The sequence below is a fragment of the Mycobacterium kyogaense genome (assembly GCF_036946525.1).
In the GTDB taxonomy this organism is placed as follows: Bacteria; Actinomycetota; Actinomycetes; order Mycobacteriales; family Mycobacteriaceae; genus Mycobacterium; species Mycobacterium kyogaense_A.
Genome location: NZ_JAQIIY010000038.1, coordinates 1 through 45742, shown reverse-complemented (window position 1 = coordinate 45742; position 45742 = coordinate 1). Strand labels below are relative to the sequence as shown.

Sequence of the window (45742 nt, the reverse complement as noted above, 5' to 3'; positions counted from 1 at the left end):
CAGCGGTAGCAGGCTGCGTTCGACGTGGTCGACCGCCTCGTCGAACGCCCACGGGGAGTGCGGCGGCACGGTGGCCGAGACCTTGATCGAGACGTAGTCGACGTCGGGGCGCGCGAGTAGGCGTTCGGTGCCGTCGAGGCGCCGCTGCGCCTCGTCCCGGCCGAGAACCGCCTCCCCCAGCAGGTTGATGTTGAGACTCACCCCGCGGTCGCGAATGCGGGCGATGGACGGGCCGAGGCGCCGGTCGGTCGCGTCGACGAGCAGGTGGCCGACCATTTCCCGCAATGCCCTGCGGGCGATCGGGATCACGAGCCCGGGAACGACGAGCGAGAGTGCCGCGCCGAGCGCGATCAGCCGGCGCAGGTGCCACGGCAGGAAGCCCGGGGCGGTGCGGGCGAGATCGCGCAGGTTGGCGGCCGCGACGCGGTGGTCGTCGGGGCGGATCACCCGGTCGACGAAGCCGACGGTGAAGTCGAGCCCGGCGGGGGTCGCGGAGCACGTCGGCCAGCCGGCGGGCAGCCGCGCTGTCGTGCCGCCCCGCGGCTGTCGTCGAGCCAGCCACGGACCAGGGTCTCGACGTCAGTCAGCACGTCGGCGTCACGATCGATGAGCGTCATCTCTTCATGATCCCGCCGACGAACCCTAAAATAAAGCGATGTTTTGTGAAGAAAAAGCGTAAGCAGAAGTGACGATTCGTCGCCCGGAATCTGCTCGACACGCGCCGTCTGCGCCTGCTGCGGGAGCTCAGTGTGCGCGGCACCATCGCCGGCGTCGCCGAGGCGCTGCATCAGAGTCCGTCGTCGGTGTCGCAGGCCCTGGCCCGGCTGGAGCACGACGTCGGGGGTACCGCTACTGGAGAAAGTCGGCCGCCGGGTGCGGCTCACCCCGGCCGCCGAAGTGCTCGTCGAACACACCGCGGCGATCCTGGACCGGCTCGAACTGGCCGCCAGCGAGGGTCGCGGCGCGCAGCGACGAAGCCTCCGGCACGGTGCGTCTCGCCGTGTTCCAGTCCGCCGCCTCGGCGTTCATGCCGCAGATGCTCACCGAACTCGCGACCCGTCATCCCCGGCTGCGAGTGACGATGTCGCAGCGCGAGCCCGAGCAGGCGCTCTACGAGACGTGGATGCGGGAGTTCGACCTCGTGATCGCCGAGGAGTACCCCGGGCACGCGGCTCGCGTGTATCCCGACCTGGATCGCGAACCGCTGACCTCGGATCTCCTCCGGCTCGCCGTGCCCACGACCGGTGAGCAGTGGGAGCGGGGTGCGCACCGTGGCCGACGCGGCCCAGATGCCCTGGACGATGGAACCCGCCGGCACCGCATCCCGGCACTGGGCCGAACAGCTCTGCCGCCGAGCCGGATTCGAGCCCGATGTCCGGTTCGAGACCGACGACCTGGAAGCGCAGATCGCGCTGATCGAGAGCGGGAACGCGGTGGCGATCCTGCCGGACCTGATGCGGGTGCGTCGCCGCCCGGACGTCCGCGTCATCGACGTCGACGCCCGTCGCCGCACCGTGTTCACCGCGACCAGGACCACGCTGCGCCGCACTCCCGCGATCCGCGCCTGCCGCGAGGCGCTGGCCTCGGTCGCGCCGGCAGAACTCACACTTTCCTGACCGCGAGAAGACACATACTCGAGCTGTTTGCGGCGCGTCGCGCTCGAGTTCGCGTCTGTCCCCCACTTCGTGGCGGCCTACGCCGGCAAAACTCGCGCTAGGAACCCAGGCGGGCGACCGCGGCGGCGATGCGCTCGTCGGTCGCCGTCAACGCCACCCGCACATGCCGCATGCCGCGGGGGCCGTAGAACTCCCCGGGAGCGACGAGGATGCCGCGCTCGGCCAGCCACGCGACCGTCTCGCGACCCGGCTCGCCGCGCGTCGCCCACAGGTAGAGCCCCGCCTCGGAGTGGTCGACAGTGAAGCCGGCCGACTGCAGCGCCGGCAGCAGCAGTTCGCGCCGGCGCTCGTAGCGGGCACGCTGCTCGGCTTCGTGCGCGTCGTCGTCGAGGGCCGCCACCATCGCCGCCTGCACCGGCGTCGGCACCATCATCCCGGCGTGCTTGCGCACGGCGAGCAGCTCGGCGACCACCGCCGGATCACCGGCCACGAAACCGGCGCGATAGCCGGCCAGCGACGACGTCTTCGACAGCGAATGGATGGCCAGCAGTCCGGTGTGGTCCCCGTCGCAGACGTCGGGATGCAGCACCGACAGCGGCGCAGCATCCCAGCTCAGCCCGAGGTAGCACTCATCGGAGGCCACCAGCACCCCGCGTTCGCGCGCCCAGCCGACGACCTTGCGCAGATGTTCGACGCCGAGCACCTTGCCCGTCGGGTTGCTGGGCGAGTTGAGGAACACCAGCGCGGGAACCTGCGGTCCCAGCTGGGTCAGCGAGTCGGCTCGGACCACGCCAGCCCGGGCGAGCAGCGCGCCGACCTCGTAGGTGGGGTAGGCCAGCTCCGGGACCACGACGGTGTCGGAGGCGCCGATACCGAGCAGCGTCGGCAGCCACGCGATCAGTTCTTTGGTGCCGATCACCGGGAGCACCGCGGCGGGGTCGAGCCCGGTGACGCCGTACCGACGGGCGAGAGCCGCGACCGCCGATTCGCGCAGCGCGGCCGTCCCCGCGGTGGTCGGATACCCCGGCGCTGAGCTGGCCGCGGCGAGCGCCTCCCGGATCAGCGGCGCGACGGGATCGACGGGCGTGCCCACCGACAGGTCGACGATGCCGTCAGGATGGGCGCGTGCAGCCGCGGTGACGTCGGCCAGGGTGTCCCACGGGAACACCGGCAGCGACGCCGACCGGCGACGGGCGGCGACGTCAGGCACGGGACGGTGTCCCGCCGATGAGGTCAGTCCTCACCTTGCGGCGGCAGGTCCTTGACCGCCTGCGGATCGTTGTCGGTCTGGCCGACCTTGGATGCGCCGCCGGGCGAGCCCAGCTCGCTGAAGAAGTCGGCGTTGATCTGTGTGTAGCTGCTCCACTGGTCCGGCACATCGTCTTCGTAGTAGATGGCCTCGACCGGGCACACCGGCTCGCAGGCGCCGCAGTCGACGCACTCGTCGGGGTGGATGTACAGCATCCGGGCGCCCTCGTAGATGCAATCGACAGGGCATTCCTCGATGCATGCCTTGTCTTTGACGTCGACGCAGGGCTCGGCAATCGTGTACGTCACGAACTTCTCCTAAGTCCTCTCGAACTACCTGTCCGGTGGGCTGTTCCCGGTAGGCGCGCTGGTCGGCGCGACCGGCTCAGCAAGTATCCCTGCCGCTGGTTGGCCGCGCGTGTCAGTGTGCCCTAACTCCGCAGAACACCCGTGAGGGTTCCGCGTGGTTACTGATACTAAACGTTGCAGATACCACGCGCGTGGGACCTCGACGATTGTCGTCGCGCCGTGTCGGGAATGTATTCGGACCGCGGTCCGTTTCAGCGGGTGCCACCGTCGGACCGTCCGACGCATGTCCGGAAGGAATTCCCATGACCAGCTCCGTTGCCACAGCCCTGCCGACCGGTACCTGGGCCATCGACCCCGTCCACTCGTCGGTCAGCTTCTCCGTACGCCACCTCGTGGTGAGCAAGGTCCGCGGCGGGTTCGACACCTTCAGCGGGACGATCACCGTCGCCGAGGACGGCACCCCGTCCGTGGCGGCCGAGATCGCGGTCGACTCGGTCGACACCCGTAACGAGCAGCGTGACGCGCACTTGAAGGCCGCCGACTTCTTCGACGTGGAGAACCACCCCGTCGCCACCTTCGCCTCGACCTCCGTTCGCGAGGCCGGCGACCACTACGTACTCGACGGGAACTTCACGCTCAAGGGCGTGACCAAGCCGATCTCGCTGGATCTCGAATTCAACGGGGTCAACCCCGGCATGGGGCACGGCGAGGTCGCCGGGTTCGAGGCGTCAGTCGTGCTGAACCGCAAAGACTTCGGCATCGACATCGACATGCCGTTGGAGACCGGTGGCGCCGTGGTCGGCGACAAGGTGACGATCACGCTGGAGATCGAGGCGCTCAAGCAGGCCTGACGATCGCGGGCCGCATCGCCCTGCGGCGATGCGGCCCGTTCGGTCACCGGGCGATGGCTTCCTTCAGCCCGGCCGAGACCGCCTTGGTCGCGACCTTGCGCCCCTTGTGGCGCTTCCCCGAGGTGGTACGCCGACGGCGCAACAGCAGGACCGCGACGAGGACGGCTCCCGCGGCGACCGCGACAGCGACGGCCGACGTCTGCGGGGCGTTCTCGGCGACGGCCTGTTTCACCTCGCCGGCCTTGTCCTGCACGGAATCGGCCATTTCTGAAGCCTTTTCGCCGGCCGCCTGTGTCACGTTCTCGACCTTCTGCGTGACCTCGTCGACCTTCTGCTTCACTTCGGCCTCGACCCGATTCGCTGCGCCGTCAGCGCGCAGATCGTCGTTACCGGTCGCGTCGCCGACCGCTTCCTGCGCGCGGCCGGCCATCTCCTGAGCCTTGTCGGACAGCTCTCCCATGATCACTCCTTCGATTTTCCGTTGTCGCCCTTGAGACGGCGGTGACCAGGGAAACCGAACGACGAGGGACCCGTGACGTCCGACACAACGGCCGGGTCAGTGCTGGGTCACGTGAGTGACGCGCATGGACGGCAAATGACTGGAGTCGCCCGGCTGGTCCGGGAAGTCGAAGACACCGAGGATGAGCATCATCGGATAGTCCGGCGCCTGGGTGCAGATTCTGGTCACCTCGCCATCGATGGTGAACTCCACCGATCCAGGACGCCAGTGCGCGGCGTAGGTGTGGGGCCGGGTGATGTCGATGTTGCGGCGCTGCGCTGAGAAATCCTCCCGCAGTGCGGGATCACGGAATCGGTGGATGCCCTGTCCGACCTCCGCGGTGCCGCCGTCGATCGTGTTGCCGAACGCCTCCATCAGGCAGATCTCCCCGCATCTGTCGGGCCGGTCCTCCAGCCCGACCATCCACGCCGAGAACATCGATCGCGCAGTGAGATTCGCGGTGCACGTGACGGCGATGGCGCCGAAATGCGGCGTGAAGCCGAGCACCGTCGGCTGCTCCTCGCGCACCACCAGACCGTCCCGGAACGGTTGCGGCGCATCGGTCGACCCCACGGGTCCGGATCGATTGGCACTCGCAATCGCCGACACCCGTAGCGGCGTCTCGTGCAGATCAGGACACCACAGCGGGTGATCGGCCGGAATCGACAGTGTCAAGCCGTCATCGCCGACCGTGAAGGTGGCCGCCGCGGCGGCGCGCGAACTCCACGCGGGAAGATATGCCGCCGTCCACACGTCGGGATCCAGGGCAGCGAATCGTTCGTCGAACCCCATGGCGCGGACTCTAGCGACTATTCGTCGACCAGGCCCCACTTCGCTTCCGAGCCGGAGTGCCCGATGCGGACCACCTGTACGGTCGTCGCGACGCCGATCACCAACGTGAGCACCGCCACGCCGATCGCGATCCCCTTCTGCGGCGTGCCCGAACGTCCGGCACGCACGTGCAGCACCGCGATCGCGATCGCCATCACCAGCAGCGCGATCGAGAAGTAGATCATCGTCTCACCGCGCTCTTCGTGTGTCTCCAGGATCGCGCTGTGCGAGTCCTCCCGGTTGTACAGCCACTCTCCGGCCGACGTGGTCAGCGGGGTGAGCACCAGGTTCACGGCGGCCAACGCCACCACCAACCACACGAAACGTGTTCGCGCCCAAAGCAGTAACGCACACAGGATACCGAGACCGGCTGTGAGCGGGGCGAGGACGACGATGGCGTGGACGAGAAGAGCGTGCGCGGGCAGACCGGCGATCGTGGTCACGAGTGCTCCTTACGGGGTCAGGATCGCATGACTGATGTCACCGATCTGGTCGATCGTCAACGTCACCTGATCGCCGGGGCGCAACCACCGCCCGGTCTCCATACCGCTGCCGCCGGGCAGCGTGCCGGTGGCGAAAAGCTCACCGGGAAAGAGTTGTTCGCCGGCCGACGCGTGAGCCAGCATCTCGCCGAGCGTCCATCTCATACCGCGGCTCGACACCGTCGACACGGTGGCGCCGTTGATGGCGACCGAACCGGTGAGATCGTCGATCCGGGGCAGGATCTCGTCGGCGGTGACCGCCACCGCCGACATCGATGACGCGAAGTGCTTCGCCTTCTGCGGTCCCAGTCCGGTCGCCATCTCACTACGTTGTACGTCGCGGGCGCTGAAATCGTTCACGACGACGAACGATCCGATGGCCTCGAGCGCCTCTTTGGGGTCGGCATCGCGCAGCGGTGCGCGCAGCACGAACCCGATCTCGAGTTCGAAGTCCAGGGCCGACGAGTACGGCGGCACGGCCACCGGCACACCGCTGGGCACGAACGTCAGATGATTGGACATGTAGTAGATCGGCTGGCGATAGAACAGCGGCTTGGGCTTGAACAGCGGCAACGGCTTTCGGGTGAGCGCCTCGACCACCGCTGCGGCCCGCGACTGGCCGGGATGGAACCGCCGCACCAGCCCCCGGGCGGCGTCGATGGCGTGCTGCTCGTAGAGCATGAAATCGCGAAACGATGCGGGCGCGAACGGCAACACCGTGCCCGATGCGTCGTGGTGGCGTCGTGCGGCGGCGAGCTCGATATCCGCGTCGAACACCCGACCGCCCAGCGCATCGGTGGCGGGAGCGGCCTGCCATGAGCCGTCGGAGTCGAGCGCCTGCACCTCGATGCGATCCTCGACCAGCACGCGCCGCAGCTTCACAGTGAAGGTGATACCAGCTGCGGCTGTGAATTGCGGTAGGACGTGCGCAGTCGTCACGATCGAGTGCGCGCGCAGTGCCCACCTTTCGCGGCGTGTCGAGGGACAAACTCCCCCGCAAGCGGGAGGTGCCCCCAGCGCGCTCGCCGGACAGGGGCTAGGCGGCCAACGGGGTGTAGTCGGTCGAACGCTGACGCGCGGGACGCCCGATGCCTCCGGCGATGGCGACCAGTTCGGCGACGGTCTTCGCGCTGCCGTTCTCCGAGCCCGCCATCCGCGAGATCGTCTCCTCCATCAGCGTGCCACCGAGGTCGTTGGCGCCGCCGTTGAGCATGACCTGAGTGCGCTCGACACCGAGCTTGACCCAGCTGGTCTGGATGCTCGGGATGCGCCCGTGGAGCATGATCCGCGCCAACGCGTGGACGGCCCGGTTGTCGCGGTGCGTGGGCCCCGGTCGCGCCCCACCCGCCAAGTACAGGGGCGAGGACTGATGCACGAACGGCAGCGGGACGAACTCGGTGAAGCCACCGGTGCGGTCCTGGATGTCGCGCAGCACGTTGAGGTGGCCGACCCAGTGCCGCGGGGTGTCGACGTGGCCGTACATCATCGTCGACGACGACCGCAGCCCGACCTCGTGTGCGGTCGTGACGACCTCGATCCACATCGAGGTCGGGAGCTTGCCCTTGGTCAGCACCCACCGCACCTCGTCGTCGAGGATCTCGGCAGCGGTGCCGGGAATCGACCCGAGGCCGGCCTCGCGCAGGGCGGTCAGCCACTCCCGGATCGACGTACCGCTGCGGGTGACGCCGTTGGCGATCTCCATCGGGCTGAACGCGTGCACATGCATCGAGGGCACCCGCGCTTTGACCGCGCGCACCAGGTCGGCATAGCCGGTGACGGGCAGTTCGGGATCGATGCCGCCCTGCATGCACACCTCGGTCGCCCCGGCCACGTGCGCCTCCCATGCGCGGTCGGCCACCTCGGCCGTCGACAGCGAGAACGCATCGGCATCACCCTTGCGTTGCGCAAAGGCGCAGAACCGGCAGCCGGTGTAGCAGATGTTCGTGAAGTTGATGTTCCGGTTGACCACATAGGTCACGTCGTCGCCGACGACGTCGCGGCGCAGCGAATCCGCCAGTGCGGCAACGGCATCCAGAGCCGGCCCGTCGGCGGTGGCCAGCGCCAGGTACTCGTCGTCGGAGCACCCGGCCGGGTCGCGCTCGGCGGAACGCAAAGCAGCCAGCACATCGGTGTCGAGCCGCTCGGGGGCCCGGGCGGCGAGCTCGTGCACCTTCTCCCGGATCGACTCCCAATCGCCGAACGCCGACCCGAGGTCGCTGCGGGTTTCGGTCAGGCGGCCTTCGGAATCGATCGCGCTGTGCAGATCGATGCGGCCAAGGGATTCGGTGGCCTCGTCGGGTTCCTGCCACGGGCGCCCGGTCGGGTTCACCTCCAGCGCGTACCCGGTGTCGGGATCGGCCAGCGCGCTGACGTGACTCATCACGCGAGGGTCGATCCAGGCCGCCCCGGCCTGCACGTACTGGGGCTGCGCGGTCAACCGCTGCACCAGGTCATAGCCGGCTTCGGCGGTCACCTCGGCGAGCTCGTCCAGCGCGGGCCACGGCCGTTCCGGGTTCACGTGATCAGGCGTCACCGGCGAGACGCCGCCCCAGTCGTCGACGCCGGCGGCGACCAGCGACAAGCACTCCGACCTCGAGACGAGATTCGGCGGGGCCTGGATGCGCACCTTGGGCCCCATCACCAGCCGCGTCACCGCGATCGTGGCCAGGAAATCGTCCAGGCCGGCGTCGGGAACGGCGGCCATCGCGGTGTGGTCCTTGGCGCGGAAGTTCTGCACGATCACTTCCTGGACGTGCCCGAACTCCTTGTGCGAGCGACGGATCGCGTGGATCGTCTCGGCCCGCTCGGTCAGCGTCTCCCCGATCCCGACCAGCAACCCGGTGGTGAACGGGATCGACAGCCGGCCCGCGTCGTCGAGGGTGCGCAGCCGCACGGCGGGGTCCTTGTCGGGGCTGCCGTAGTGCGCAAGGCCCTTGGTCTCGAACAGCCGCCGCGACGTCGTCTCCAGCATCATGCCCATCGACGGGGCCACCGGCTTGAGCCGCGAGAGCTCCGACCAAGTCATCACCCCGGGATTCAGATGCGGTAGCAGCCCGGTCTCCTCCAACACCCGGATCGCCATCGCCCGCACGTAGTCCAGCGTCGAATCGTAACCACGTTCGTCGAGCCACTGCCGCGCCTCGTCCCAGCGTGCCTCGGGACGGTCTCCGAGGGTGAAAAGGGCTTCTTTGCAGCCCATCTCGGCACCCTGACGCGCCACCGCGAGGATCTCGTCGGGCTCCATGAACATGCCCTTGCCCTGCGCGCGCAACCGGCCCGGCACCGTGACGAACGTGCAGTAGTGGCACGTGTCGCGGCACAGATGCGTCACGGGGATGAACACCTTGCGCGAGTACGACACCGGCAACCGGCCGTGCGCACCGCGTCGGCCCGCCGCCTCCAGGCCCGCGTCGCGCACGCGCGCCGCGCTGGCCATCAGGTCGTCCAGCTCCGCGCCGCGCGCCGTCATCGCGATCGCGGCTTCCTCGACGTTCAGCGCCACCCCGTCACGCGCTCGCCGCACCACCCGCCGCAGCGCGGCCGACGAGGGCGGAGCGGACGACGGGAGGCTGGGGTCTGGCAGATCGGTGCCGCGGTGGGAGTTCAGAGCCACCTCCCCATAACCCCGGCGTCGACGCGGATCATCCGCGCGTCTCACATTCTGAAACCACAACGCCAGGCATAGGGGCCACAGTAGTCAACGGCGGTTGGCCCCGGGGCCCGCCCCGGCCCGTTCCGATTCGGCCCGCCGCCGGGTCAGCAGCCAGCCCGCGGGCAGCGCTCCCACGGCGATGAGCAGGATCGACGCATACTCCATCAACCCCACTCCGCCGAACACGATGTCGTCGCCCGGACCGCCGAAGGTGCACAGCAGCACCGTCGCGAGCCATGCCCACAGCGGTGCGGCCGCAAGTCGCGTCGACGACGTCCACTGCAGGGCGACCCACACCAGGGCCACGTTGATCGCTCCGCTGAGGACGGCACTGACCGGGACGGGGACGCCGCCCACGCGCAGCGGCAGGAAGAAAACGGCCATCAATGCCGAGAGCACGCCATCGACGGCGAGGACGGCGAGCACGACCCAGCGCAGCCGGTCCGATGCCGGCGTTGCCGAGGACGTCAGGTCGGGATGCTGTCGATGACGGAGACCAGCGAGCCGATGACCCACTGGAAGTTGTCGAGGCGGTCCTGCCAGTGCTGCAGGTTGGGATCGAGATCCGGATCCACGAGCTTCCCTTCCGCGCGTCGGGCAGACCAGGGCAGCGTACCCCGTCGCGCGAGGACTCACCCCAGACTCAGCCCGGCGAGCAGATCGGTCTCCCAGCCGCGCTCGTCGCGCTCCCCCCGCGTCGCCGGAGACCAGCACGTAGTGCTCGACCGACGGCACCGGCAGAGCGATGTCGTTGGACAGGGCGATCGCAGTGCCGTCGGGCGCGACCTGCACCTGGGTGGCGTGCGCCCGCAGGGCGGCCAGCTTGGCGGGCAGGTGCGCGCTGACGTCGAGCTCGGCGTCGATCGCGTCGTCGGTGAACCCGATGATCGGCAGCGCGTCGGCGTCGAGGGTGACCCAGTGCGCCGGGAGCCCCGACAGCCCGGCGATGCCGTTGCGAATCCCGTTCTGCGACATGACGGTCCAGTACACCTTGGGCACCCGCCACTGTGCCGCGGCGACGCCGGCGATGGCGATCCGGTGGGCGTGGATGTGGTCGGGGTGGCCGTAGCCGCCGTGCGGGTCGTAGGTGACGACGACATGCGGGCGCAGGTCGTCGATGACCGCCGCGAGCGCGGCGGTCTGCTCGTCGGTGTCGCCGTCGACGAAACGTTCCCGATGCCGGGCGGGCGTGCCCTCCATGCCGGAGTCCCGCCACCGGCCGGCGCCGCCGAGGTAGCGGGGACGGTCCACCCCGAGCGCGGCCAGCGCGGCGGTCAGCTCACCGATCCGGTAGCCGCCGAGCTGGTCGGCCGCGTCGACGGCCAGCTGCGCCCATTCCTGCCCGATCACCTCGCCCTCCTCGCCCAACGTGCAGGTCAGCACCTGAACCTGCGCGCCGCGAGCGCAGTAGTGGGCGATCGTGCCGCCGGTGGTGAGGGTCTCGTCGTCGGGGTGGGCGTGGACGAACAGCAGTCGCGGCGTCTCCATGTGCTCAGCTTGCCCGCTCGTCTGACGGTCATCGACTCCAGGTGTGGCCTAGATTCGCCTCGTGTCTCGCCGCATGATCGAGTTCGGCTGCGCGATCGTCGTGATCGGTCTGCTCGCCGGCGTCGCGGGAGCTGCGACGACGCTGCTGCTGCATGCCATCGAGCACCTCACCTACCGCTACAGCTTCGGCTCGCTGCTCGACGGTGTCGAGAACAGCGGCCACTGGCGCCGTGCGCTGGGTCCGATGCTCGGCGGCGCGCTGGCCGGAACGGGTTGGTGGCGACTGCGGCGCCGCGGCGCCGTGCCCGCCGTGTCCGCGGTGCTCGCCGGGGAGCGGCCGGTGCGGCGGTTGGCGCTGACGGGCGACGCCGCGCTACAGGTGCTGCTCGTGGGATCGGGGGCATCGCTGGGCCGTGAAGGTGCGCCCCGTCAGCTGGCCGTGGCGTGGGGGGATCTCGGCACCTCGCGGTGGGCACTGACCGCCGAGGACCGTCGCATCCTGCTGGCGTGCGCGGCCGGCGCGGGGTTGGGTGCGGTGTACAGCGTGCCGTTGGGCGGCGCGTTGTTCGCGAGCCGAATCCTCCTGCACACTTGGCATCCTCGCGCGGTCGGCACCGCGCTCATCACGTCGAGCCTCGCGGTCGCCGTCGCTGCCCCGGTCACGCACCTGGAGCATCCACTGACCTGGCCGGCCGCCGATCTCTCGCCGCGGCTGGCCCTTCTCGCCGTGGCGCTGGCTCCGCTCGCGCTGGCCGTCGGGTGGGCGTTCACCCGGGTCACTGCTGTCCGGCCCGCGAAGGTGTCGCCGGCGCTGATCCCGGCGATCGCCGCGGCCGGGCTGCTCACGGGGGTGTGCTCGATCTGGCTGCCGGAGCTGCCCGGCAACGGTCGCAGTGTGCTCGAGGTCAGCGTCGACAGCAGCCTCACGCTCGGCGCCGCCGCGGCCATCCTGATACTCAAACCGCTGCTGTCGGCGGCGTTTTTGCGCGCCGGGGCCGTCGGCGGTCTGCTGACCCCGGCGCTGGCGACGGGAGCGGCGGCCGGATCTCTGGTGGCGTTGGGCCTGAACTCAGTGGCCGGCACCGCGCTGCACGTACCCGCGGTGTCGCTGACCTGCGCGGCAGGGGTGCTGGCGATCACACAACGCTCGCCCCTGTTCGCCGCCCTGTTCGTATGGGAGCTGGCGCGCCCGCCGGTGTGGCTGCTGGCGGTGTTCGCGCTCGCGGCGTTCACCTCATACGGCCTGACATACGGGCTGACACGGCTGCGCCGAGCCCCCACAGCTACTGAGGCAGCTTGACCCACTGCCCGGCGTCGCCCACGATGCCGACCGGCACGGCGCCGGTCAGGCTGACCCCCTGCACGCTGGGCCCGGCGGCGACGATCGTGGTGTCCTGCAGGATCGGCAGCACCGTGGCCATGTCCCACAACCGCGGTTCGACGTCGTCGATCACCTCGCCGATGTCGGCGGTGCCTTGCAGGGCGGCGTCGATCCGGGGCTGGATCGACCGATCGCAGACGCCGGTGATGTTGCTGGGGGCCTGCACCAGCTGACCGCTCTCCGGCACGGGTGCGGGAGAGCTGGCAGCGGTGGTGGGCGTGGCCGTGACCGGCGGGGCGGACGGTCTCGGCGCGGTCGAAACAGGCGTGGTCGAAGCAGGCGTGGTCGAAGCAGGTGTGGTCGAAGCAGGTGTGGTCGTGCTCGGTGCGGTGGTCGGGATGGCCGTCGCCTCCAGCGCGGGACATCCGAAGCGCGACGCCAACGCGGTCGCGAGATCGCCTCCGGCCTGGTGCCAGCCGACGACGGCGTCGACCGTGTTGTCGGTCAGCGCCTCCCCGTACAGCGTCACCGGGTCGAGCGCCGACACCGACGCCGCGATCCCGACACTGCGCAGCTGGTCGGCCGCGGTGTTGGCGACCGCGACCGACGTCGGATCGTTGGCGGCCACGCCGAGCACGAAGGTCAGCGGCTCGCCGTCCTTGACCAGCTGGCCACGGTTGTTCTCCGGCGTCGCGGGCGGCGCCGGGCTCGATGTCGGTGTCGGTGTCGTTGTCGGCGCCGGGGTTTCGATCTGGTAGCCGGCGGCCCCGAGCAGTGCCATCGCGTCGTCGCGGGTCATCGCGGGCGGCGCCGTCGGCACGTAACCCGGGTCCGACGGCGAGCGGACCTGCGCCTGCGCCAGCGTCACGGTGTTGTCGTCACCGGCTCCGACCGCTGCCAGCAGATCGACGTCGAGCAGGCCGAGAACGGCCTTGCGTACCTGCGCGTCGGCGAGGGCGGGCCGCTGCGCCCGCAGCGTCAGCTGCATGACACGCGGGGTGACGATCCGGGCGGTTCGCACGTCGGGGATCGCCGAGAGCTGCGCGAACACCGCAGACCCGCCGTGCACCTGCGCCACCTGGGTGTCCCCGTTGCGGATCGAGTCGGCGAGAGCGGCGGGCGCGCCACCCCGGCGGAACAGGATGAGGTCAGGGACGGCGGGTTTGCCCCAGTAGCGGTCGTTGCGCGCCAGCAGGATCTCGTCGCGCTGCGGGTCGATGCTCTCGACGCGGAACTGTCCGCCCGTCACCGGCAACGCCTGCGCGAGCCCCGCGGAGAACCCGCCCGGCACGTCCTTGACGATGTGCGCGGGCAGGATGTTGTGGAACAGCTCCCGCCACGCCGGGTAGGGCTGGGAGAACGTCACCACCGCGGTCTTGCCGCCTTCGACGGACTGCACCCCGGTGATCAGGTCGTAGCCGGCCGGGTCCACGGTGCCCGGCTCGCTCACCATCTGCCGCCACAGGTACCAGAAGTCGTCGGCGCCGATGGGCGCGTTGTCAGTCCACTGCGCCTCGGGACGGACCTTGTAGGTGACGGTGAACGGGTCCTGGCTGGTCACCTCGGCCGACTCCAGCAGCGTGGGGTCCATCTCCCAGCGCGAGCCGGTCGGGGTGCGGGAATCGGGGATCGGCCGGAACGTGCTCGGCAGCACCAGCGAGCTGATCGCCGCGTTGACCGGGGACTGGTCGGTCACCATGTGGGCGTTGAAGCCGGGACCGATCGAATCGATCGCCATGATGATCTGCGTCGCCTTCGTCGGCGGCGGCGCCGTGGACTTGGTGGTGTCGGTGCTCTGCGGTGCGGGCGGCGGGCTCACCGTGCAGCCCGACACCGCCACCATCACCGCGGCCGCGCAGCAGAGAACTCGGCGGGCGAACGGCACGCTGTACAGGGTAGCGACGGGCTTGCCCTACACCCCGGCCTGTTGGTTGGACTGCTGCTTGGCCCGTGCTTTCGCCCGTGCGCGCAGCGATCCGGTCAGCTCCACCTTGCGCACCCGCACGATCTCGGGCGTCACCTCGACGCACTCGTCCTCGGCGCAGAACTCCATCGCCTTCTCCAGGTCGAGGTCCAGCGGCCGGGCCAGCGTCTCCATCACGTCGGCCGTTGACGAGCGCATGTTGGTGAGCTTCTTCTCGCGGGTGATGTTGATGTCGAGGTCCTCGGCGCGCGGGTTGATGCCGACGACCTGACCCTCATACGTCTCCTGCCCGGGCTCGACGAAGAACTGCCCGCGATCGGCGAGCTGGATCATCGCGAACGGGGTGATCTGACCGGACCGATCGGACACCAGCGAACCGGTGTGGCGGGCGCGGATCTCGCCGGCCCACGGACGGTAGCCGTCGAACACGGCGTTGGCGATGCCGGTGCCGCGGGTCAGGGTCAGGAAGTCGGTACGGAACCCGATCAGCCCGCGGCTGGGCACGATGAAGTCCATTCGCACCCACCCCGCGGCATGGTTGGCCATGTCTTCCATGCGGCCCTTGCGGGCGGCCATCAGCTGTGTGATCGCGCCGACGAACTCCTCGGGGCAGTCGATCGTCATCGCTTCGAACGGCTCGTGCAGCTTGCCGTCGATCGTCTGGGTGACCACCTGCGGCTTGCCGACGGTCAGCTCGAAGCCTTCGCGGCGCATCTGCTCGACCAGCACCGCGAGCGCGAGCTCGCCGCGGCCCTGGACCTCCCAGGCGTCGGGGCGGCCGATGTCGACGACCTTGATGGACACGTTGCCGACCAGTTCGGAGTCGAGCCGGTTCTTGACCATGCGAGCGGTCAGTTTGTGCCCGGACACCTTGCCCGCCAGCGGCGAGGTATTGGTGCCGACGGTCACCGAGATGGCGGGTTCGTCGACCGTGATGCGCGGCAGCGCGTGAGCGTGGTCGGGGTCGGCGAGGGTGTCGCCGATCATGATCTCGGGCATGCCCGCGACCGCGACGATGTCGCCCGCGACGGCCTCGTCGGTAGCGGTACGTTCCACACCTTCGGTGACCAGCAGTTCGGTGATCTTGGCATTCGTGATGACGGGGTGTCCGTCGACCTCACGCATCCAGGCCACCTGCTGGCCCTTGCGGATCTTGCCCTTGTAGATGCGGATCAGCGCGAGACGGCCCAGGAACGCCGATGCGTCGAGGTTGGTGACGAGCGCCTGCAGCGGTGCTTCGGGATCGCCCTTCGGCGGCGGGATGTGCTCGAGCAACACGTCGAAGAGCGGGTCGAGGTTCTCCCCATCGGGGTTCTGCCCGTTGGCGGGTTCGGTGGTGCTGGCGATGCCCGCACGCCCCGAGGCATAGAGGACAGGTAACCCGAGCGCGAACTCGGCGGCCGTCTGCGCTTCGGCGTCGAGGTCGGAAGCGACGTCGAGCAGCAGGTCGTGGCTTTCCGAGACGACCTCGGCGATCCGGGCGTCAGGGCGGTCGGTCTTGTTGACGACCACGATGACCGGCAGATGCGCGGCGAGCGCCTTGCGCAGCACGAACCGGGTCTGGGGCAGCGGGCCCTCGGAGGCGTCCACCAGCAGCACCACGCCGTCGACCATGGACAGACCGCGTTCGACCTCGCCGCCGAAGTCGGCGTGGCCGGGGGTGTCGATGACGTTGATGACCGTCATGGAACCGTCCGGGTTCTGCCGATGCACCGCGGTGTTCTTGGCCAGGATGGTGATGCCTTTTTCCTTCTCCAGGTCACCGGAGTCCATCAGGCGCTCGATCGCGTCGTCACCGCGGTGGGTCAGCGCACCGGATTGACGCAGCATCGCGTCGACCAGGGTCGTCTTGCCGTGGTCGACGTGGGCCACAATGGCGACGTTGCGGAAGTCTGGGCGTGCAGTCACGCCCGTGATTGTCGCAGTGTGGTGCACCGATCGCGAAAACGAGAGATACCCGTCACGTGGCCAGCAAGCTCACCGACCTCACTCCGAAGAAGAAGTGTTGCCGCAGCACACCGCGCTGTAAGCGGTGCCCGGTGGTGCTGCACAAGGTCGACAAAGCCCAGCGCAACGGGCTGCGCGGCAAGGACCTGCAGAAGGTGTTCAAGCGGGCGCGAAAGGCCTGATCAAGGGCGAGAAATCGGCGTACCGTCGATCTCATCCGTCAGTCCTTTGTCCACGGAGGTCGGCCACCATGACGGTTTACGAAGTCCTCACCGTTGCCCTGATCATCGCGCTCGCGACGCTGGCCGCCCTGGCGATCTATCTGGGCCTGATGAACTGGATCGGCGCTCTCTACATGGTGCGGTGCACGGCCTGCCACCACCTGGCATTCAACTCGCGCCGCGACCCGCGGATGTCGTGCCCGCATTGCGAGCACCCGAGCCTGCTGCACCCGATCTACGCGGCGCGCCACCGCGACGCCCCGGTGCGCGTTCTCGACGACCGGCTCCGGTTCTAGCGCGGCACGTCGGGCGGGCTGATGCTGCGCGGCGTCAACCCCAGCGAGCGCACGTGCGCCGCGATGTCGCCGAGGCTGGTGGTCCACACATCCGCGTGCCCGGCGACGTAACCGATCAGGTCGTCGAGTTCTTCTGCACGCGAGGGTCTTCCGCTGAGGAACGGGTGGTTGGTCAGCACCCAGCAGCCGCCGACACGGCGCAGCGCGTCGAACTCGAGCTGCCACAATTCCCGTGCCTTGCGCGGTGATTCGATGAGACCGCTGCCGGACACGTCGGGCAGGTAGCAGTACTGCTCCCAGTCGTCGAGCGCCCACTGGATGGGGATCTCCACCAGATGCCCGTCGGCCCCGACCGCGAGTTCGTAGGGGTGGTCGGCGTCCATCAGGCTGGAGTCGTAGAGGAAGCCGCGTTCGGTGAGCAGCGCGGGCGTGCGCCACGACAGATCCCACATCGGCGCCCGGTACCCCACCGGTCTGATCCCGGCCACGTCGGCGAGCGCCGCCAAACCGCGGTCCAGAGCGTCGATCTCGCCCTCGAGCGAGAGCTGCGTGGGCTGCTCGTGCAGATACCCGTGGTGGGCGATCTCGTGGCCGGCCGCGACGATCGCGCGGATCGCCTGCGGATACCGGTCCGCGGTGTGGCCGGGCACGAAGAACGTCGATGCGACCTGATGACGCTCCAGCAGCGCCAAGATGCGCGGCAGACCGACGAGTGGGCCGTAGGCCTGGTGACTCATCACGCTCATCCGCGCACCCACCGCCTGCCAGTCCCCGGACGGATTCCACAGCACCGCGGATTCGGCATCCAGGTCGAACGTGAACGCCGCCGCCGCGACTTTGCCGCTCGGCCAATCGAATTCGGTCATGTCATCGGCCCGCCATCAAGGTGATCAGTTCGTAGGCGAGGTTGGCCGCCGCGACCGCGGTCACCTCGGCATGATCGTAGGCGGGCGCCAACTCGACCACGTCGGCGCCCACGATGGGAAGCTCGCGCATCGCCCGCAGAACGGCGACCAACTCCCTGCTGGTCATCCCGCCGATCTCGGGAGTGCCTGTGCCGGGGGCGAAAGCAGGATCGAGGACGTCGATGTCGATCGACACGTACACCGGGTGATCGCCCACCCGCTCGAGGATCCGCGCGATCGTGCCGTCGACCCCGATGCGGTCGATGTCGCGGCAATGCACCACGGTGAAGCCGAGTTCGGCGTCGTCGAGCAGATCGGCGCGGTCGTAGAGCGATCCGCGGATGCCGACGTGCGCCGACCGGTCCTTGACCAGCAGACCCTGCTCGGCGGCCCGGCGAAACGGGGTGCCGTGGGTGCACGGCGCCCCGAAATAGGTGTCCCACGTGTCGAGATGGGCGTCGAAGTGCACCAGCGCCAGCGGTCCGTGGACCGCGTGCAGCGCCTGCAGTGCCGGCAGCGCGATCGTGTGATCGCCGCCGAGGAGCACCACCCGCTGGCCGTCCTCGACCAGCAGACCGGTCACCCCGTCGCGGATCTGGTCCACGGCCGCAGAGATGTCGAACGGGTTGGCGGCGATGTCGCCGGCGTCGACCACCTGGACGGCGGTGAACGGCGCGACGTCGAGCGCCGGGTGGTAGGGCTTCAGCAACCGCGACGCCTGCCGGATGGCCGCGGGGCCGAACCGCGCTCCGGGGCGGTAGGTCACCCCACTGTCGAACGGCACGCCCGCCACTGCGATGTCGTAGCGCTCCACCTCGTGGCGCTGCGGCAGCCGTGCGAACGTGCCCAGGCCCGCATAGCGGGGCACCTGCTGGGCGTCGACCTGTCCCAGCGTGCCGTTGGCGGTGCGCACATGAGATCCCTGTGCCATGAATTGTTCTCCCTTCACACCCGCGACCGCGTCGACCCACCGTTGCAGGACAACACCTGTCCGACCACAGCCGACACCTCGAAGTCGGCGAGAAGTTCCACAGCCGCCGCTATCTCCGCAGGATTTCCGATGCGCCCCAACGGGATCGCGCCGGCATATCGATCGTGCACGGTGGCCAGATCCACCCCCGCTGCCGCGGCGTCGACCTCGAGTTGTGGGGGTGTCGGTGACTCCGGGCGCGACGGCGTTGACGATGATGCCCTCCGGAGCCAGCTCTCGGCCGAGGGTCTTCACCAGCGAGATCAGGCCCGCCTTCGACGCCGCATATGCCGTCGCCTCCGGCCAGCCCGTGACACCCCATTCACTGGTGATCACGACGATGCGGCCCTCCCCTCGCCTGCGCATGTGCGGAAGCACCGCTTGGATCAGGAAGAAGGTGCCGCCGAGGTTGGTGTCGACGACCTTCCACCAGTCGGCGTCATCGTGGTCGAGCAGCGGCGCCATCGTCATGTAGGCGTGGTTGGCGACGAGTACGTCCAGTCGGCCGGCGGTGTGGGCGACGACATCGGCGATGCGCACGCACTCGGCCGGATCGGAGACGTCACCGGGTACCGCGAATCCGCCGATACTGCTTGCCAATTCGCTGAGCTCGGTGGTCTCCCGCAGATCGTTGACGGCCACGGTGGCGCCGGCAGCTGCCAGCCGCCGGGCATGCGCGACACCCATCCCTTGCCCGGCACCGGTGACCAGCGCGACGCGGCCGGTCAGAGAGGTCGTCATATCACCGCCCCCGAGTTCACGTTGACCACGTCGCCCACGCTGAACCCCGCGTCGCACACCAGGTACTCCACGCATCGGGCGACCTCGTGCGGCAACGCCAGCCTGCGCAGCGGCAGTGTGCTGAGGTATTCGCCTGCTCGCCAGGGGGAATCAGCCGAGAGCAGGGGTGTGTCGGTGGGTCCCGGTGCGACGGCGTTCACCCGCACGCCCACCGGAGCCACCTCGGCGGCGAGGCTGCGCACCGCTCCCAGCAGAGCTCCCTTGGCGGCGGCGTAATGCGCGTCCTGATCGCCTCCCCCGACAGCGAGTTCGCTCGCGATGGCCACCAGCGAGCCCGCAGTCGCCTCCAGGTCGGCCAGGCACGCCCGCGCGAGGTTAACGAAGCCGCCTAGGTGCACCCGCAGCATCCGCCGCCATGTCGTCGCATCGATCTGGTCGACCGGCGCCATCGCGTAGTGCCCGGCGACGCTGACGGCTGCCGACACCGGCCCCAGCCGTGCACGCACCTCGTCGACTGCCGACGCGACAGCGGCGCTGTCGGACACATCGGCACGCACTGCGAGGTCGACGCCGCCGGTATCGACGAGATCGACTCCGGCGACGGCGAATCCACGCGCCCGCAGTGCAGAGACGACCGCGGCACCGATGCCGCTGGCCGCCCCGGTGACGACCGCCGTGCGACGGTCACTCACTGCCGGAACCGCCGCGCCTCGTCGGCCCGCTCGTCGAGCGATTCGGCCTCCTCGATGACGCTGACGGCGACGATGCGGGACCGGACCGCGGCGAAGATCACCGCACCCAGAAGCGCCAACGCCAGCACTCCGATCCACACCGACCAGTCGAGGTAGCGCTGGTCGTAGACCGCGCGGGGCCAGGAGATGTTGAGCATCTGCAGTACCGCCCACACCACGGCGACCGCCGCCACGGGCAACGCGAGCCGGCCGAGGGAAAAGGACGGCGTGGTCCAGGTGCGGCGGATGAGCACGACGAGGAACCCGATGAGCGGGAACAGGAACGCCAGATAGAAGCCGCCGGTGGTGAAGTTGACCATCAGGGAGTAGATGTCGCCGGCGATGATGGACAGCCCGAACAGGGCACCGCCGACGACGGTGGTCACGGCGATGGCCGCCACCGGCATCCGGTTGACCCCACCGAGGCGGGCCAACACTCCGGATGCGGGCAGTGCGCCGTCGCGGGCGTAGGCCCAGATGACGCGTGACGCTGCGGTCTGCAGGGCCAGGAAGCTGGCGAGGAACCCGACGACGAACAGCACCTCCACCGGTTTCGCGATGCCGGCGCCCAGCGCCGTGGTGAGGGTGTCGTACACCGGGTCGGCGACCGAACCGGCCGTCACCGCGTCGATGTCGGGGATGGCGAGGATGATCGCCAGGCTCGAGTAGGCGACCACGAGCGCGATGAACGTCAGCGAGAACAGCACTGCCTTCGGGAGATCGCGGCGGGGCTCGTGCACCTCCTCGGCGATCGCGCCCGCGCTTTCGAAGCCGACGAACGAGAAGCCGATGAACGCGACCGCGATCAGGAACGGCCCCGACAGGTAGGACCAGACGTCGACGCCGCTGTCGCCACCGTCGAACAGCACCGACAGCGAGTTGTTGCGATGGAACAGCAGAAGCCAGGTGCCCAGCCCGATCGAGCCGAGCACCTCGGCGACGATGCTTGCGGTCATGAACAGCTTGAGCGCACCCCGCCCGATCAGATTGATCACCGTGCCGCACAACAGGATCACCACCGCGATGCCCGCACGCAGACCACCTGACGGCGCCTCGACGCCGGCGATGTTGGCGATGAACCCGGCCGCTCCCAGCGCGACGGTCGCCATCGCGATCACCAGCGTCCACATGTAGAACCACCCGGCGAACCAGCCGTAACCGGTGCCCATCAGCCTGCGCGACCACTGATAGATGGAGCCTTCGAGCGGCCAGCGGGACACGAGGGTGGCGAACACGAACGCCACGAGCAGCTGGCCACCGAACACCAGCAGGAAGCCCCACCAGAAGCTGGGGCCCGCGGCGGTCAGGGCCAGCCCGAAGATTCCGTAGAGGGCCACGATCGGGGAGATGAACGCGAACGCGAAGGCGAACGCCGACCAGAGCGAGAATTCGCGCCGCAGGGCGTAGGGCGAGTCGACGCTGTCTACCGATGACGACATGAGTGCTCCCATCCGGTGCCGGGTTGGGGAGAACTATCGATCCGCGTTGTCGTGATCACCACCCGAAGCGCGGAAAACGCTGCGATCCCACCCATGGCGGGGTGTTGCATTGGACGATCGCACAACGATCGACGGGCCACGATGTGTCGGCGGCGTTACGCTCGGGCCATGACCGACCCGCGGGTCCCGGGCGCGGTGGCGCCGACGGTGCGCGACCTGTTGGCCGGCTCGCCGCTGGGCCTGGTCGAGCCGCCGGGCGGACCGCAGGATCTGGATCGGGCGATCAGCTGGGTGCACACGACCGAGATCCGGGACCCGGCCCGCTATCTCCAGGGCGGGGAACTGGTGTGCACCGTCGGCCTGTCCCTGCACACGCCGCAGGACTGCTACGTCTTCGCGGACGCACTGGCCCGCTCCCGCGCTGCGGGCGTGTGTTTCGGCACCGGCGACGGGCACGACGTCGTTCCGGCTGCGCTCCTCACCAGATGCCGAGGGCACGGTCTGCCGGTGGTCGTCGCACCGCGAGACGTCCCCTTCGAGACCGTCAGCCGCTTCGTGGCGGACTACCGGCTCGGCACGGAACTCGCCGTCGCCCGCGCGACCACTGCCCTGGTGCCCGAGATGATGGCGGCACTGCGCAGGCGCGATCCGGTCCGGCTGCTCCTCGACCGGGCGGGAGAACTGTTGGGCTGCTACCTCATTCTCGACGAGCAGCAGGGCCGCCCGCCGACCGACGACGATCACACCGAGGTCAGTGTCCCCGTCGGCGACCTGGGTGCGCTGGTGTGGATCGGTCGCGGCACGCCGCCCGATCCGTCACTGCTCGAGACGATCGGCCGTTTCGTGCAGGCTGCGCAGAGCGAGCACGACATCGAGGCCGCCCTCGCCCGGGAGCGCGTCGGCCAGCTGCTCTCCCTGGTCGAACGGCGGATGCTGCTGCCCGACGCGCTGCACCAACTCCTGGGCTGGCCCAGCACGCCGTCGGCCACGGTGCGGGTGTCCGCGTGGCCGGGCGGGGCCGGCGCGCTGCTGTGTCTGGCCTTCCCCGACGACCTTGTCGGCGACGCCTCCGATGTGTGCCTGGTGCTCACCGAGGCCGGGCGCGACGACACGACTGCCGAGACCTTGTCGTTGCCGTCGGGCCACTCGGCCGACGTGCCGATCACCGAACTGGGGCCTGCGATCACCCAGTCCCGTATCGCGTTGAGCCTGGCCCATCAGCACGGTGGCAGCATCGGGCCCGATCAGCTCAGCACGCTCACCAGCCTGATCGAGCAGCTGCCGGGCGCGCAGCTGACGCCGTTCGTGGCCCAGCTGATCGAGCCGCTGAACCGGCTCGACCGCGAGCGCGGCACCCAGCACGTGCGGACCCTGCGCACGTTTCTGGCGGCCAACGGTTCGCTGTCCGAGACCGCGCGGACGCTGTTCCTGCACACCAACACCGTGCGCCACCGGCTGGCGCGGATCCGAGAGATCACCGGCCGCGATCCATTCAGCTTCGACGACCAGACCGCGTTCGCGATCGGGCTGCGCGCGTTCGACCGCTCCCCCGGCGGTGTCCGGCGCGACCACGGTTAGCGCTGCGTCGCCGGGAACAGCGGCGGGTTGATACGAGCGAAACCGGCTTGGCGGTAATAGGGAAAGTGGGGGTAGGGCGGTTCGCGCCCACTGACGGCATCGAGGCGCGCGATCTGGTCGGGGGTGAGCGACCAGCCGACAGCGCCCAGATTCTCCTCGAGCTGGCGGGCATCGCGGGCGCCGACGATCACCGAGGCCACCGTCGGGCGGCGCAGCAGCCAGTTCAGCGCGATCTGCGGAATGGTTTTCCCTGTCTCGCAGGCGATCTCGTCCAGCACATCGACGACGTCGTACAGCAGCTCCTCGTCAACCGGCGGTCCGGCGGCTGCGGTCTCGTGGAGGCGACTCTGTGTCGGCACCGGGGAGTCTCGGCGGATCCGCCCTGTCAGCCGACCCCACCCCAACGGACTCCAGACCAGCGCGCCGACCCCCTGATCGATGCCCAGCGGCATCAGGTCCCATTCGTAGTCGCGCCCGATCAGCGAGTAGTAGACCTGATGGGCGATGTGGCGTGGGGCATGCGCCGCATCCGCTGCCGAGAGCGCCTTCATCAATTGCCAGCCCGCGTAATTGGACACTCCGCTGTAGCGGATCTTGCCCTGCCGGGTCAGGACATCCAGCGTCTCGACGACCTCCTCGGCGGGGGTGTGGGCGTCGAAGCCGTGCAGCTGGAACAGGTCGATGCGGTCAGTGTCGAGACGTCGCAACGCCTGCTCCACGGCGGTGATCAGCCGTGTTCGCGATGTACCGGCATCTGCGGGGCCGTGTCCCATCGGCAGGGCCGCCTTCGTGGAGATCAGCACGTCGTCGCGCCGACCTTTCACTGCCCGCCCCAGGATCTCCTCGGACCGACCGGCCGAGTAGACGTCCGCGGTGTCGAACAACGTGATTCCGGCGTCGAGGCAGCGGTCGACCAGCCGGCGAGCGTCGTCCACGTCGGTGCTGCCCCACGCGCTGAAGAACTCTCCCCCTCCGAAAGTGGCTGCGCCAAAGGCAAGTTCGGACACCACGAGGCCGGAATTGCCTACACGTCGATACTCCACGCCACCTCCTTAATGGGACTGAATTCCTTTTAAGGACGCTACCAGACATCCGCCCTTAAAGCGACGCTTGTCCCGTTAACATGATCAGATGGCGACACAGCGACCTGGAGGCAGAACCGCGCAGGTGCGCGAGGCCGTCCTCGAGGCGACGGCCGACCTCCTCGTGGACGGCGGCCTCGAGGGCGTCGACCTCAGCGAAATCGCCCGCCTCTCGGGCGTGAGCAAGTCGACGGTGTACCGGCGGTGGGGCACGGTGTCGGCACTGGTGGCCGACCTGCTCGTGGACATGGCCGACACGTCGTCGCCGCGCCCGACGACCGGCAGCCTGCCCAAGGACCTGCGCGGCATCGCCCGGTTGATCCAGCGCACCCTCGCGGACCCTCGACAGGGGCGCCTGTTCGCGGCGATCATCGCCGCCGCTACATGCAACCGCGATACAGGAGACGCCCTCGCGCAGTTCTATCGAACGCGGACCGACGTGTTCGCGCCCGCGATCTCCGAAGGGATCGCCAGGGGCGACGCGCCCGAGGGGACAGAACCCGCCGACGTCATCCGACACCTGTCCGCGCCGCTCTACTACCGCATGTTGACCGGCAACGGGGCACCCGATGACGACGATGCCGACCGCGCGACACGGGCGACGCTCGCAGCGCTCGCGGCGGGGGTGTTCATCCGCCCCACCGCGTGACGAGTCAGCCCTGCAGGAGGCCCGTCAGGTCGGGCAGCCACGCGCGATCGGCCGGCACCCAGTCCAGGCCCTCGATGTCCGCGCCGCCGACCCAGCGCAGCGCGCGGTGGTCGTGCGGGTGCAGCACCCCACCGGTGCGCGTGACCAGATACGCCCGCAGCGTCGCCGTCTCACTCAGTGCGACATCGGCCCCGAGGCGCGCGCCGACGGACACCTCGATTCCCAACTCCTCCAACAACTCTCGCTGCAACGCCCGGGCGTCGCTCTCGCCTGCGGCCACTTTTCCGCCGGGCAGCTCCCAGCACCCGGCCAGCTCGGGCGGGCGGGCCCGTTGCGCCACGAGCAGCGTGCCCTGCTCGATCAGCGCTCCGGCGACGACAACCAGGGTGGACACGGCCGCACACGGTATACCGTCGATGCCATGGCCGTGTTATCAGACGACGACGTCGACGCTGTCCTGCCCGAACTCGACGGTTGGGAGCGTTCAGACGGCGCCCTGCGCCGCAACGTGGATTTTCCCGCGTTTCTCGACGGCATCGACGCCGTCCGGCGGGTGGCCGAGCGCGCAGAAGCTGCCGACCATCATCCTGACATCGACATCCGATGGCGCACAGTGACTTTCGCTCTGGTCACCCACTCCGAGGGCGGCATCACGGACAAGGACGTGGCGATGGCACGCGAGATCGACGGCCTCCTCGGCTAGCGATCCAGCCCAGCGTCGCCAACGTCGCGACGATGTAGATCAGACCGGCCCACGCGAGGTACCAGGGCCGGGAGATCTCCCAGATGGTCGGCTGGGCGAAGCTGAGCAGCCACGGCACGCCGATCAGCGTCAGCGCCAGCCACCCCCACCCCAGGAGCCGAGCACCGACTTCCGCGCGCAAGGGGCCGTGCAGCAGCCAGATCATGAGCGGGATCAGCCACACCCAGTGGTGCGTCCACGAGATCGGCGACAGCAGCAGTCCGAACATCGAGACGATGACGATCGCACCGAGCCGGTCGTTCGCGCCCCCGATCGCGCGCCACGCCAGCACCGCCAGCACGGCCGTCACCGTGATGCCGGCCAGGACCGCGGGGCCGTAGCCGGCGTCGTGGCCGAGGATGCGCGACACGCCGCCGCGCCAGGACTGGTTGAACGACGTGCCGATCGGGCCGACACGTCCGGCGTCGCCGAGGAGGTCGGTGAAGTAGAACCGGGCCTGTTGACCGATCACCAGCAGCGACACGCCGATGGTCGCGAAGAACACCACCGCGGAAAAGGCCACCGTCGCCCAGCGGCGTGCGCCGGCGAAGTACAGCCCCGCGGCGGCCGGGGTCAGCTTGATCCCGGCGGCGAGGCCGACGAGCAACCCTGACAGCCACCACCGTCTGCTGCGCACCGCGAGCAGGATGGCCAGCACCAGAACGACGTTGACCTGGCCGTAGTCGAACGTGCTGCGCAGCGGTTCGGTCCAGATGCCGACCGCGGTCCACGCCATGGCGACACGACGGTCGCCGGCTGCGGACGGCTCGGTCAGCAGACCCTGGCTGACCCGCACGACACCATACAGAGCAGCCATGATCCCGATCGACCACAGGAAGGCCACCACCCCGAACGGCAACAGGTGCAGCGGGTAGAACACCACCGCGGCGAACGGCGGGTAGGTGAACGGCAGTGGGAAGTCCGGGGTCTGGTCGGCGTAGACGTAGTCGTAGAGGGTGCCGGGCCGGTCGAGGGCGGCCGCGCCACCGACATAGACGTGCAGGTCGACGAAGTTCGCCCCGTTGGGCAGCAGATAGGTCCACGCCAGCCGGGCGGCGATGCTCAGGATCAGCAGCACGGGGGCCGCGGCAGACAGCCGGGCTGCCCACCGTGAGCGCGATGCCGCCTCGATGGTGTCGATGGCTCCGACTCTATCGACGACCCGGGCGCTCGATCACCATCTGCCTTCACGTCCGTAACGGTTGAATAAATGCCACTCATGTCACTTGAGTAACTCTAGTAACAGGCTAGCTTCGGGTTCAGGCGTGCCACTACATCGATTGGGAGTTCTCATGCACCGCACCCGGAAACTGTTCGCCACCACGATGATTGCTGCGGCAGGAGCGGTGACGGCTGCTGTTGCCCTCAGCGCGGGAGCAGCCGCTCAACCGGCCGCTCCGGCGCCGGCACCGGCCGTGCCCGGCCTGCCGTTCCTGCAGCAACTCGCTGCCAACCCGGCGGCTGCCACGCAGCTCATGCAGGGTTTCGCCAACCTGATGGGCGGCGCCCCCGCCGCCGCGTCCGCGACCACCAGCGCCGCCACCGCGCCGCTGGCCCCCGCCCCGGGAGCCACCGCGTCGCTGACGCTGCCTCCGAGCGTCAACGCACTGCCGGGCGCAGTCGCCGCGCTGCCGGAGACGCTGCCCGCCGCCATGCCGACGGTGACGGCCACTCCGGGCACCGTGCCCGCCGGCAACACCACCACGGTTCCGCCGGTCAACACGCCGGCCGCCGCATCGCCGCTGTCGGGTCTGACCGATGTGCTCGGCGCGCCCGGCAGCCTGGCCTCGCTGCTTCCGGGCGGGTCCCCGCTGTCCAGCCTGCTGCCCACCGGCGGTGCTGCGACCACACCCGCCGCCCCCGCGGCACCGGCAGCTCCGGTCGCAGCTCCGCTGCTCTCGGCTCTGCCCTGATCCCGCCAGCCCGATAACCGCCCATCCGACACGAGGGGAACCATGTCAACGATCAGGACGATGCTCACCACCGCCTTGGCGGTGAGTTCATCGACCGCGTTGCTGGCGGTCGGCGTGACCGGCGTCGCTCACGCCGACCCGGTGGCGCCGCTGCCGATCGACGGGCTCACCGCACCTGGCCTGCCCGCGGTGCAGAGCATCGGGCCGGTCATCCAGCAGGCCGCGGCCGACCCGTCGAATGCGGCGTCGATGCTGATGGCGGCCGCGGCGGTCTTCGCCGGCGACGCCGCGGCACCGACGCCGTCGCGGGATGTGGCGTCGGCGGTCAACCAGTTCGTGCAACCCGTCGCGCATGTTCCGGCGGCGGGCGCGGTGCCGGGCACGGAGGCTCACCTTCCGGCGGGCGTGAACCCGGAGTTCGCGGTGGGCCCGGCTCCGGACGCCGCGCCGGAGGTGGCGCACATGGTGACGCCGCAGGCGGCGCTGCCCGGGCCTGACCCGGCGGCGGCCCCGGCGGCGGCCCAGGCGGCAGTGCCCGCGCCAGCTCCCGATCCGGCGGCAGCTCCGGCCGCCACGCCGGTCGCTGCGACGACCCCGGGCGGCGGCGCATTCGGGCCGAATACCCCTGTGACGCAGGACTTCCTGTATCCGTCGATCAGCAACGGCTGCCTGGCGGACGGTGGCAACGTGCTGGCAACGGCCATCTCGGTGGCAGGCCCGGCGGCGATCCCGCTGCCCGGACCCGGCCCCGGCCAGACCGCCTACGTGTTCACCGCGGTCGGCACGCCCGGTCCCGCGGCCGAGCAGAAGCTGCCGCTGAACGCCACGTGGGTCAACCTCACCACGGGCAAGTCGGGCAGCGTGACGCTGAAGCCCCGGCCGGACATGAACCCCCAGGGGCCGACGACGTTGACGGCCATCGCCGACACCGGCTCCGGCAGCATCATGTCGACGATCTTCGGTCAGGTCACCACGACCGAGAAGCAGTGCCAGTTCATGCCGACGATCGGCTCCACGGTCGTCCCCTGACCTGGCACCCCCTCACCGCGGAATAGCATTCCTGGTCGTCAATGGCGACGATCAACAGCCAGGAATGCTATTCCGCGGTTTGGTCAGTAGGCCATGAACAGGATGGCGTCGCGGTCGTAGTCGCGGCCGGGGTGCACCTCGGACAGATGCGCCTTGGCCTTCTCGACCAGATCATCCTCGTCCTTGCCCTGAATGGCCTCGCCGCACGGGCAGCTCAAGTGAGTCTTCATAGACATCACAATGGCACACATGGACGTCTGCGACGTGATGCGTTCGACGGGTGCAGTCCGGCAGTTCACCGGCGACCCGCTCCCCGACGAGACGCTGTACCGAATCCTCGACCATGCACGGTTCGCGCCGACGGGCGGCAACCGTCAGGGAGTGCGGGCGATCGTGGTGCGTGACCTCGATACCCGTGCGGCGCTGGCTACCCTGAGTGAGACCGGCGCGCGCCGCTACACGGCCCAGAAAGCGAACGGCGAAGGGCCGTGGAATCCGTTGCGGCCCATGCGAGTTCCTCCCGAGCAGGTGGCGGCCACCGAGGTGCCCGCCGCGATGACGGCGCCGCTGCACAGCGCGGCGGTGGTTCTGGTGGTCTGTGTCGATCTCGGCGTGGTGGCCGCGACGGATCAGGACCTCGACCGCATCGGCGTGATCGCCGGCGCGTCGGTGTACCCGTTCGTGTGGAACGTGCTGCTGGCCGCCCGCAACGAGGGCTTCGGCGGCGTGCTGACGACGATGGCGGTGGCCGAGGAGCCGCGCGTCAAGGACCTGCTCGGCATTCCCGACGACTACGCCCTGGCCGCGGTGGTCCCGCTCGGTCGACCGCAACGGCAGGTCCGCACGCTCACCCGCAAGCCGGTGGCGGATTTCGTGACCTCGGAACGCTTCGACGGCGTGCCCTTCTCGAACGCCGGTGTAGCCGTGAGACCGTGAAGAGATGGCAGCGACGCTGGGGTACGCGACGGCCGGCGGGCCGGCGGCGGATCTCGCGGACCAGCTCGCCGACCTCGCCGCCTCGGGTGTCGACTCGAGGCGCATCTTCACGGATCGGGCAGCCGGCTCGGCGGACAAGATGCGGCCGGGCCTGATCGCACTGCTCAGCTATGCCCGCCCGGGCGATGCGGTCGTGGTGGTCAGCCTGGATCGGCTGGGACGCTCCTCAGCTGAGGTGGCACACATCGTGGCGGACCTGACGGGCCGCGCAATCACGGTGCGCTGCTTGGCCAGCGGCCTCGACACCGCGAGCGCGACGGGTCGAGCTGTGGCCGAAGTCCTGACTGAGCTGGCGGCGCTGGACACGACGCTCGACAGCGAGCTCAGGTCGTAGCCTTGGCCGCCTTGGCTTCCTTGCTCTTGGCCTTCATCTCCTTCTTGTAGGAGCGCACCTTCTGCAGCGAGCCGGTGTCCTTCACATCGGCCACCGACATGTGGCTGCCGGCCTTGCCGTAATCACCGGCAGCGGCACGCCACCCCGACGGCGTGACGCCGTACTGCTTACCGAGGAGTGCGAGGAAGATCTTGGCCTTCTGCTCGCCGAAACCGGGCAGCGCCTTGAGACGGCGCAGCACGGTCGCACCGTCGGCGCCGTCGGACCACAGTGCGGTCACATCACCGCCGTACTCGTCGACGATCGTCTGCGCCAGTGCCTGCACGCGCTTGGCCATGGACCCCGGAAACCGGTGCACCGCAGGGGTTTGCGCACACAGGGCGGCGAACTGCTCGGGGTCGTGGTCGGCGATCGTCGCGGCGTCGAAGCCTCCCATGCGGTCGGCGATCTTTTTCGGCCCGGCGAAGGCCACCTCCATGGGGATCTGCTGATCTAGCAGCATGCCGACCAGCAGCGCGAAGGGACTTTCGTCGAGCAGAGCGTCGGCGTCTGCGTCCTGCGCCAAGCAGAGATTCACAGTCATGCCAGCAGCTTAGGCGGCCCCGACATCGGCCATGAAACCCTCACCCAAACGGCTGCGAGATTGCCACGGACGAAACTATTCTGCATGTCTGCACCTAGGGGGAATGACGACATGATGCGACGCGTTGCGGCCTCACTGTTCGCGGCGGCAGCCGCCGCGCTGACTCTCGCCGGAACCGCCCACGCGATCCCGGATCAGGGCACGCCGGCTTTCGACGCCTACCTGCAGGGCTTGCAGCGCAACGGCTACAACCTCAATCCCGACACCGCATGGCGGGTGGCACATCAGGCATGTATCGGCGGCATCCCGGGGTACATCGGCCTCGAGCTGGCCGCCCAGGGCGTCATCGGCCCCGGCGCGCAGGAGCGCGTCTTCGACGTCGCCCGAAAGTACGCCTGCCCCGTGCAGTGACGCGCGCCGTGCGGTGGCCGGCCGCCGCACGGCCGCGGCCTACCATCGACAACTGAACATCTGGCGAGGAGCGTGATTCATGTCCGGCCAGCTCGCCATCGCCCTCACCGTCGCGCTGATCGTCATCGCGGTGGCGGCCGTCGTGCTGGCGCTGCGAACCCGGCGGGTGGTCGCGACACCGACCGAGCGGGCTGTGCACGCCGCGCTGCACACCGCATCCCTCGCCGCCCGCGCGTTACGCCAGGGCCTCACCCCGGACTCCGCCCGCGAGGCGGCGCCGTTCCTGCGGGAGCTCACCGGCACCGACCGGCTCGCTCTGTTCGACGGCACCGGCAAGCTGCTGGCCTGTGATCCCGACGATGCGTGGGACGCCGACGTGCGGGACGCCTGCGCGACCGCGGCTGTCGATTCGCTCTCCGGTCAGCGCCGCGTGATGGGGCACGCCCCGACGTCCGCGGTCGTCGCTCAACCACTGCTCGCCGACGGCGGCGACGTGCTCGGCGTCCTGGTCGTGGTGACGACGCGCTCCCCCGGGCCCGGTCTGCTCGGCGCTGTCGGCGAGGTGGCCCGCTACGCCGCGAGTCAGATTGAGCTGGCCGAACTCGACGCGTCGCGCGCCCGCCTCGACCGCGCCGAGGTCCTCGCGCTGCGCGCGCAGATCAGCCCGCACTTCCTCTACAACTCGCTCAACACCATCGCCTCGTTCGTCCGCACCGACCCCGATCGTGCCCGCGAACTCGTCCTCGAGTTCGCCGACTTCACCCGCTACTCCTTCCGCGCCGCCGGCCAATTCACCACGCTGGCCGAAGAACTGCGCAACATCGACCGCTACCTCACCCTGGAGCGGGCCCGCTTCGGCGACGCGCTGCGGGTGCGGCTGCAGGTCGCGCCCGAGGTGCTCACCGTCACGGTCCCCTTCCTCGCTCTGCAACCGTTGGTGGAGAACGCCGTTCGACACGGCTTCGCGGGCCGCGGCAGTGGGTCCATCGAGTTGATCGCGCGAGACGAGGGCTCCGACTGCGTCATCTCGGTCGAGGACGACGGTGTCGGCATGGACCCCGAGGTACTGCGTTCGGGAACGGGAGACGCGCTCTCGACCGGCACCGAGGGCGCCTCGGCGCACGTCGGGCTCACCAATGTCGACCATCGACTGCGCGCCGCCTTCGGCAACGATTACGGTCTGGTGGTCGAGACAGCGATCGGCGCCGGCACCAAGGTGACCATGCGGGTGCCCAAGTTCCGATCCGGCGTACGGGCCGACGGAGGGACGTTCGGGGTGGGTCGAAGTGGCTAGGCGTGTGTAGGCAGTGAGCAGATCCCTCACCGTTCTCGCGGTCGACGACGAGGTCCCCGCGCTGGACGAGGTGGCGTACCTGCTGAGCCGTCACGCCGACATCGGCGAGGTGGTCCGCGCGGGGGACGCGACCTCGGCGCTGCGGGAGCTCAATCACCGTCGCATCGACGCGGTCTTCCTCGACATCAACATGCCCGGGCTCTCGGGCATCGAATTGGCCGGGGTGCTCGCCCACTACGCGCAACGGCCGGCCATCGTGTTCGTCACCGCCCACGACGACAAGGCCGTCGCGGCGTTCGATCTCGGCGCCGTCGACTACCTTCTCAAGCCGATCCGCGACGACCGTCTCGACGAAGCCGTCCGTCGCGTCGTGACGTCCCTCCCTGCCGACACGCCGCCCGAGCGCGACGACGACGACTCCGACGTGATCCCCGCCGAACTGGCGGGCGTCACCCACCTCATCCCCCGCGACACCATCAGCTGGGTCGAAGCCGAAGGCGACTACGCCCGCCTCCATTCGGCGTCGGGTGCACATCTGGTGCGGATACCGCTGAGCACCCTGGAAAACCGTTGGAGCGAGCGCGGATTCCAACGTGTCCACCGCTCCTACCTGGTCGCGTTGCCGTTCGTGACCGGTCTGCGCACCGCCGACGGCGCGGTTCTGGTGCTGCTACGCGACAACGGCGCGTCACCGGCGGTCGAACTGCCCGTCAGCCGCCGCCAAGCCCGCGAGCTGCGGGACCGGGTGGTGCGCACTCCCATGCGCAGCCTGCGTCCCGGAGGTAGCGATGAGTGACCGTCCGCAGCGGCAACGAGTGGTGCTCGCTCACCGCCGCGGCGCCCGCATGGTGCGCACCCGCGTCGAGGTGCAGGAGCAGACCCAGGTGGGCGACGCGTTGGTGCGTGGACTCGTGCGTGCGCAGCTGGGTCTCGCGTTGCGGCTCGGCGCGGTCGTGGTGTGCCTCGTCGGTGCGATCCCGGTGATCTCCGCGCTGTTCCCCGCTCTGGGCGCGGTGACGGTGCTCGGTTTGCGGCTCAACTGGCTGGTGCTGGCCGGCTTGGTGTATCCGCTGCTGTACGGCATCGGCTGGGCCTACGTGCGCCTCGCCGAACAGGGCGAACGTGACTTCGTTGGCGTGGTGGACGCCGAACCGTGACCGGTTCACCTCTGACCGCCGCCGCGCTGCTGGCCGCGGCCGGCGCGACGATCGCGATCGGCGCGTACGGAGTTCGGTTCTCCCGCACCACCTCCGACTTCCTTGTCGCTTCGCGCACCGTCGGGTCGCAGTGGAACGCCGCGGCGATCTCAGGTGAATACCTGTCCGCGGCATCGTTTCTCGGCGTGGCCGGGCTGATCGCCAAGTACGGCGCCGACGCGCTGTGGTACCCGGTGGGTTTCACCGCAGGCTATCTCGGTCTGCTGCTGTTCGTCGCGGCCCCGTTGCGCCGCTCCGGCGCCTACACGGTGCCCGATTTCGCCGAGTTCCGGCTCGGCTCGCAGCGGCTTCGCAAGATCGCGATGATCGTCGTGGTGGTGATCTGCGTCCTCTATCTGGTACCGCAGTACCAGGGTGCGGGCTTGACGCTGAGCACACTGCTCGGCACGCCGGTGTGGTTGGGGCCGTTGACTGTCGGCGCGATCGTGCTGACCAACGTGGTGGCCGGAGGCATGCGCTCGATCACGTTCGTGCAGGCATTCCAGTACTGGCTGAAGCTGACCGCGGTCGCGATTCCCGCGCTCGCGCTGGCAGGTCTGTTCCTCGGCGATCGAGGCGGCGAGCTCGGCGGCACCCTCCCCCCGACGGTCACGCAGGACACCACGGTGGCCATCGACACCGACGTCGTGGTCCAGGTGGTCGCGCCGGCGGGAATCACGGTCACCGGCACGCTCGACGGACGTCCGGTCGCCGACGCACCCGTCGGCGGCGCGGGCGAACACACCCTCGGCGCCGGCAGCACACTGCAACTGGCTGCCGGGGCGGCGACCCCGGTGGTCGCGGGCACCCCCGCCGCCGGGGCCGACTGGATCGCCTCGGGCGGCGGGTTGGGCGGCGCCCACCCGATGTATCAGGTGGTGTCGATCATGGTGGCGACGTTCCTGGGCACCATGGGCTTGCCGCACGTACTGGTGCGCTTCTACACCAACCCCGACGGGCGGGCGGCGCGGCGCACGGCCCTGGCGGTCATCGCGCTGCTGGCGCTGTTCTACCTGTTCCCGACACTGCTGGGCGTGTTCTCCCGGCTCTACGTGCCGCAGCTGCTGATCACCGGAACCGCGGACGCGGCGGTGCTGCTGGCACCCGGCTCCGCAGTCGGTGGTGCGGCCGGGCAGCTGCTGGCGGCGCTGGTGGCCGCGGGCGCGATCGCTGCGTTCCTGGCCACCTCGTCGGGCCTGCTGGTCAGCTTCGCCGGGGCGCTGGCCACCGACGTGCTGGGCGGCCGCGTGCGGGACTTCCGGGTGGCCGCGGTGATCGGTGGTCTCATCCCGATTCCGTTGGCGCTGGCCGCATCCGGCGGGCTCGAGCTGTCCCGCAGCGTCGGACTGGCGTTCGCGGTGGCGGCCTCGACGCTGTGCCCGCTGCTGGTGCTGGGCATCTGGTGGCGCGGCCTGACCGCCGCGGGCGCCGGGTGGGGACTGGTCGTCGGCGGGTTGCTGTCCGGGGTGGCGGTGACCGTCGCGGTCGCCGGGGGCGTCGACGACGACGCCGGAGGAGGCTGGCCCGCGGTGCTGATCGGATATCCCGCCGCGATCAGCGTGCCGTTGGCATTCGCGACGATGATCGTCGTCAGCCGCCTCACCCGCACGTCGGTACCCGCCGATGTGGCGCAGACATTCGCACGGATGCACCTGCCGGAGAACCTCGGGATGGTCATCGAGCGGGTCCCCGACACGTAAGCCGCTCGTCGTCGTCGACCGACCGCTCACCGCAGCGCTGCCCGACCTCGTCGTGTTCACCTGATTGGGCCTGTTTTTGTGACCCACATCTCAACTACGGTCGCTGCACAGCCGGTTCACAGCAGTCAGGAGCGACATCACCGTGTCCGACACCGACCTACCCATCCGCCCGGACGCGATCAGCGGGCAGCGCTATCTGGAAGTCCAGGCCAGCCCTGAGTTCCAGGAGTTGCGAAACAGACTGCGCCGCTTCGTGTTCCCGATGACCGCGATCTTCCTCGTCTGGTACGCCGTCTACGTGCTGCTGGGCGCCTTCGCGCATGACTTCATGGCCACCAGGGTGTGGGGCGACATCAACGTCGGGCTGATCATCGGCCTGGGCCAGTTCCTGTCGACCTTCCTCATCACCGGCCTCTACGTCCGCTTCGCCAACCGCGAGCTCGACCCGCGCGCCGAGGCGATCCGCTCTGAGCTGGAAGGCAACCTCCGATGACCACCGTCCTCGCGGCGTCCGAGACCGTCGGCAACCCGATCGCGAACATCGGCATCTTCAGCCTGTTCGTCGTCGTCACGATGATCGTGGTGATCCGCGCCAGCAAGCGCAACGCGACCGCCGACGAGTTCTTCACCGGCGGGCGCGGCTTCTCCGGCCCACAGAACGGCATCGCGATCGCCGGCGACTACCTGTCGGCGGCCAGCTTCCTCGGCATCGCGGGCGCCATCGCGGTCTACGGCTACGACGGCTTCCTGTACTCGATCGGCTTCCTCGTCGCCTGGCTCGTGGCGCTGCTGCTCGTCGCCGAATTGCTGCGCAACACGGGCAAATTCACGATGGCCGACGTTCTCAGCTTCCGGCTCAAGCAGCGCCCGGTGCGACTGGCCGCGGCCACCAACACCCTGACGGTGTCGCTGTTCTACCTGCTGGCCCAGATGGCCGGCGCCGGCGGGCTGGTGGCTCTGCTGCTCGACATCCGCAGCCGCACCGGTCAATCCGTCGTCATCGCGGTCGTCGGCGTGCTGATGATCGTCTACGTGCTCGTCGGCGGCATGAAGGGCACCACGTGGGTGCAGATCATCAAGGCCGTGCTGTTGATCGTGGGAGCCGGCTTCATGACCGTGATGGTGCTCGCCAAGTTCGGGCTGAACTTCTCCGAGATCCTCGGATCCGCGCAGTCGGCCATCAGCGGTGCCACCACCGAGGGCGTCGCCAAGCGTGACGTGCTCGCGCCCGGCGCGCAGTACGGCGGCTCGCTGACCTCGCAGATCAACTTCATCTCGCTGGCACTGGCGCTGGTGCTGGGCACCGCGGGTCTGCCGCACGTGCTGATGCGCTTCTACACGGTGCCCACGGCCAAGGAGGCTCGGCGCAGCGTCGTGTGGGCGATCGCGCTGATCGGCGCTTTCTACCTGTTCACCCTGGTGCTCGGCTACGGCGCGGCCGCCCTCGTCGGCCCCGACCGCATCCTGTCCGCCGCCGGCGGGGTGAACTCGGCGGCGCCGCTGCTGGCGTTCGAACTGGGTGGCGTGATCCTGCTCGGCGTGATCTCGGCGGTGGCCTTCGCGACCATCCTCGCTGTCGTCGCCGGCCTGACGATCACCGCGTCGGCGTCCTTCGCCCACGACATCTACGCCTCAGTGCTCAAGAATCACAAGGTGACCGAGGCCGAGCAGGTGCGGGTCTCCCGGATCACCGCCGTGGTGCTCGGTGTGCTGGCGATCGGTCTCGGCATCCTCGCCAACGGACAGAACGTCGCGTTCCTCGTCGCGCTCGCGTTCGCCGTCGCAGCAGCGGCCAACCTCCCGACGATCGTGTACTCGCTGTACTGGAAGCGGTTCAACACCCGTGGCGCGCTGTGGAGCATGTACGGCGGGCTGATCTCGACCATCGTGCTGATCGTGTTCTCCCCCGCGGTGTCGGGCGCCAAGACCGCGATGATCCCGGGCGCGGATTTCGCCTGGTTCCCGCTGGCCAACCCCGGCATCGTGTCGATCCCGCTGGCCTTCGTGCTCGGCATCGTCGGCACCCTGACGTCGTCGGACCGCGGCAACCCGGAGGTCAACGCCGAGATGGAGGTGCGATCGCTCACCGGCATCGGTGCGGAGAAGGCGGTCGCGCACTGACCCGGTCTGCGGAATAGCCTCGGCGGGTATGCCGCTGAGAATGTCCGTGCACCGTTACTCGATGGCCCTGCTGGGCTACGCGTTCGCCGCGATCATGGTCGGCACGACGCTGCCCACACCGATGTACGCGCTGTTCGCCGAGGAACTGCACTTCCATGTGCTGACGACGACGATCATTTTCGCCGCGTACGCCGGCGGGGTGCTGTCGGCACTGCTGCTGTTCGGCCGCTGGTCCGACGTGGTGGGACGACGGCCCGTGCTGCTGGCCGGGATCGTGATGGCGGCGGCTAGCGCGGTGGTGTTCGTGCTCGCCGATTCGGTGCCCGAACTCCTGATCGGCCGGGTGCTGTCCGGACTGTCGGCGGGCCTCTTCACGGGGACGGCGACGGCGGCGGTGATCGAGGCGGCGCCGCCGGCGTGGCGGGACCGCGCGGCCGCGGTCGCCTCGGTGGTGAACATCGGCGGGTTGGGCCTGGGTCCGGTCCTTGCCGGTGTGCTCGTGCAGTACGCGCCGCGCCCGCTGGACCTGAGCTTCGTCGTGCACCTGGCCCTGACGGTCGCCGCCGCGGTCGCGGTGTTGTGCTCACGGGAGACCTCCCCGCGGCAGGGCCGGCTGGGGCTGCAGCGTCTGGCGGTGCCGCCGGAGGCTCGGCCGGTGTTCGTCGTGGCCGCGCTGGCGGCGTTCGCCGGGTTCGCCGTCACCGGCCTGTTCGCCGCGGTGGCACCGTCGTTCCTGGCCGAGGTCATCGGCATCGGCAACCACGCGCTGGCCGGTCTCATCGCCGGCACGATCTTCCTCGCCTCGGCACTCGCCCAGGTCGCGGGGCGAACCATGAATCCCGAACGGGCCGTAGCCGTCGGCTGCGCCATTCTGATCGCCGGCATGGCCACGTTGGCAGTCGCCCTGCATGTCGGCTCGCTGCCGGGCCTCATCGCAGCGGCTGTCGTGTCCGGCATCGGCCAGGGCATCAGCTTCAGCCGCGGGCTGGCCGCGGTGTCCGAGCGCACCCCGCCCGACCGGCGCGCCGAGGTCAGCTCCACCTACTTCGTCGTGGCCTATGTCGCGATCGCGGTTCCCGTGGTCGGTGAGGGCCTGGCCGCCCAGGCGTGGGGACTGCGCACCTCGGGGGTGGCGTTCGCGATCGCGGTCGCCGTGCTCGCGGCCGGCTGCCTGGTCGCGATCCTGAGTGCTTCTACTCATTCGAAGGATGCCGCGCCGCAGCTAGTTTCGGCGCATGAGCCGACGGACGCAGCTTCCCCGCCCCGATGAGGTAGAGGCCGCCACACCGGCCGAGCGGGACCGCGCGATCGACGTCATCCGCATCACCGCCCTGCTCGGCGTGGTCGTGGGCCATACCGTGATGGCCACCAGCACGATCCGTGACGGCGTGTTCGTGTGGACCAACCTGCTGTCAGTGTCGCCGGTGTTCCAGGCACTGACATGGGTCTTCCAGATCATGCCGCTGTTCTTCTTCGCCGGCGTGGCCGCCTCGGTGCAGACGTGGACGCCCGGTGCGAGCTGGGGCGAGTGGTTGATGCGCCGCTGCACCCGGCTGTACCGGCCGGTGTTCTCCTATCTGGCGTTCTGGGCGGTGACGCTGATGGTGGCGCGAGAGGTACTGCCGGTGCACGTCTACGAACCCGTCGCCGGCATCTCCATCCAGCTGCTGTGGTTTCTCGGCGCCTACGTCCTGGTGCTCGCCACGGTGCCACTGCTGGCCCGGATCACCACGACCCGGCGCTTCGTCGCAACGGTGGCCGTGCTCTACGGCGTGGTCGCCGGCGTCGACCTGTTACGCATCACCGTCGACGGCTGGTCGGCGCTCGGCTACGTGAACTTCGCGATGTGGTTGATCCCCGGGGCTTTCGGGGTCGCCTACCGGCGCGGCCTCGTGCGCGGGCGCACCGCGCTGACGACGGCGGTCGTCGCGTTCGGCGTCAACGTGGCGCTGGTGGTGTTCGGCCCGTACGAGCTCAGCCTGGTGGGGTTGGAGAGCCAGCATCTGAAGAACATGACGCCGCCGTCGCTGCTGCTCGCCGGACACGCGATCATGATGTGCGCGTTGGCAATTGCCGCTGCGCCCGCGATCGGCCGGTGGGCGCGCCGGCCGCGGGTGTGGTGGGCGACGGCGATCGGCAACTCCGGGGCGATGACGCTGTATCTGTGGCACATCCCGCCGCTGCTCGGCGTCCATCTCGCGTTCGACTACCTGGGCTACCCGCGCTTCGATCCCGCCGCACCGGACTTCGCGATGGTGTCCGTCCTGCAGGTGGCGATCATGGCGGCGGCGGTTGCTGCGGCGTTCGTCGCGCTGCGTCCGCTGGAGAACGGTCCACTTCCGTTGTGGGACGGCGGTTTCGTGGCCGCGCCGGGGGCGCGCAGTGCCGCCGTCGGTGCGCTGCTGTGTATCGCCGGGGCGGCGACGCTGGCGTCGGTCGGATGGGGCCTCAAGGATCTCGGCCTACCGCTCGTGGCCGTGATGCTGTGCGCGCTGATCGCGGCACGGGCGCTGGCCCGCGACGTGCGCCCGGTCTTTCAGCCGCGCGAGGCGGCCGCTGCCGGCAGGTGAGCTAGCCGCTCTTGCGGCGGAACTCGCGACGGTTCTCGACCGGGCCGTGCGCCCGGGGTTGCTTCGTACCGCCGTCGCGGTGGGCGGAGCCGCCGCCCGCCTGAGCTTTCTTGCGCTCCAGCGCCTCACGGAACTTGCGCTTGTTGTCGTCCTCGGGAGTATCCGACGACCCCGACGACCCGGCCGACCCTTGGTTTGCCATGGCGCAAGCCTAACCGCTCACCGCTTGCCGGGCGGCATCCCGTAGAGGTGTCCGATGGGTAGCCGCATCAACACCCGCCGATCGTCGACCATCGCGCGGCGGTAGTCGTCCCAATCGGGGTGCTCCCCGGCGATCTCGCGGTAGAGCTCGACCAACCCGGCCACGGTGTCGTCGTTCGGGTTGGCCGCCGGCGGCGTGAGCACGGCATCGCCTTCGGCCACCGCGTAGGCCCAGCCGTCGTCGGAACTGACATGGATGGCGGCGCGGGGATCGCGGCGCAGGTTGCGCGTCTTGGCCCGCGGTTCGGTGATCGACACCGAGATCGTCAGCGTCCGCGAATCGAAGTGATACGACACGTTCGACAACTGCGGTCTGCCGTCGCGTTTGAGGGTGGCCAGCACTCCCAGCGAGTTCCCGGCGATCAGCGCCAACAGCTTGTCGTCGAACACGTCGCGTGTCATCACCTGAGGGTACGTCGGTGCGGGAAGTGGAATGATCGAACAGGTGGACCCGTTACACGGCGCGGCGACCCCGCGATGACGCGATATGCCGCGCTGTTGCGCGGGGGTGAACGTGGGTGGGGTGAAGCTGAAGATGCCCGAGGTCGCTCGTGCCCTGTCCGATGCCGGCTTCACCGATGTGACGACGGTGTTGGCCACGGGCAACGTGCTGCTGAGCAGTCGAGCCGGAGCCGCCGGGGTGCGCACGAAGGCCGAGAAGGCGCTGCGTGACGAATTCGGCTACGACGCTTGGGTTCTGGTGTACGACATGGACACGTTGGCCGCCATCTCCATCAACTACCCGTTCGAGCGCGAGCGCGACGGTCATCAGTCCTACGTCACGTTCGTCAGCGACCCCGACGTGTTCGACGAACTGGCCGCGCTGTCCGCCGGGCCGAAGGAGAAGATCGAGGCGGGCGACGGCGTCGTCTACTGGCAGGTGCCGAAGGGGTCGACGCTCGACAGCACCGTCGGCAAGACGATGGGCGACAAGAGGTACAAGCCCTCGACCACGACCCGGAACCTGCGCACCATCGACAAGCTGCTGGCAGCCTGAGAAGGAAGACCATCGATGACACGAGCACCCAAGCACGCCGCCGATCTGACCGGGGTCTCGGAGACCGCGCTGATGACGCTCGCGGTGCGCGCGGCTGAGGCGCGCCGACCCGACGGCATCATCGACGACCCGATGGCTATCCATCTGATGGACTCGATCGACTTCGATTTCGCGAAGTTCGGTTTCACGCGCAGGCAGGACATGGCGTTGCGGGCCAACCTGTTCGACAAGTACGCCCGTCGCTATCTGCGTGACCATCCGAAGGCGACGGTGGTGGCGTTGGCCGAGGGTCTGCAGACGAGCTTCTACCGACTCGACACCACCGGCGGGGTCGGCCACGACTTCTCGTGGCTCAGCGTCGACCTGCCGCCGATGATCGAATTGCGGCGGGCCATCCTGCCGCCGTCGGATCGCATCACCGAGCGCGCGCAGTCCGCGCTCGACTTCAGCTGGATGGACGAGGTCGACACCGAGAACGGGGTGTTCGTCACTGCCGAGGGACTGCTGATGTATCTGCAGCCCGAGGAGGCGATGTCGATCATCACCGAGTGCGCCGCCCGCTTCCCCGGCGGTCAGATGATCTTCGATCTCCCGCCGTCGGGAGTCGCCGCGCTGATGCGCCGCGGGATGCGCACATCGCTGCGCTACCGGGTTCCGCCGATGCCGTTCTCGCTGACCGTCGCCGAGCTCGCCGATCTGGCGAACACGGTGCCCGGGGTGCGGGCCGTCCACGATCTGCCGGCCGAACCGGCCCGGGGCCGTCTGCTCAACGCTCTGCTGTGGACATGGCAGCGGCTCCCGCTGCTCGACCCGTTGCGGCCACTGACCACGCTGCTCGAATTCGGCTGATCAGCCGAACGCCGCCTCCACGTAGCGCAGCGCCTGCCCCTTCCCGACCCCCAACGCCCTGGCGGCCGACACGTAGGTGTGCGCGGCGCTCGCCAGCGCCGAGTCGGCCGGATCCGAGCTCGCGACGAAAGTGCCGAACCGGCCCCGGGTTTCCAGGATGCCCGCGGCTTCCAGCTCGCGATAGGCGCGGGCGACGGTGTTGACCGCCAGACCGAGCTGGCCGGCCAGTTCCCGCACGGTGGGCAGACGCGTCCCCGGCGTGAGCCGGCCGTCCCGAGTACCCTCGATGATCTGCGTTCTGAGCTGGTCGAACAGCGGCCGGGCCGCTTGCGTGTCGACGTGCACCCAATCCCCCAACTCGGCCACGTGCTCAGTATCGCCCACAGAGACTAGTTTGGTGGAGTGCAGGTGACGGTCTTCAGCGGCGCCGGGATCTCGGCCGAAAGCGGTGTGCCGACGTTCCGGGACGTCGAGACCGGGCTGTGGGCCCACGTCGATCCCTACGAGATCTCGAGCTCGGACGGCTGGCGGGCGCATCCCGACCGGGTGTGGGCCTGGTATCTGTGGCGCCACCACATGATGGCCACCGTCGCACCGAACGACGCACACCGCGCCGTCGCCGCCTGGCAGGACTACGCCGACGTCCACGTCGTCACCCAGAACGTCGACGATCTGCACGAGCGGGCCGGCAGCACGAAGGTCTACCACGTGCACGGCAGCCTCTTCGAATTCCATTGCGACCGCTGCGGAACCGCGTATCAGGACGCGGTGCCCGACATGCCCGAGCCGGTCGAGTCCGTCGACCCGCCGCGGTGCACGGTCTGCGGCGGGCTGATTCGGCCCAACGTGGTGTGGTTCGGCGAGTCGTTGCCCGACCAGGCCTGGCAGCAGTCGGTCGACGCGGTGGTCGGCGCCGACGTCGTCGTCGTGGTCGGGACGTCGTCGGTGGTCTATCCCGCGGCCGGGCTGCCCGAGATGGCGGTGGCCAGTGGCACCCCGGTGATCGAGGTGAATCCGGAGCCGACACCGCTGTCGCGAAGCGCCACCGTGTCACTGCGTGAGAAGGCGGGCACTGCACTGCCCGGCCTGCTGCAGCGCCTGCCCGCCCTGATCGGGTAGGACCGATCCGGCTAGCGCTCTTGCGCGCCGATCAACGCCTCGGAGATCACCCCGGCCGCCTTCTCGAGCGCGGGCACAGCACGAGCAACGACGTCTTTGCCCATCCGTCCCACAGGACCCGAGATACCGACGGCCATCGGAGTCGGAGCCCCCGGCACGGCCATCGCGACCGAGCGGACGCCGATTTCGAACTCCTCGTCGTCGACGGCGTACCCGTCGGCGCGCACGCGCTCCACGTTGGCGAACACCGCGGACAACGTGGACGCGCTGTTCCCCGTCGGCGCCGGCAGTCCCGACTGCGTCACCAGTTTCAGGATGCGCGCATCGTCGAGCTCGGCCAGGACGGCCTTGCCGACGCCGGACGTGTGCAGGCCCAACCGCCTGCCGACCTCGTCGGTGGCCCGCGACATCTGTGTCGACGCGACCTGCTCGGTGTAGATCACCATGTCGCCGTCGAGCACCGCCAGACTCGCCGTCTCGGCCAGGTCATCGACCAACGACTGCAGCACCGGACCGGCGACCGCACCCAACTGTCGATTGGCGACCACTCCGAGTCGAATCAGCCTGGGGCCCAACGCATAGCGACGATTCGGCAGCTGGCGCACGTAGCCGAGGGTGACGAGGGTGCGCAGCAACCGGTGGATCGTCGGCGGCGGCAAGGGCGACTCCGCGGACAGTTCGGTCAGCGAGCACTCACCGCCCGCGCGCCCGATGAGTTCCATCAGCTCGAATGCACGCTCGACCGACTGCACGCCGCCTGATCTGTCCGCCATGTGTCCACTCCCGGCCCGCTGATGTGTATCCATTGAACAGGCCGCGAATGAGTTCCACAATTCGGAAGTCTTTGTCCGCATCGCGGCGCAGCATGTACATTTTTCAGCTCGCGCACTAAACTCCACAATGCGGAATTTGATGCGAGTTCTTCACGCCGACAGGGGGCCCCACGTGACACGATCCCTCGGCGACGCGGTGCTCGCCGATATCGATCGTCGTCTCGCGGCCACCGATGCCCGACTGGCGGACCGATATCCCGGCGACGACGGCCGCCGGCAGCCGGTCCACACCGTCTACGTACCCGGTGACAAGTATTCGGCGACCATGCCCGCCGACTGGGGATCTGCCGCGCTCGCCGCCGCGAACGATGCGCACGGACTCGACGCCATCGCCGACATGGTCGGCGATGGCGGTGACACCGATTGCGAGCCGGAGACTCTCGCCGCACTGGTCGAGAACAAGCTGACCACCGAGCCGATCGAAGACCTCCGCATCGACTTCGAAGACGGGTACGGCACGGTCGACGACGCCACCGAGGACGCCGATGTCAGGCGCGCGGTCACCGCGCTGCGCAGCGCACTCGACGCCGGCACCTCGACGCCGTTCGTCGGGACGCGCTTCAAGTGTCTGGAAGCGGGCACCCGGGCACGCGGGCTCCGCACACTCGACATGTTCGTCACCGGACTCGTCGACAACGGAGGCCTGCCCGAGGGCCTCACGCTCACGCTGCCCAAGGTGACATCCGTCGAGCAGGTCGAGGCCATGGTGGCGGTGGCGAGTGCACTGGAAGCCGCGAATGGATTGCCGGACGGGCGGATTCGCTTCGAAGTGCAGGTCGAGACACCGCAGGCGATCCTCGGCGCCGACGGCCGCGCGCCCGTCGCGCAGTTCGTCCACGCCGGCCAGGGCCGGGTCAGCTCGCTGCACTACGGGACCTACGACTACTCGGCATCACTCGGCATCGCCGCTGCCCACCAGTCGATGGAACATCCGGCGGCCGATCACGCCAAGAACGTCATGCAACTCGCCGTCGCGGGCACCGGTGTCCACCTGTCCGACGGCTCGACCAACATCCTGCCCGTCGGCGACCCCGACAACGTCGCCATGGCGTGGAAACTGCACGCGCGCCTGGTCCGACGCCATCTCGAACGCGGCATCTACCAGGGCTGGGATCTGCATCCCGCCCAACTGGTCACCCGATACCTGGCGACCTATGCGTTCTATCGCGGCGCCTTCGCCCCGGCGGCGAACCGGCTCCGCACCTACGCCCACGAGCTCGACTCGACCGTCATGGACGAGCCGGCGACAGCGCGGGCACTGGCCAACGTGATCCATCGCGGCAGCGTCTGCGGCGCCCTGACCACCGACGAGATCGAGACGGCCGTCGACCTTCCCCTGTCCTCCGTGCGCGACATCGCGCTCGGCCGCCGACCAAGGAGCTCCCAGTGACCCACCCAGTGACCGGAGCGTCGTACTACACGCCCCGCGGCGGCCTGCCCCCGCAGACCGATCTGCTGACCGACCGCGCGATCGTCACCGAGGCCTACACGGTGATCCCGCGCGGCGTCCTCTCCGACATCGTCACCTCGGTGTTCCCGGAGTGGACCGATACACGTGCGTGGATCATCAACCGCCCCGTCGCTGGCGGCGCCACGACGTACTACCAGGCGATCGTCGAGGTCGCCCCCGGCGGCGGAGCCACGCGCCCCGAGCCACAACCCGAGGTGGCGGGCTTCCTGTTCGTGACGTCGGGTGCGCTCACCGTCGACGCGGCAGGTCAGTCACGAACGCTGACCGCGGGCGGCTTCGCCTACCTTCCGGCGGGCACCGAGTGGTCGGCCGCCAACAACGGCGACGACAGCGCGACGTTCGTCTGGATCCGCAAGCGCTACGAGGCCATCGATGGGCACGCCCCCTCGGTCCAGTTCGGCAACGAGCAGGACATCGAGCCGTCAGCCATGCCGGGAACCGACGGCAAATGGCGCACCACGCGCATGCTGGACCCCCAGGACCTTGCATACGACATGCACGTCAACATCGTCACGTTCGAGCCCGGCGCCACGATCCCGTTCG

General features: G+C 69.4%; 50 protein-coding genes and 5 pseudogenes. 28 read left to right on the top strand and 27 right to left on the bottom strand.

What is annotated here, in order from left to right; genetic code table 11:
* Window positions 1-447, bottom strand: a pseudogene (locus PGN37_RS25800) (1-pyrroline-5-carboxylate dehydrogenase); the annotation flags it as partial.
* Complete coding sequence (locus tag PGN37_RS25795; protein ID WP_335333819.1) at window positions 444-788, bottom strand: hypothetical protein; 345 nt, start codon at window positions 786-788, stop codon at window positions 444-446. The gene PGN37_RS25795 and the pseudogene PGN37_RS25800, both read right to left, overlap by 4 nt.
* On the opposite strand from PGN37_RS25795, the gene PGN37_RS27395 reads away from it, so the two are divergent.
* The 3 genes and pseudogenes from PGN37_RS27395 (at window position 750) to PGN37_RS25785 (ending at window position 1616) form a co-directional block, all read left to right on the top strand.
* Window positions 750-1079, top strand: coding sequence for a hypothetical protein (locus tag PGN37_RS27395; protein WP_442933026.1), 330 nt, complete (start codon window positions 750-752; stop codon window positions 1077-1079). The two genes, PGN37_RS25795 and PGN37_RS27395, sit on opposite strands and share 39 nt — an antisense overlap.
* Window positions 1028-1180, top strand: a pseudogene (locus PGN37_RS27390) (LysR family transcriptional regulator); the annotation flags it as partial. The gene PGN37_RS27395 and the pseudogene PGN37_RS27390, both read left to right, overlap by 52 nt.
* A 91-nt stretch (window positions 1181-1271) precedes the next feature.
* Entirely contained in the window at window positions 1272-1616 is a 345-nt protein-coding gene (locus tag PGN37_RS25785; RefSeq protein ID WP_335333817.1) for a LysR substrate-binding domain-containing protein, read from the top strand.
* Window positions 1617-1713: 97 nt separating this feature from the next.
* Here PGN37_RS25785 and dapC read toward each other — a convergent pair whose 3' ends face one another.
* The gene (dapC, locus tag PGN37_RS25780; RefSeq protein WP_335333816.1) at window positions 1714-2826 is read right to left on the bottom strand and encodes a succinyldiaminopimelate transaminase; all 1113 of its coding nucleotides are present in this window, start codon (window positions 2824-2826) and stop codon (window positions 1714-1716) included.
* Window positions 2827-2849: 23 nt separating this feature from the next.
* A complete protein-coding gene (gene fdxA / locus PGN37_RS25775; RefSeq protein ID WP_043411558.1) occupies window positions 2850-3173 on the bottom strand; it encodes a ferredoxin in 324 nt (107 codons plus the stop codon).
* A 302-nt stretch (window positions 3174-3475) separates the two neighbouring features.
* Here fdxA and PGN37_RS25770 point away from each other — a divergent pair, with 302 nt between their 5' ends.
* A complete protein-coding gene (locus tag PGN37_RS25770) occupies window positions 3476-4024 on the top strand; it encodes a YceI family protein (RefSeq protein WP_335333815.1) in 549 nt (182 codons plus the stop codon).
* Between the two features lie 43 nt (window positions 4025-4067).
* On the opposite strand, the gene PGN37_RS25765 is transcribed toward PGN37_RS25770, so the two are convergent.
* The 7 genes and pseudogenes from PGN37_RS25765 to mshB all read right to left on the bottom strand — a co-directional run bounded on the left by PGN37_RS25765 (window position 4068) and on the right by mshB (window position 10976).
* Window positions 4068-4484 carry a CsbD family protein gene (locus PGN37_RS25765; RefSeq protein ID WP_335333814.1) on the bottom strand — a complete coding sequence of 139 codons (417 nt, stop codon included), beginning with the start codon at window positions 4482-4484 and terminating at the stop codon, window positions 4068-4070.
* A 96-nt stretch (window positions 4485-4580) separates the two neighbouring features.
* The gene (locus PGN37_RS25760; protein ID WP_335333813.1) at window positions 4581-5315 is read right to left on the bottom strand and encodes a glycoside hydrolase family 16 protein; all 735 of its coding nucleotides are present in this window, start codon (window positions 5313-5315) and stop codon (window positions 4581-4583) included.
* Between the two features lie 17 nt (window positions 5316-5332).
* A complete protein-coding gene (locus PGN37_RS25755; RefSeq protein ID WP_335333812.1) occupies window positions 5333-5797 on the bottom strand; it encodes a DUF2231 domain-containing protein in 465 nt (154 codons plus the stop codon).
* A gap of 9 nt (window positions 5798-5806) precedes the next feature.
* Window positions 5807-6718, bottom strand: a complete 912-nt coding sequence (locus PGN37_RS25750; RefSeq protein WP_335333811.1) for a fumarylacetoacetate hydrolase family protein — start codon at window positions 6716-6718, stop codon at window positions 5807-5809.
* Window positions 6719-6872: 154 nt separating this feature from the next.
* Window positions 6873-9449 (bottom strand): bifunctional FO biosynthesis protein CofGH, encoded by a 2577-nt coding sequence (locus PGN37_RS25745; RefSeq protein WP_335333810.1) that lies wholly within the window; start codon window positions 9447-9449, stop codon window positions 6873-6875.
* A gap of 84 nt (window positions 9450-9533) precedes the next feature.
* Entirely contained in the window at window positions 9534-9914 is a 381-nt protein-coding gene (locus tag PGN37_RS25740; RefSeq protein WP_335333809.1) for a hypothetical protein, read from the bottom strand.
* Window positions 9915-10120: 206 nt separating this feature from the next.
* Window positions 10121-10976, bottom strand: a pseudogene (gene mshB, locus PGN37_RS25735) (N-acetyl-1-D-myo-inositol-2-amino-2-deoxy-alpha-D-glucopyranoside deacetylase).
* A 61-nt stretch (window positions 10977-11037) separates the two neighbouring features.
* Between mshB and PGN37_RS25730 the strand changes: the two are divergent.
* Window positions 11038-12276, top strand: coding sequence for a chloride channel protein (locus PGN37_RS25730; RefSeq protein ID WP_335333808.1), 1239 nt, complete (start codon window positions 11038-11040; stop codon window positions 12274-12276).
* On the opposite strand, the gene PGN37_RS25725 is transcribed toward PGN37_RS25730, so the two are convergent.
* Window positions 12260-14140: an ABC transporter family substrate-binding protein gene (locus PGN37_RS25725; RefSeq protein ID WP_335333824.1), complete on the bottom strand. Its 1881-nt coding sequence runs from the start codon at window positions 14138-14140 to the stop codon at window positions 12260-12262. The two genes, PGN37_RS25730 and PGN37_RS25725, sit on opposite strands and share 17 nt — an antisense overlap.
* A gap of 69 nt (window positions 14141-14209) precedes the next feature.
* Complete coding sequence (gene typA / locus PGN37_RS25720) at window positions 14210-16129, bottom strand: translational GTPase TypA (protein ID WP_335333807.1); 1920 nt, start codon at window positions 16127-16129, stop codon at window positions 14210-14212.
* Between the two features lie 56 nt (window positions 16130-16185).
* Between typA and PGN37_RS25715 the strand changes: the two genes are divergently transcribed.
* Together PGN37_RS25715 and PGN37_RS25710 are read left to right on the top strand one after the other, a co-directional pair.
* Window positions 16186-16350 carry a hypothetical protein gene (locus tag PGN37_RS25715; protein WP_335333806.1) on the top strand — a complete coding sequence of 55 codons (165 nt, stop codon included), beginning with the start codon at window positions 16186-16188 and terminating at the stop codon, window positions 16348-16350.
* A gap of 68 nt (window positions 16351-16418) precedes the next feature.
* Complete coding sequence (locus PGN37_RS25710) at window positions 16419-16685, top strand: hypothetical protein (RefSeq protein WP_335333805.1); 267 nt, start codon at window positions 16419-16421, stop codon at window positions 16683-16685.
* Here the strand turns inward: PGN37_RS25710 and PGN37_RS25705 are convergent.
* The 5 genes and pseudogenes from PGN37_RS25705 to PGN37_RS25685 all read right to left on the bottom strand — a co-directional run bounded on the left by PGN37_RS25705 (window position 16682) and on the right by PGN37_RS25685 (window position 21471).
* Window positions 16682-17551: a polysaccharide deacetylase family protein gene (locus PGN37_RS25705; RefSeq protein ID WP_335333804.1), complete on the bottom strand. Its 870-nt coding sequence runs from the start codon at window positions 17549-17551 to the stop codon at window positions 16682-16684. The two genes, PGN37_RS25710 and PGN37_RS25705, sit on opposite strands and share 4 nt — an antisense overlap.
* Window position 17552: 1 nt before the next feature.
* Complete coding sequence (speB, locus tag PGN37_RS25700) at window positions 17553-18521, bottom strand: agmatinase (protein WP_335333803.1); 969 nt, start codon at window positions 18519-18521, stop codon at window positions 17553-17555.
* Window positions 18522-18535: 14 nt separating this feature from the next.
* Window positions 18536-19301 (bottom strand): annotated as a pseudogene (locus tag PGN37_RS25695) (SDR family NAD(P)-dependent oxidoreductase).
* Window positions 19298-19993 (bottom strand): SDR family NAD(P)-dependent oxidoreductase, encoded by a 696-nt coding sequence (locus tag PGN37_RS25690; protein ID WP_335333802.1) that lies wholly within the window; start codon window positions 19991-19993, stop codon window positions 19298-19300. Before PGN37_RS25690 ends, PGN37_RS25695 begins: the two are co-directional and overlap by 4 nt.
* Complete coding sequence (locus PGN37_RS25685) at window positions 19990-21471, bottom strand: APC family permease (protein WP_335333801.1); 1482 nt, start codon at window positions 21469-21471, stop codon at window positions 19990-19992. Before PGN37_RS25685 ends, PGN37_RS25690 begins: the two co-directional genes overlap by 4 nt.
* Before the next feature lie 168 nt (window positions 21472-21639).
* On the opposite strand from PGN37_RS25685, the gene PGN37_RS25680 reads away from it, so the two are divergent.
* On the top strand, window positions 21640-23049 hold the full coding sequence (locus tag PGN37_RS25680; RefSeq protein ID WP_335333800.1) for a PucR family transcriptional regulator: 1410 nt from the start codon (window positions 21640-21642) through the stop codon (window positions 23047-23049).
* Here PGN37_RS25680 and PGN37_RS25675 read toward each other — a convergent pair.
* The gene (locus PGN37_RS25675) at window positions 23046-24092 is read right to left on the bottom strand and encodes an aldo/keto reductase (protein ID WP_335333799.1); all 1047 of its coding nucleotides are present in this window, start codon (window positions 24090-24092) and stop codon (window positions 23046-23048) included. The genes PGN37_RS25680 and PGN37_RS25675 overlap by 4 nt on opposite strands.
* Before the next feature lie 88 nt (window positions 24093-24180).
* Between PGN37_RS25675 and PGN37_RS25670 the strand changes: the two genes are divergently transcribed.
* Window positions 24181-24780: a TetR/AcrR family transcriptional regulator gene (locus tag PGN37_RS25670; RefSeq protein WP_335333798.1), complete on the top strand. Its 600-nt coding sequence runs from the start codon at window positions 24181-24183 to the stop codon at window positions 24778-24780.
* Between the two features lie 4 nt (window positions 24781-24784).
* Here the strand turns inward: PGN37_RS25670 and PGN37_RS25665 are convergent, their stop codons facing one another.
* Complete coding sequence (locus tag PGN37_RS25665) at window positions 24785-25174, bottom strand: (deoxy)nucleoside triphosphate pyrophosphohydrolase (RefSeq protein ID WP_335333797.1); 390 nt, start codon at window positions 25172-25174, stop codon at window positions 24785-24787.
* 27 nt (window positions 25175-25201) lie between these two features.
* Here PGN37_RS25665 and PGN37_RS25660 point away from each other — a divergent pair, with 27 nt between their 5' ends.
* Window positions 25202-25483, top strand: a complete 282-nt coding sequence (locus PGN37_RS25660) for a 4a-hydroxytetrahydrobiopterin dehydratase (RefSeq protein WP_335333796.1) — start codon at window positions 25202-25204, stop codon at window positions 25481-25483.
* Here the strand turns inward: PGN37_RS25660 and PGN37_RS25655 are convergent.
* Window positions 25431-26663 carry a mannosyltransferase gene (locus tag PGN37_RS25655; RefSeq protein ID WP_335333823.1) on the bottom strand — a complete coding sequence of 411 codons (1233 nt, stop codon included), beginning with the start codon at window positions 26661-26663 and terminating at the stop codon, window positions 25431-25433. The two genes, PGN37_RS25660 and PGN37_RS25655, sit on opposite strands and share 53 nt — an antisense overlap.
* A 151-nt stretch (window positions 26664-26814) precedes the next feature.
* On the opposite strand from PGN37_RS25655, the gene PGN37_RS25650 reads away from it, so the two are divergent.
* Window positions 26815-27435, top strand: coding sequence for a hypothetical protein (locus tag PGN37_RS25650; protein WP_335333795.1), 621 nt, complete (start codon window positions 26815-26817; stop codon window positions 27433-27435).
* Between the two features lie 42 nt (window positions 27436-27477).
* Window positions 27478-28464, top strand: a complete 987-nt coding sequence (locus tag PGN37_RS25645) for an Rv1157c family protein (protein WP_335333794.1) — start codon at window positions 27478-27480, stop codon at window positions 28462-28464.
* Window positions 28465-28547: 83 nt separating this feature from the next.
* On the opposite strand, the gene PGN37_RS25640 is transcribed toward PGN37_RS25645, so the two are convergent.
* Window positions 28548-28694 carry a DUF1059 domain-containing protein gene (locus PGN37_RS25640; protein WP_241207105.1) on the bottom strand — a complete coding sequence of 49 codons (147 nt, stop codon included), beginning with the start codon at window positions 28692-28694 and terminating at the stop codon, window positions 28548-28550.
* A gap of 19 nt (window positions 28695-28713) precedes the next feature.
* On the opposite strand from PGN37_RS25640, the gene PGN37_RS25635 reads away from it, so the two are divergent.
* Window positions 28714-29400, top strand: coding sequence for a nitroreductase family protein (locus PGN37_RS25635; protein WP_335333793.1), 687 nt, complete (start codon window positions 28714-28716; stop codon window positions 29398-29400).
* Between the two features lie 4 nt (window positions 29401-29404).
* Window positions 29405-29794, top strand: a complete 390-nt coding sequence (locus PGN37_RS25630) for a recombinase family protein (RefSeq protein WP_335333792.1) — start codon at window positions 29405-29407, stop codon at window positions 29792-29794.
* Here PGN37_RS25630 and PGN37_RS25625 read toward each other — a convergent pair.
* On the bottom strand, window positions 29784-30377 hold the full coding sequence (locus tag PGN37_RS25625; RefSeq protein ID WP_335333791.1) for an HhH-GPD-type base excision DNA repair protein: 594 nt from the start codon (window positions 30375-30377) through the stop codon (window positions 29784-29786). The two genes, PGN37_RS25630 and PGN37_RS25625, sit on opposite strands and share 11 nt — an antisense overlap.
* A gap of 114 nt (window positions 30378-30491) precedes the next feature.
* On the opposite strand from PGN37_RS25625, the gene PGN37_RS25620 reads away from it, so the two are divergent.
* The 9 genes from PGN37_RS25620 to PGN37_RS25580 all read left to right on the top strand — a co-directional run bounded on the left by PGN37_RS25620 (window position 30492) and on the right by PGN37_RS25580 (window position 39669).
* Complete coding sequence (locus PGN37_RS25620; protein WP_335333822.1) at window positions 30492-30788, top strand: DUF732 domain-containing protein; 297 nt, start codon at window positions 30492-30494, stop codon at window positions 30786-30788.
* A gap of 79 nt (window positions 30789-30867) precedes the next feature.
* A complete protein-coding gene (locus PGN37_RS25615; protein ID WP_335333790.1) occupies window positions 30868-32082 on the top strand; it encodes a sensor histidine kinase in 1215 nt (404 codons plus the stop codon).
* Window positions 32083-32095: 13 nt separating this feature from the next.
* The gene (locus tag PGN37_RS25610; RefSeq protein WP_335333789.1) at window positions 32096-32878 is read left to right on the top strand and encodes a LytR/AlgR family response regulator transcription factor; all 783 of its coding nucleotides are present in this window, start codon (window positions 32096-32098) and stop codon (window positions 32876-32878) included.
* Window positions 32871-33239, top strand: coding sequence for a hypothetical protein (locus PGN37_RS25605; RefSeq protein ID WP_335333788.1), 369 nt, complete (start codon window positions 32871-32873; stop codon window positions 33237-33239). Before PGN37_RS25610 ends, PGN37_RS25605 begins: the two co-directional genes overlap by 8 nt.
* Complete coding sequence (locus PGN37_RS25600) at window positions 33236-34978, top strand: sodium/solute symporter (RefSeq protein ID WP_335333787.1); 1743 nt, start codon at window positions 33236-33238, stop codon at window positions 34976-34978. The genes PGN37_RS25605 and PGN37_RS25600 overlap by 4 nt, the downstream gene beginning before the upstream one ends.
* A 142-nt stretch (window positions 34979-35120) precedes the next feature.
* Window positions 35121-35471: a DUF485 domain-containing protein gene (locus tag PGN37_RS25595; protein WP_335333786.1), complete on the top strand. Its 351-nt coding sequence runs from the start codon at window positions 35121-35123 to the stop codon at window positions 35469-35471.
* Window positions 35468-37099, top strand: a complete 1632-nt coding sequence (locus PGN37_RS25590; RefSeq protein WP_335333785.1) for a solute symporter family protein — start codon at window positions 35468-35470, stop codon at window positions 37097-37099. The genes PGN37_RS25595 and PGN37_RS25590 overlap by 4 nt, the downstream gene beginning before the upstream one ends.
* A gap of 40 nt (window positions 37100-37139) precedes the next feature.
* On the top strand, window positions 37140-38369 hold the full coding sequence (locus PGN37_RS25585) for an MFS transporter (RefSeq protein WP_335333784.1): 1230 nt from the start codon (window positions 37140-37142) through the stop codon (window positions 38367-38369).
* Window positions 38335-39669 carry an acyltransferase family protein gene (locus tag PGN37_RS25580; RefSeq protein WP_335333783.1) on the top strand — a complete coding sequence of 445 codons (1335 nt, stop codon included), beginning with the start codon at window positions 38335-38337 and terminating at the stop codon, window positions 39667-39669. Before PGN37_RS25585 ends, PGN37_RS25580 begins: the two co-directional genes overlap by 35 nt.
* 1 nt (window position 39670) lies before the next feature.
* Here the strand turns inward: PGN37_RS25580 and PGN37_RS25575 are convergent, their stop codons facing one another.
* Window positions 39671-39871: a DUF5302 domain-containing protein gene (locus PGN37_RS25575; RefSeq protein WP_335333782.1), complete on the bottom strand. Its 201-nt coding sequence runs from the start codon at window positions 39869-39871 to the stop codon at window positions 39671-39673.
* A 17-nt stretch (window positions 39872-39888) separates the two neighbouring features.
* Window positions 39889-40332, bottom strand: a complete 444-nt coding sequence (locus tag PGN37_RS25570; protein ID WP_335333781.1) for a PPOX class F420-dependent oxidoreductase — start codon at window positions 40330-40332, stop codon at window positions 39889-39891.
* A 75-nt stretch (window positions 40333-40407) separates the two neighbouring features.
* On the opposite strand from PGN37_RS25570, the pseudogene PGN37_RS25565 reads away from it, so the two are divergent.
* Both PGN37_RS25565 and PGN37_RS25560 read left to right on the top strand, forming a co-directional pair.
* Window positions 40408-40927: pseudogene (locus PGN37_RS25565) on the top strand (DUF1697 domain-containing protein).
* A gap of 15 nt (window positions 40928-40942) precedes the next feature.
* On the top strand, window positions 40943-41776 hold the full coding sequence (locus PGN37_RS25560; RefSeq protein WP_335333780.1) for a class I SAM-dependent methyltransferase: 834 nt from the start codon (window positions 40943-40945) through the stop codon (window positions 41774-41776).
* Here PGN37_RS25560 and PGN37_RS25555 read toward each other — a convergent pair whose 3' ends face one another.
* Window positions 41777-42142: a GntR family transcriptional regulator gene (locus PGN37_RS25555; protein WP_335333821.1), complete on the bottom strand. Its 366-nt coding sequence runs from the start codon at window positions 42140-42142 to the stop codon at window positions 41777-41779.
* A gap of 36 nt (window positions 42143-42178) precedes the next feature.
* On the opposite strand from PGN37_RS25555, the gene PGN37_RS25550 reads away from it, so the two are divergent.
* Complete coding sequence (locus PGN37_RS25550) at window positions 42179-42895, top strand: NAD-dependent deacylase (protein ID WP_335333779.1); 717 nt, start codon at window positions 42179-42181, stop codon at window positions 42893-42895.
* Between the two features lie 11 nt (window positions 42896-42906).
* Here the strand turns inward: PGN37_RS25550 and PGN37_RS25545 are convergent, their stop codons facing one another.
* Window positions 42907-43668: an IclR family transcriptional regulator gene (locus tag PGN37_RS25545; RefSeq protein WP_335333778.1), complete on the bottom strand. Its 762-nt coding sequence runs from the start codon at window positions 43666-43668 to the stop codon at window positions 42907-42909.
* A 172-nt stretch (window positions 43669-43840) separates the two neighbouring features.
* On the opposite strand from PGN37_RS25545, the gene PGN37_RS25540 reads away from it, so the two are divergent.
* Both PGN37_RS25540 and PGN37_RS25535 read left to right on the top strand, forming a co-directional pair.
* Entirely contained in the window at window positions 43841-45118 is a 1278-nt protein-coding gene (locus PGN37_RS25540) for a DUF6986 family protein (protein ID WP_335333777.1), read from the top strand.
* A gap of 8 nt (window positions 45119-45126) precedes the next feature.
* Window positions 45127-45742, top strand: a 616-nt coding sequence (locus PGN37_RS25535) for a cupin domain-containing protein (protein ID WP_335333820.1), incomplete at its 3' end; no start/stop codon positions are given.

Coding starts and splice junctions, on each gene's coding strand:
- PGN37_RS25795 (WP_335333819.1), bottom strand. CDS start 788: ATGCAGCGCCTCGGCGACGCCGGCGATGGTGCCGCGCACACTGAGCTC.
- PGN37_RS25770 (WP_335333815.1), top strand. CDS start 3,476: ATGACCAGCTCCGTTGCCACAGCCCTGCCGACCGGTACCTGGGCCATC.
- PGN37_RS25765 (WP_335333814.1), bottom strand. CDS start 4,484: ATGGGAGAGCTGTCCGACAAGGCTCAGGAGATGGCCGGCCGCGCGCAG.
- PGN37_RS25760 (WP_335333813.1), bottom strand. CDS start 5,315: ATGGGGTTCGACGAACGATTCGCTGCCCTGGATCCCGACGTGTGGACG.
- PGN37_RS25725 (WP_335333824.1), bottom strand. CDS start 14,140: ATGGTGGCGGTGTCGGGCTGCACGGTGAGCCCGCCGCCCGCACCGCAG.
- PGN37_RS25710 (WP_335333805.1), top strand. CDS start 16,419: ATGACGGTTTACGAAGTCCTCACCGTTGCCCTGATCATCGCGCTCGCG.
- PGN37_RS25705 (WP_335333804.1), bottom strand. CDS start 17,551: ATGACCGAATTCGATTGGCCGAGCGGCAAAGTCGCGGCGGCGGCGTTC.
- speB (WP_335333803.1), bottom strand. CDS start 18,521: ATGGCACAGGGATCTCATGTGCGCACCGCCAACGGCACGCTGGGACAG.
- PGN37_RS25685 (WP_335333801.1), bottom strand. CDS start 21,471: ATGTCGTCATCGGTAGACAGCGTCGACTCGCCCTACGCCCTGCGGCGC.
- PGN37_RS25680 (WP_335333800.1), top strand. CDS start 21,640: ATGACCGACCCGCGGGTCCCGGGCGCGGTGGCGCCGACGGTGCGCGAC.
- PGN37_RS25670 (WP_335333798.1), top strand. CDS start 24,181: ATGGCGACACAGCGACCTGGAGGCAGAACCGCGCAGGTGCGCGAGGCC.
- PGN37_RS25660 (WP_335333796.1), top strand. CDS start 25,202: ATGGCCGTGTTATCAGACGACGACGTCGACGCTGTCCTGCCCGAACTC.
- PGN37_RS25650 (WP_335333795.1), top strand. CDS start 26,815: ATGCACCGCACCCGGAAACTGTTCGCCACCACGATGATTGCTGCGGCA.
- PGN37_RS25645 (WP_335333794.1), top strand. CDS start 27,478: ATGTCAACGATCAGGACGATGCTCACCACCGCCTTGGCGGTGAGTTCA.
- PGN37_RS25640 (WP_241207105.1), bottom strand. CDS start 28,694: ATGAAGACTCACTTGAGCTGCCCGTGCGGCGAGGCCATTCAGGGCAAG.
- PGN37_RS25635 (WP_335333793.1), top strand. CDS start 28,714: ATGGACGTCTGCGACGTGATGCGTTCGACGGGTGCAGTCCGGCAGTTC.
- PGN37_RS25630 (WP_335333792.1), top strand. CDS start 29,405: ATGGCAGCGACGCTGGGGTACGCGACGGCCGGCGGGCCGGCGGCGGAT.
- PGN37_RS25625 (WP_335333791.1), bottom strand. CDS start 30,377: ATGACTGTGAATCTCTGCTTGGCGCAGGACGCAGACGCCGACGCTCTG.
- PGN37_RS25620 (WP_335333822.1), top strand. CDS start 30,492: ATGCGACGCGTTGCGGCCTCACTGTTCGCGGCGGCAGCCGCCGCGCTG.
- PGN37_RS25615 (WP_335333790.1), top strand. CDS start 30,868: ATGTCCGGCCAGCTCGCCATCGCCCTCACCGTCGCGCTGATCGTCATC.
- PGN37_RS25605 (WP_335333788.1), top strand. CDS start 32,871: ATGAGTGACCGTCCGCAGCGGCAACGAGTGGTGCTCGCTCACCGCCGC.
- PGN37_RS25590 (WP_335333785.1), top strand. CDS start 35,468: ATGACCACCGTCCTCGCGGCGTCCGAGACCGTCGGCAACCCGATCGCG.
- PGN37_RS25585 (WP_335333784.1), top strand. CDS start 37,140: ATGTCCGTGCACCGTTACTCGATGGCCCTGCTGGGCTACGCGTTCGCC.
- PGN37_RS25580 (WP_335333783.1), top strand. CDS start 38,335: ATGAGCCGACGGACGCAGCTTCCCCGCCCCGATGAGGTAGAGGCCGCC.
- PGN37_RS25575 (WP_335333782.1), bottom strand. CDS start 39,871: ATGGCAAACCAAGGGTCGGCCGGGTCGTCGGGGTCGTCGGATACTCCC.
- PGN37_RS25570 (WP_335333781.1), bottom strand. CDS start 40,332: ATGACACGCGACGTGTTCGACGACAAGCTGTTGGCGCTGATCGCCGGG.
- PGN37_RS25560 (WP_335333780.1), top strand. CDS start 40,943: ATGACACGAGCACCCAAGCACGCCGCCGATCTGACCGGGGTCTCGGAG.
- PGN37_RS25545 (WP_335333778.1), bottom strand. CDS start 43,668: ATGGCGGACAGATCAGGCGGCGTGCAGTCGGTCGAGCGTGCATTCGAG.